The organism is Actinomadura sp. 7K534 (assembly GCF_004348575.1).
Taxonomy (GTDB): domain Bacteria; phylum Actinomycetota; class Actinomycetes; order Streptosporangiales; family Streptosporangiaceae; genus Spirillospora; species Spirillospora livida.
Genome location: NZ_SMKB01000023.1, coordinates 1 through 53,589, shown reverse-complemented (window position 1 = coordinate 53,589; position 53,589 = coordinate 1). Strand labels below are relative to the sequence as shown.

50 protein-coding genes are annotated in these 53,589 nt (G+C 72.2%); 27 read left to right on the top strand and 23 right to left on the bottom strand.

All coding sequences use genetic code 11. From position 1 onward, the window contains the following. The coding region (locus tag E1266_RS07705; protein ID WP_132045231.1) for a metalloregulator ArsR/SmtB family transcription factor at nucleotides 1-316 on the bottom strand (316 nt) is incomplete at its 3' end. Between the two features lie 74 nt (nucleotides 317-390). On the opposite strand from E1266_RS07705, the gene E1266_RS07700 reads away from it, so the two are divergent. Further along, nucleotides 391-1,704, top strand: coding sequence for an APC family permease (locus tag E1266_RS07700; protein WP_132045229.1), 1,314 nt, complete (start codon nucleotides 391-393; stop codon nucleotides 1,702-1,704). Nucleotides 1,705-1,710: 6 nt separating this feature from the next. On the opposite strand, the gene E1266_RS07695 is transcribed toward E1266_RS07700, so the two are convergent. After that, nucleotides 1,711-2,685 carry a WYL domain-containing protein gene (locus E1266_RS07695; RefSeq protein WP_132045227.1) on the bottom strand — a complete coding sequence of 325 codons (975 nt, stop codon included), beginning with the start codon at nucleotides 2,683-2,685 and terminating at the stop codon, nucleotides 1,711-1,713. 119 nt (nucleotides 2,686-2,804) lie between these two features. Here E1266_RS07695 and E1266_RS07690 point away from each other — a divergent pair, with 119 nt between their 5' ends. After that, a complete protein-coding gene (locus E1266_RS07690; RefSeq protein WP_132045239.1) occupies nucleotides 2,805-3,200 on the top strand; it encodes a RidA family protein in 396 nt (131 codons plus the stop codon). 55 nt (nucleotides 3,201-3,255) lie between these two features. On the opposite strand, the gene E1266_RS07685 is transcribed toward E1266_RS07690, so the two are convergent. Next, nucleotides 3,256-3,987: an HAD-IA family hydrolase gene (locus tag E1266_RS07685; protein ID WP_132045225.1), complete on the bottom strand. Its 732-nt coding sequence runs from the start codon at nucleotides 3,985-3,987 to the stop codon at nucleotides 3,256-3,258. A gap of 121 nt (nucleotides 3,988-4,108) precedes the next feature. Between E1266_RS07685 and E1266_RS37825 the strand changes: the two genes are divergently transcribed. From E1266_RS37825 to E1266_RS07675, 3 genes are read left to right on the top strand one after another with little or no spacing between them, the layout of a single operon-like run. Next, nucleotides 4,109-4,261: a hypothetical protein gene (locus E1266_RS37825; RefSeq protein ID WP_165965973.1), complete on the top strand. Its 153-nt coding sequence runs from the start codon at nucleotides 4,109-4,111 to the stop codon at nucleotides 4,259-4,261. After that, nucleotides 4,258-5,277, top strand: coding sequence for a UbiA family prenyltransferase (locus E1266_RS07680; protein WP_132045223.1), 1,020 nt, complete (start codon nucleotides 4,258-4,260; stop codon nucleotides 5,275-5,277). The genes E1266_RS37825 and E1266_RS07680 overlap by 4 nt, the downstream gene beginning before the upstream one ends. A gap of 39 nt (nucleotides 5,278-5,316) precedes the next feature. Continuing rightward, the gene (locus E1266_RS07675; RefSeq protein ID WP_132045237.1) at nucleotides 5,317-6,339 is read left to right on the top strand and encodes an LLM class flavin-dependent oxidoreductase; all 1,023 of its coding nucleotides are present in this window, start codon (nucleotides 5,317-5,319) and stop codon (nucleotides 6,337-6,339) included. 25 nt (nucleotides 6,340-6,364) lie between these two features. Here E1266_RS07675 and E1266_RS07670 read toward each other — a convergent pair whose 3' ends face one another. The 4 genes from E1266_RS07670 to E1266_RS07655 all read right to left on the bottom strand — a co-directional run bounded on the left by E1266_RS07670 (nucleotide 6,365) and on the right by E1266_RS07655 (nucleotide 9,956). Further along, the gene (locus E1266_RS07670) at nucleotides 6,365-7,393 is read right to left on the bottom strand and encodes a hemolysin family protein (RefSeq protein WP_132045221.1); all 1,029 of its coding nucleotides are present in this window, start codon (nucleotides 7,391-7,393) and stop codon (nucleotides 6,365-6,367) included. Beyond that, nucleotides 7,390-8,775 carry a hemolysin family protein gene (locus tag E1266_RS07665; protein ID WP_132045219.1) on the bottom strand — a complete coding sequence of 462 codons (1,386 nt, stop codon included), beginning with the start codon at nucleotides 8,773-8,775 and terminating at the stop codon, nucleotides 7,390-7,392. Before E1266_RS07665 ends, E1266_RS07670 begins: the two co-directional genes overlap by 4 nt. Nucleotides 8,776-8,925: 150 nt before the next feature. Next, complete coding sequence (locus E1266_RS07660; protein WP_132045217.1) at nucleotides 8,926-9,501, bottom strand: hypothetical protein; 576 nt, start codon at nucleotides 9,499-9,501, stop codon at nucleotides 8,926-8,928. Then, complete coding sequence (locus E1266_RS07655) at nucleotides 9,498-9,956, bottom strand: hypothetical protein (RefSeq protein ID WP_132045215.1); 459 nt, start codon at nucleotides 9,954-9,956, stop codon at nucleotides 9,498-9,500. Before E1266_RS07655 ends, E1266_RS07660 begins: the two co-directional genes overlap by 4 nt. A gap of 168 nt (nucleotides 9,957-10,124) precedes the next feature. Here E1266_RS07655 and E1266_RS07650 point away from each other — a divergent pair, with 168 nt between their 5' ends. From E1266_RS07650 to E1266_RS07630, 5 genes are all read left to right on the top strand, one after another. Continuing rightward, a complete protein-coding gene (locus E1266_RS07650; protein WP_132045213.1) occupies nucleotides 10,125-11,342 on the top strand; it encodes a histidine kinase in 1,218 nt (405 codons plus the stop codon). Then, nucleotides 11,339-11,941 (top strand): response regulator transcription factor, encoded by a 603-nt coding sequence (locus tag E1266_RS07645; protein WP_132045211.1) that lies wholly within the window; start codon nucleotides 11,339-11,341, stop codon nucleotides 11,939-11,941. Before E1266_RS07650 ends, E1266_RS07645 begins: the two co-directional genes overlap by 4 nt. Nucleotides 11,942-12,053: 112 nt before the next feature. Continuing rightward, entirely contained in the window at nucleotides 12,054-12,515 is a 462-nt protein-coding gene (locus E1266_RS07640; RefSeq protein WP_132045209.1) for an SRPBCC family protein, read from the top strand. Beyond that, nucleotides 12,512-12,889, top strand: a complete 378-nt coding sequence (locus E1266_RS07635) for a metalloregulator ArsR/SmtB family transcription factor (protein ID WP_132045207.1) — start codon at nucleotides 12,512-12,514, stop codon at nucleotides 12,887-12,889. Before E1266_RS07640 ends, E1266_RS07635 begins: the two co-directional genes overlap by 4 nt. Nucleotides 12,890-12,901: 12 nt before the next feature. Further along, complete coding sequence (locus E1266_RS07630; protein ID WP_132045205.1) at nucleotides 12,902-13,348, top strand: SRPBCC domain-containing protein; 447 nt, start codon at nucleotides 12,902-12,904, stop codon at nucleotides 13,346-13,348. Nucleotides 13,349-13,416: 68 nt separating this feature from the next. On the opposite strand, the gene E1266_RS07625 is transcribed toward E1266_RS07630, so the two are convergent. Further along, the gene (locus E1266_RS07625; RefSeq protein WP_132045203.1) at nucleotides 13,417-17,109 is read right to left on the bottom strand and encodes a WD40 repeat domain-containing serine/threonine-protein kinase; all 3,693 of its coding nucleotides are present in this window, start codon (nucleotides 17,107-17,109) and stop codon (nucleotides 13,417-13,419) included. A 328-nt stretch (nucleotides 17,110-17,437) separates the two neighbouring features. Between E1266_RS07625 and E1266_RS07620 the strand changes: the two genes are divergently transcribed. From E1266_RS07620 to E1266_RS07600, 5 genes are all read left to right on the top strand, one after another. Beyond that, complete coding sequence (locus tag E1266_RS07620; RefSeq protein ID WP_132045201.1) at nucleotides 17,438-18,154, top strand: hypothetical protein; 717 nt, start codon at nucleotides 17,438-17,440, stop codon at nucleotides 18,152-18,154. 89 nt (nucleotides 18,155-18,243) lie between these two features. Next, the gene (locus E1266_RS07615; protein ID WP_132045199.1) at nucleotides 18,244-19,734 is read left to right on the top strand and encodes a DUF3375 domain-containing protein; all 1,491 of its coding nucleotides are present in this window, start codon (nucleotides 18,244-18,246) and stop codon (nucleotides 19,732-19,734) included. Next, the gene (locus tag E1266_RS07610) at nucleotides 19,727-20,398 is read left to right on the top strand and encodes a DUF4194 domain-containing protein (protein WP_132045197.1); all 672 of its coding nucleotides are present in this window, start codon (nucleotides 19,727-19,729) and stop codon (nucleotides 20,396-20,398) included. The genes E1266_RS07615 and E1266_RS07610 overlap by 8 nt, the downstream gene beginning before the upstream one ends. A gap of 2 nt (nucleotides 20,399-20,400) precedes the next feature. Beyond that, nucleotides 20,401-23,739: an SbcC/MukB-like Walker B domain-containing protein gene (locus tag E1266_RS07605; protein ID WP_207945482.1), complete on the top strand. Its 3,339-nt coding sequence runs from the start codon at nucleotides 20,401-20,403 to the stop codon at nucleotides 23,737-23,739. Next, nucleotides 23,736-24,959: a Wadjet anti-phage system protein JetD domain-containing protein gene (locus E1266_RS07600; RefSeq protein ID WP_132045193.1), complete on the top strand. Its 1,224-nt coding sequence runs from the start codon at nucleotides 23,736-23,738 to the stop codon at nucleotides 24,957-24,959. The genes E1266_RS07605 and E1266_RS07600 overlap by 4 nt, the downstream gene beginning before the upstream one ends. Here the strand turns inward: E1266_RS07600 and E1266_RS07595 are convergent. Next, nucleotides 24,907-26,076 (bottom strand): HAMP domain-containing sensor histidine kinase, encoded by a 1,170-nt coding sequence (locus tag E1266_RS07595; RefSeq protein WP_132045191.1) that lies wholly within the window; start codon nucleotides 26,074-26,076, stop codon nucleotides 24,907-24,909. The two genes, E1266_RS07600 and E1266_RS07595, sit on opposite strands and share 53 nt — an antisense overlap. Continuing rightward, nucleotides 26,069-26,758 (bottom strand): response regulator transcription factor, encoded by a 690-nt coding sequence (locus E1266_RS07590; protein ID WP_132045189.1) that lies wholly within the window; start codon nucleotides 26,756-26,758, stop codon nucleotides 26,069-26,071. Before E1266_RS07590 ends, E1266_RS07595 begins: the two co-directional genes overlap by 8 nt. Nucleotides 26,759-26,846: 88 nt before the next feature. Between E1266_RS07590 and E1266_RS07585 the strand changes: the two genes are divergently transcribed. The 3 genes from E1266_RS07585 (at nucleotide 26,847) to E1266_RS07575 (ending at nucleotide 29,778) form a co-directional block, all read left to right on the top strand. Then, a complete protein-coding gene (locus E1266_RS07585) occupies nucleotides 26,847-27,542 on the top strand; it encodes a M15 family metallopeptidase (RefSeq protein WP_132045187.1) in 696 nt (231 codons plus the stop codon). Beyond that, the gene (locus E1266_RS07580) at nucleotides 27,539-28,522 is read left to right on the top strand and encodes an endonuclease/exonuclease/phosphatase family protein (RefSeq protein ID WP_132045185.1); all 984 of its coding nucleotides are present in this window, start codon (nucleotides 27,539-27,541) and stop codon (nucleotides 28,520-28,522) included. The genes E1266_RS07585 and E1266_RS07580 overlap by 4 nt, the downstream gene beginning before the upstream one ends. 158 nt (nucleotides 28,523-28,680) lie before the next feature. Further along, nucleotides 28,681-29,778, top strand: a complete 1,098-nt coding sequence (locus E1266_RS07575) for a hypothetical protein (RefSeq protein WP_243718275.1) — start codon at nucleotides 28,681-28,683, stop codon at nucleotides 29,776-29,778. 72 nt (nucleotides 29,779-29,850) lie between these two features. Here E1266_RS07575 and rox read toward each other — a convergent pair whose 3' ends face one another. Then, nucleotides 29,851-31,314 (bottom strand): rifampin monooxygenase, encoded by a 1,464-nt coding sequence (rox, locus tag E1266_RS07570; protein WP_132045183.1) that lies wholly within the window; start codon nucleotides 31,312-31,314, stop codon nucleotides 29,851-29,853. A gap of 254 nt (nucleotides 31,315-31,568) precedes the next feature. Next, nucleotides 31,569-32,960 (bottom strand): glycoside hydrolase family 16 protein, encoded by a 1,392-nt coding sequence (locus tag E1266_RS07565; RefSeq protein WP_132045181.1) that lies wholly within the window; start codon nucleotides 32,958-32,960, stop codon nucleotides 31,569-31,571. 285 nt (nucleotides 32,961-33,245) lie between these two features. On the opposite strand from E1266_RS07565, the gene E1266_RS07560 reads away from it, so the two are divergent. From E1266_RS07560 to E1266_RS07535, 6 genes are read left to right on the top strand one after another with little or no spacing between them, the layout of a single operon-like run. Further along, nucleotides 33,246-34,547, top strand: coding sequence for an extracellular solute-binding protein (locus E1266_RS07560; RefSeq protein WP_132045179.1), 1,302 nt, complete (start codon nucleotides 33,246-33,248; stop codon nucleotides 34,545-34,547). After that, the gene (locus E1266_RS07555; protein ID WP_132045177.1) at nucleotides 34,544-35,515 is read left to right on the top strand and encodes a sugar ABC transporter permease; all 972 of its coding nucleotides are present in this window, start codon (nucleotides 34,544-34,546) and stop codon (nucleotides 35,513-35,515) included. The genes E1266_RS07560 and E1266_RS07555 overlap by 4 nt, the downstream gene beginning before the upstream one ends. Continuing rightward, nucleotides 35,512-36,393 (top strand): carbohydrate ABC transporter permease, encoded by an 882-nt coding sequence (locus tag E1266_RS07550; RefSeq protein ID WP_243718274.1) that lies wholly within the window; start codon nucleotides 35,512-35,514, stop codon nucleotides 36,391-36,393. Before E1266_RS07555 ends, E1266_RS07550 begins: the two co-directional genes overlap by 4 nt. Nucleotides 36,394-36,428: 35 nt before the next feature. After that, a complete protein-coding gene (locus E1266_RS07545) occupies nucleotides 36,429-37,844 on the top strand; it encodes a GH1 family beta-glucosidase (RefSeq protein ID WP_207945481.1) in 1,416 nt (471 codons plus the stop codon). After that, the gene (locus tag E1266_RS07540) at nucleotides 37,841-38,833 is read left to right on the top strand and encodes a LacI family DNA-binding transcriptional regulator (RefSeq protein ID WP_132045173.1); all 993 of its coding nucleotides are present in this window, start codon (nucleotides 37,841-37,843) and stop codon (nucleotides 38,831-38,833) included. The genes E1266_RS07545 and E1266_RS07540 overlap by 4 nt, the downstream gene beginning before the upstream one ends. A 51-nt stretch (nucleotides 38,834-38,884) precedes the next feature. Further along, nucleotides 38,885-41,920, top strand: coding sequence for an AAA family ATPase (locus E1266_RS07535; RefSeq protein WP_165965972.1), 3,036 nt, complete (start codon nucleotides 38,885-38,887; stop codon nucleotides 41,918-41,920). Between the two features lie 100 nt (nucleotides 41,921-42,020). On the opposite strand, the gene E1266_RS07530 is transcribed toward E1266_RS07535, so the two are convergent. Beyond that, the gene (locus E1266_RS07530; protein ID WP_132045170.1) at nucleotides 42,021-42,491 is read right to left on the bottom strand and encodes a hypothetical protein; all 471 of its coding nucleotides are present in this window, start codon (nucleotides 42,489-42,491) and stop codon (nucleotides 42,021-42,023) included. 278 nt (nucleotides 42,492-42,769) lie between these two features. Between E1266_RS07530 and E1266_RS07525 the strand changes: the two genes are divergently transcribed. Beyond that, nucleotides 42,770-43,987 (top strand): cytochrome P450, encoded by a 1,218-nt coding sequence (locus tag E1266_RS07525; RefSeq protein ID WP_132045168.1) that lies wholly within the window; start codon nucleotides 42,770-42,772, stop codon nucleotides 43,985-43,987. Here E1266_RS07525 and E1266_RS07520 read toward each other — a convergent pair. From E1266_RS07520 to E1266_RS07490, 7 genes are all read right to left on the bottom strand, one after another. Beyond that, a complete protein-coding gene (locus E1266_RS07520; RefSeq protein ID WP_132045166.1) occupies nucleotides 43,971-45,251 on the bottom strand; it encodes a cytochrome P450 in 1,281 nt (426 codons plus the stop codon). The two genes, E1266_RS07525 and E1266_RS07520, sit on opposite strands and share 17 nt — an antisense overlap. Continuing rightward, nucleotides 45,248-45,826, bottom strand: a complete 579-nt coding sequence (locus E1266_RS07515) for an ATP/GTP-binding protein (RefSeq protein WP_243718278.1) — start codon at nucleotides 45,824-45,826, stop codon at nucleotides 45,248-45,250. The genes E1266_RS07520 and E1266_RS07515 overlap by 4 nt, the downstream gene beginning before the upstream one ends. A gap of 46 nt (nucleotides 45,827-45,872) precedes the next feature. Then, a complete protein-coding gene (locus E1266_RS07510) occupies nucleotides 45,873-46,238 on the bottom strand; it encodes a DUF742 domain-containing protein (RefSeq protein ID WP_132045162.1) in 366 nt (121 codons plus the stop codon). Further along, entirely contained in the window at nucleotides 46,235-46,648 is a 414-nt protein-coding gene (locus E1266_RS07505; protein ID WP_132045160.1) for a roadblock/LC7 domain-containing protein, read from the bottom strand. Before E1266_RS07505 ends, E1266_RS07510 begins: the two co-directional genes overlap by 4 nt. Nucleotides 46,649-46,740: 92 nt before the next feature. Beyond that, entirely contained in the window at nucleotides 46,741-48,387 is a 1,647-nt protein-coding gene (locus E1266_RS07500) for an ATP-binding protein (protein ID WP_207945480.1), read from the bottom strand. Nucleotides 48,388-48,814: 427 nt separating this feature from the next. Continuing rightward, entirely contained in the window at nucleotides 48,815-49,444 is a 630-nt protein-coding gene (locus E1266_RS07495) for a TetR/AcrR family transcriptional regulator (RefSeq protein ID WP_132045158.1), read from the bottom strand. A gap of 51 nt (nucleotides 49,445-49,495) precedes the next feature. Next, nucleotides 49,496-50,413 carry an NADP-dependent oxidoreductase gene (locus E1266_RS07490; protein WP_132045156.1) on the bottom strand — a complete coding sequence of 306 codons (918 nt, stop codon included), beginning with the start codon at nucleotides 50,411-50,413 and terminating at the stop codon, nucleotides 49,496-49,498. 390 nt (nucleotides 50,414-50,803) lie between these two features. Here E1266_RS07490 and msrB point away from each other — a divergent pair, with 390 nt between their 5' ends. Both msrB and msrA read left to right on the top strand, forming a co-directional pair. Next, the gene (gene msrB / locus E1266_RS07485) at nucleotides 50,804-51,271 is read left to right on the top strand and encodes a peptide-methionine (R)-S-oxide reductase MsrB (RefSeq protein ID WP_243718273.1); all 468 of its coding nucleotides are present in this window, start codon (nucleotides 50,804-50,806) and stop codon (nucleotides 51,269-51,271) included. A gap of 9 nt (nucleotides 51,272-51,280) precedes the next feature. Further along, nucleotides 51,281-51,787, top strand: a complete 507-nt coding sequence (gene msrA / locus E1266_RS07480) for a peptide-methionine (S)-S-oxide reductase MsrA (protein ID WP_132045152.1) — start codon at nucleotides 51,281-51,283, stop codon at nucleotides 51,785-51,787. Between the two features lie 180 nt (nucleotides 51,788-51,967). Here the strand turns inward: msrA and E1266_RS07475 are convergent, their stop codons facing one another. The 3 genes from E1266_RS07475 to E1266_RS07465 are packed head-to-tail and all read right to left on the bottom strand — an operon-like array spanning nucleotide 51,968 to nucleotide 53,544. Next, nucleotides 51,968-52,231: a DUF6510 family protein gene (locus E1266_RS07475; protein ID WP_132045150.1), complete on the bottom strand. Its 264-nt coding sequence runs from the start codon at nucleotides 52,229-52,231 to the stop codon at nucleotides 51,968-51,970. 3 nt (nucleotides 52,232-52,234) lie between these two features. Further along, the gene (locus E1266_RS07470) at nucleotides 52,235-52,975 is read right to left on the bottom strand and encodes a ferredoxin reductase (protein ID WP_132045148.1); all 741 of its coding nucleotides are present in this window, start codon (nucleotides 52,973-52,975) and stop codon (nucleotides 52,235-52,237) included. Next, nucleotides 52,945-53,544 (bottom strand): sulfite oxidase-like oxidoreductase, encoded by a 600-nt coding sequence (locus E1266_RS07465; protein ID WP_132045146.1) that lies wholly within the window; start codon nucleotides 53,542-53,544, stop codon nucleotides 52,945-52,947. Before E1266_RS07465 ends, E1266_RS07470 begins: the two co-directional genes overlap by 31 nt. Nucleotides 53,545-53,589 lie beyond the last annotated feature (45 nt).

Below are 53,589 nucleotides of genomic sequence, written 5' to 3'. Positions count from 1 at the left end.
GGGACGGGGCGGGAACCGGACCGAGCGCGGGATGCAGGGCGGCGCCGGTGGCGGCCAGCCCTTGCCTGAGGCGTTCCAGGTCCAGGTGGTAGTAGCTGTCGCGGCCGTCGTGGCTGCTGCGGCGCGCGGTGACGAGCCCGCCCGAGCGGAGCAGCCGCAGGTGGTAGGACACCAGGTTCTGCGGCTGGTCGACCAGGGCGACCAGCTCCCGCACGCGCAGATCGCTGCGCGCCAGCTCGCTGAGGAGCCGCCAGCGCACCTCGTGGGCCACCAGGCCGATGAACGGCGGCGGGGCCGCTTGACCGGACCGCGACATACCCGCAGGATACATCAAGAGGGTTTGATGCATCAATTGTGCGTGATGCGTCTCGAAGATGTTGGAGGGCGCTGATGACCCCGCGACGCGCGGATCCCGAGTCCGGACCGCCCGAGCCGGGCGCTCCCGATCGCCTCGTGCGCCGGCTGGGCACCGGGGACGCGGTCGTCATCGGCCTGGGCTCGATGATCGGCGCCGGGGTGTTCACCGTGTACGGCCCCGCCGCCGCGGCGGCCGGCACGGGCCTGCTGCTGGGGCTGGCGCTGGCGGCGGTCGTCGCCTACTGCAACGCGGTGGCCTCGGCGCAGCTCGCGGCGGCCTATCCGACGTCGGGCGGCACCTACGTCTACGGCCGCGAGCGGCTCGGCCACTGGTGGGGATTCGCCGCGGGGTGGGGGTTCGTGGTCGGCAAGACCGCCTCGTGCGCGGCGATGGCGCTGACCTTCGCCGCCTACGCCGTCCCCGGCCCGGAGTGGGCGCGGCGGGCGGCGGCGATCGCCGCCGTGGCGGGCCTGGCCGCGCTCAACTACCACGGCGTGACCCGGACCGCGCTCGCCACCCGCGTGCTGGTCGCCACCAGCCTGACCGCACTGGCCGCCGTGGTGATCGCGATCATCGCCGGGGGCGGCGGGGACGCGGACGGCCTCGGCGGCTGGTCCGCGCTGGGCACCGGTGGCGTCCACGGCGTCCTCCAGGCGGCCGGGCTGCTCTTCTTCGCCTTCGCCGGCTACGCGCGCATCGCCACACTGGGGGAGGAGGTGCGCGACCCCCGGCGGACCATTCCCCGCGCCATCCCCATCGCCCTGTTCCTCGCCGTGGCGGTCTACGCGGCCGTCGGCGCGGCCGTGCTGGCGGCGCTCGGCCCGGACCGGCTCGCGGGGGCGACCGCGCCGCTGACCGCCGCCGTCGAGGCCGCCGGTGCCGGTGCGCTGACCCCGGCGGTCCGCGCCGGAGCCGCGCTCGCGGCGCTCGGCGCGCTGCTGGCGCTGATCGCCGGCATTGGCCGCACCGGGCTGGCGATGGCCCGCAACCGCGACCTGCCCGGCCGGCTCGCCGCCGTCCACCCCCGCCACCGGGTGCCGCACCGCGCCGAGATCGCCGTCGCCGCCGCGGTCGGCGCGCTGGTCGCGGTCGCCGATCTGCGCGAGGTGATCGGGTTCTCCTCGTTCGGCGTGCTGGTCTACTACGCCATCGCCAACGCGGCCGCCTTCACCCAGCCGGCGAGCGACCGGCGCTGGCCGCGGGCGCTGAACGTGCTCGGCGCCGCGGGCTGCCTGACCTTGGCCGTCACCCTGCCGTGGAGTTCGGTCCTGGGCGCGACGGCCATGTTCGCCATCGGGCTCGTCGGCCGCAAGATCGTCCTGGTGCGGCGCGCCCGATCCGTGTGAACGCCCTCAGGACGGCGCTCCGTAGCGGGCGGCGATCGCGGCGGCGCGGTCGCGCAGGGCCGTGCGCAACCACTCCGGCTCCAGGGCCTCCGCGTCCGCGGCGAGCTGCCACAGCGCCCATTTGGCGTGCCGCGCGTCCTGGAAGGCCACTTCGAGCCGCAGCCACCCGTCCGCGTCGGTGTCCTCGGCCCGGACGGTCAGCGCCGTGCCCGCCAGCTCCTCCCGCCGCGCCGGATCCAGCCGCACCAGGACGACGACCTGGTCGCCGCCGGTGCGGAACCGCGTGCTGCGCTCCCGCCAGGCCCGGTCCAGATCGACCCGGTCCGGCCGCTCGGCGGGTTCGTCGAGTTCCTCGGCGGCCAGCACCCGGGACAGCCGGTAGGTGCGGTCCGCGCCGGACCGCGTGGCCAGCAGGTAGCCCTGCTCGCGCACGGTGACCAGGCCGATCGGGTCCACCGTGCGCCACTTCGGGGCCTGGCCCACGGCCGCGTAGTGGATGCGCAGCTTGTGCCCGGCGAACACCGCGCGCCGGATCTCGGCCACGACGGCGCCGGACACGTCCTCGGCACCCTGCCGGCGCGAGAGGAGGTCGGTCTCGGGGTCGATGAGCAGCCGCTCGACCGCGCCCGCGGCGGTGTCCCGGTGCCCTTCGGGCAGCGCGTCCACCACCTTGAGCATCGCCGAGGCGAGCGCCGAGCCGAGCCCGAACGCCTGCGCGCCGCGCCGCGACCCGGCGACCAGCAGGGCGAGCGCCTCGTCGTGGTTCAGCCCGGTGAGCTCGGTCTGGAACCCGGGCAGCAGCGCGAAACCGCCGTGCCGGCCCCGTTCGGCGTAGACGGGGACGCCCGCCGCGGACAGCGCCTCGATGTCGCGCAGGACGGTGCGCGTGGACACCTCCAGCTCGCGGGCCAGCGCCGCCGCCGACAGCCGCCCGTGCCGGCGCAGCAGCAGCACCAGCGAGACCAGCCGGTCGGCGCGCATGCGAGAAAGCTACCGAAATACATGACAGAGGATGTCGTGATTCGTTGGGAGGCTCATCACGCGACCGGAGCCGACGGGGCGATCGGCGCACGCACTCACCGAATGGAGCGGATGTGGCGATGGAGCGGACCGCGGTCAACCCGTGGGAGTGGTCGGCGGAGATGGGCTACAACCAGGGCGAGGTCGTCTCCGGGCACACCCGGACGCTGTACTGCGCCGGGCAGACCGCCATGAGCGACGAGGGCAGGCCCCAGCACGCCGGTGACATGGCGGCGCAGGTGGCGCTGAGCCTCGCCAACCTGGAGGCCGTGCTCGGCGAGGCCGGCATGTCCCTCGGGAACCTGGTCCGGCTCAACGTCTACACGACCGATGTCGATCTGCTCTTCCAGCACTACGGCGTCCTGGCGTCGCGGCTGGGTGCCGCGGGTGTGGCACCGCCCACCACGATGCTCGGCGTGACACGGCTGGCGCTCCCCGACCTGATGGTCGAACTGGAGGCGACCGCCGTCGCCTGACGCCCCCGCCGCCTCCGGCGACCCGCCGGAGGCGGCACGACCGCGCGGCGGCCGGTCACGCATTCGTGCGTGCGAGCCGGGCGGGGAGGTCGGTGAGCCGCTCGATGCGGAGCACCGTCCCGTCCGCCGCCGGTGACGGCCCGCCGGTGACGAAGTCGATCCCGCGATCCAGCCAGATGCCGGTGAGCCCGGCGAGGGCGGCGGCGTTCACATCGCTCTCCAGCATGTCGCCCACGTTGACGGCGTGCGCCGGGTCCGTCCCCATCGACCCGCAGGCGGCGGCGTAGGCGGCGGGCTTGGCCGCACCCAGCTCGGACGGCGTCAGGACGGCCTCGAAGAAGTCGAGCAGGCCGAAGCGGGCGAGCTTGGCGCGCTGCTGCTCGGGGTCCCCGTTGGTGAGGACGGCCAGGCGCGGCCCTCCGGGGAGCCGGGCCAGGCTTTCCAGGCAGGGCCGGACGTCGGGATAGCACCGCCAGGACTCCTCGAACACGCCGAGGTAGCGCTCGGCGATCCAGGCGTCCAGGAGGGCGGGGCTCTCCGGAACCGGCTCGCCGAGCATCGGCAGGAACGAGCGGACCCGGCGCCGGTGGTGCTCGGCGAAGGAGCACTCCCCGGCCAGGTACTCCCGCATGTGGCGGCCCTCCAGCGTCCACCACAACGCCATCAGCTCCTCCGGCGGAGCCGCCGCGCCGGGCGCCGACCGGACGATCCGCCCGATCGCCTCCCACACCGCGCTCCGATGGTCGACCAGTGTGCCGTCCAGATCGAAGAAGACCACCTCTGCCACCGGACGATCCTCTCGTGCCGCGACCCACCGGCCGGGACCGGGAGGATCTGAGTAGGAGTACTCAGGCCAGCTGAGTAGCCGGGCTCATGCATCGCGCGCCCGTCGGGAACATCGTCTGTGCATGAACCGGCAACCGCCCCGCGAGGGAGTCCGCCTGCTGCTGACGGCGGGGGCGATCGTGCTGGCGGTCATCCTGGTCGTCACCGGGCTGGCCGTCGTCGGCGGCATGATCATCGCCGTTTTCGTCTTCTCCAACACCTGGAGCAACAAGTGATCGCGCGGCTGCTTCTGCTCGTCCGCATGGCCCGTCCGCCGGTCATCGTCCTGCTGGGCCTGTTCACCGCTACCGGGATGGCGCAGACAGGCCATGGCGAGGACCGCTTCCTGCTGGCCCGGGCCCTGGTCGCGGTCTTCGGGTTCCTGGTGTTCTCGGTGGCCTGCAACGACATCGCGGACGTGCTCGTCGACCGGGTGAACCTGCCCGGCGATCCGGGACGGCCCCTGGTGACCGGCACCGCACATCGCCGCGACATGGTCCTGGCCGGCGCCACCGCCGCCGCCCTGGCCTTGGCCGCGACCCTCACTCTGCACTGGCCCGCCACTCTGGTGACGATCGCGGGCCTGGCCGTCAGCGCCGCGTATTCGCTCCGCCCGCTCCGATTGGCCGCCCGCGGCGTGGTGGCGCCGCTGGTGCTACCCGCCTGCTACGTCGCCGTGCCCTATCTGGTGGGCATCTTCGCCATCCGCGACTCGCTGCGGCCGGAGGACGTGCTGCTCCTCGCCGCACTGTACGTCGGCTTCATCGGCCGGATCCTGCTGAAGGACTTCCGGGACGTCCGCGGCGACGAGATGTTCGGCAAACGGACGTTCCTGGTCCGGCACGGCCGTGGCTGGACCTGCTCGTTCAGCGCCTTCTGCTGGACGGCCGGAACGATCCTGCTGCTGGCGGCCGTCCGGCACCCCACGATCGAGTTGATCGCGGTCAACGCCGCGTACCTGGCCGTCGCCCTCCTGCTCCTGCGCGCCCTGTCGACCGAGCGCGGCGCGCGCCGCGACGAACACCTCATAGCCGCGATCGCCATCGTCGGCCGGGGAATCGTCCTCTCCGCCCTGGCCCACCTGGCCCTGACGAACGCCGGATGGCCCGCCCCGCAGTACACCGCCGTAATGATCACGCTCTCGGCCTGCCTGCTCGGCCTGGCGGCCGCGATGGCCCGCCGAGGCCCCCTGGTCACCCACGGACGCGCGTCCGAGGCGGTCGGTGAGCGGAGGGTGGCGATGCGGAGTTAGCGCTGGAATGCAGGGGGTGCCGGGGTGGTTGGCACGGATGTGAAGAGCATCGGTTTTCTCTCGTTCGGGCACTGGAGCGACAGTGCGGGGTCGCGGACGCGGTCGGCGGCGGACGCGCTGCTGCAGTCGATCGACCTGGCCGTGGCCGCGGAGGAGCTGGGCGCCGACGGCGCGTACTTCCGGGTGCACCACTTCGCCAGGCAGCTCGCGTCGCCGTTCGCGCTGCTGTCGGCGATCGGCGCGAAGACCTCGCGCATCGAGATCGGCACCGGCGTGATCGACATGCGGTACGAGAACCCGATGTACTTCGCCGAGGACGCCGGCGCCGCCGACCTGATCTCCGGCGGACGGCTGCAGCTCGGCATCAGCCGCGGGTCGCCGGAGCAGGTCATCGACGGCTGGCGGTACTTCGGGTACGAGCCGGCCGAGGGCGAGACCGACGCCGACATGGCGCGCAGGCACACCGAGGTCCTGCTCATGGTGCTGCAGGGCAAGGGCTTCGCCAAGCCCAACCCGCGGCCGATGTTCCCCAATCCGCCCGGACTGCTGCGCGTCGAGCCGCATTCGGAGGGGCTGCGCGAGCGCATCTGGTGGGGCTCGGGCTCCAACGCGACCGGCGTGTGGGCGGCCGAGCTCGGGATGAACCTGCAGAGTTCCACGCTCAAGGACGACGAGACCGGCGAGCCGCTGCACGTCCAGCAGCGCAAGCAGATCGAGGCGTACCGGCAGGCATGGAAGGAGGCCGGTCACGAGCGCGAGCCGCGCGTGTCGGTCAGCCGCAGCATCTTCGCGCTGACCAGCGACCTGGACCGCGCCTACTTCGGCCGGAACACCGACGACGGCGACCACATCGGCATGATCGACGAGAAGACCCGGGCGATCTTCGGGCGCTCCTACGCGGCCGAGCCGGACGTGCTGGTCAAGCAGCTCGCCGAGGACGAGGCCGTCCAGGCGGCGGACACGCTGCTGCTCACCGTCCCCAACCAGCTCGGCGTGGACTACAACGCGCACGTCCTGGAGAACATCCTGACCCACGTCGCGCCCGAACTCGGCTGGCGCTGACCCGGCGCCAGAGCCGTCCGGGCGGTCAGATGGGCTGGGCGGAGCCGGTGCCCGGGGCGCGGTAGAGCAGGCGCCGGAGCATGTCGGTGATGGTGACGACGCCCAGCACCGACTCTCCCTCGGTGACCAGGGCGAGCTGGTTGCCGGTCCGGCGCATCCGGGCCAGCGCGGTGTAGACCGGGGTGTCGGCCTCGACCAGGTGGGCCGGCCTGGTCAGGTGCGCGATCCCGGAGGTCTCGGGCTCGGTGAGGGTGTCGCGGACGTGCACCACCCGCCAGGCCGTGCCGGGCCCGTGCACCAGGATGCGCAGGTGGCCGGAGGCGTGGCCGGTGGCCTGGACCTCGGCCACGGTCGCGTCCGGGGGCACGGTGGTCGGTTCGGTGCCCGGCCTGACCAGGTCCCCGATGCGCAGATTGCTCAGATCGAGGGCCTCGGACAGCTGGGCCGAGTATCCGGCGTCCAGGGCGCCGACGTTGGCCGAGTGCTCGACCAGGTGGCGCAGCGCGTCCGGGTCCTGCCCCGACTCCACCTGGTCGGCGGACTCGACGCCGACCTTGCGCAGGCACCAGTTCGCCGACTCGTTCAGCGCGCGCAGCAGCGGCCGGGTCAGCCGCATGAAGCCGCGCATCGGCAGCGCCAGCATCGTGGCCGACCGCTCCGGATGCGCGATCGCCCACGACTTGGGCGCCATCTCCCCGACCACCAGATGCAGGAACGTCACGATGACCAGCGCCAGCGCGAAGCCCGCCGCGTCGGCGAACCACCCCGGCGCGTTCCACGAGCTGATCAGGGGGGTGAGCCAGTGGTGCACGGCCGGCTTGGTGATCGCGCCCAGGGCCAGCGTGCAGATCGTGATGCCGAGCTGGGCGCCGGCGAGCAGCACCGTCAGCTCGGACGCGCTGCGCAGCGCCGCCCGAGCCGACCGGCTGGTGGGCGCGGCGTCCTCCAGCCGGTGGCGTTTGGCGGCGATGAGCGCGAACTCCACCGCGACGAAGAAGGCGCTGAGCGCGATGATGGCGACGGTGACGCCCAGGACCGCCCATGGGTTGCTCATCGGTCCGTCTCCTCCCGGCCGGCCGCGGCCCCGGTGGGCTCGGTGGTGACGTGCAGCCGGATCGACGAGGGCACGTGGTTGTCGACGTCGAGCACCGTCACGTGCACGAACCGGACGGACGGCTCGTCGCTGTGCGCGAGGTCGGCCGGGTCGGGCGGGAGTTCGATGTCCAGTTCGGCGCCGACCTCGGGAAGCGCGCCGTACTCGGCGATCACCAGGCCGGCGATGGTCTCGTAGTCGCCCTCGGGCAGCCGGTGGTCGATGGTGCGCTCGACCTCGTCGATGTGGAAGCCGCCCGGGATTATCCAGGCCGCCCCGTCGGCGAGCGCCGCGGGTTCGGCGACGTCGGCGTCGTGCTCGTCGGTGATCTCGCCGACGAGTTCCTCGGCGAGGTCCTCCAGGGTGAGGATGCCGGCGAAGCCGCCGAACTCGTCGATGACGCACGCCATCTGGGTGCGGTCGTCCGCCAGCCGGTCAAGTGCGGTCGGCAGCGCCATCAGCGTGGGCACGACGGTGGCCGGACGCATGATCGAACCGACGGGGGCCGCGGGATCGGCGGCGGTGAGTACGTCATCCAGGTGCGCGATGCCGGCCACGCGCTCCTCCTCGTCCAGGACGGGGTAGCGCGAATGCCCGGTGCTCATCGCACGCCTGACCTCGCCGATGGGCGCGGTGTCGTCCACGGTGTCGACCTGCGCTCTGGGGATCATGGCGTGCTCGACGTCCCGGCGCGGGAAGTCCAGGATGCGGTCCAGCAGGATCGACAGGTCCGCCGGCAGGTCGCCGCTGCGCCGGGAGTCGGCGACGATGTGCGCCAGGTCCCGCTCGGTCGCCGAGTGCTCCACGTCGTGCACCGGCTCGATCCGCAGCATCCGCAGCAGCAGGTTCGACGACTGGTCGAACACCCAGATGAGCCAGCCGAACACCTTCAGGTAGAGGAGCGTCGACCGCGACAGCCACCGCGCGACCGGTTCGGGTCGCGCGATGGCCAGGTTCTTGGGGAACAGCTCGCCGAACACCATCTGCACCAGGGTCGACAGCCCCAGGGCCAGCACGGTGCCCGCGGCCACGCCCACGCCCGTGGAGACGCCGGCCCCGCCGAGGATGTCGCCGAAGGCCCGGCCGACCAGCGGTTCGGCGACGTAGCCGACGAGCAGCCCGGTCACCGTGATGCCGAGCTGCGCGCCGGACAGCATGAACGAGGTGCGGCGGGTGACCCGCAGCGCACGGGCGGCGGCCCCGTCGCCGGCGCCCGCCCGCGCCTGCAGGCGGGACCGGTCCACCGCCATGTAGGCGAACTCCTGGGCGACGAAGTAGCCGGTCAGCGCGGTGATGAGCAGGATCACCGCCACGCCCAGGACGAGTGACAGCAGAGTGATCAACTGTGTCCCGCCTGCGGATCATCGACCAGGGCTGGAGCGGGATCGAAATAGTGGTTCATGGGCCTCTCTGGGGGCGGATCATCTCTCCCAACGACGAACTACCTGGTCAGGTTCCGGTTCAAACGTCCTACCTTCGGGGCCCGGCCTGTCTCACAGGAGGAAGAGGAGCATGGCGGCGACCGCCACGTCCAGGACCCCGCAGGCTTCGGCGTACGAGCGGGACACCACCCTGTCGAGCTTCAGGTGCGCGGCGTCCCAGATCCCGTGGAGGAGCCAGCCCGCCGCCACCAGGTAGCGGCCCAGGTCGGGGTCCACGGCCATGGCCACCAGCGCGATCGCCCCGAACCCGAGCATTCCCGCCGCCTGGATCCCGAAGGAGCCCCGCCTGTTCGCCGTCCCGGTGACGGCCCCCCACACCAGCAGGACCAGCGCGGCGGCGACGGCGACGGTGGTCAGGTCGACGACGTCCAGCAGTTCGATCACGAAGACGGCCGCGACCATGCCGCCGATCACGGGCCAGGACGCCTCGCGCCGGCCGATCTGGTTGAGGATCAGGTACTCCAGGGCCAGCAGGAGCACCACGGGCCCGAGCCCGGACACCGCGTCGGCCGCGTCGCCGAGGCCGCCGCCCCATACGAGCACCGCGGCCGCCAGGGCCACCGCCGTGGGCCAGCGGCGCGCCAGCTTCCACAGCGGTCCCCGGCGCTCACCCGCCACGGCGGTCATCGCGAGACCTTCGGGGACCGGTGGGAGAACTCGCCGCGGCGGCGGAGCATGACCAGGAACATGAGCGGGAGCATCAGCACGTGTTCGAGCATCATCAGGGAGTCGGTGGTGATGACGTCCAGCCAGAGGAGGGGGAACAGGACGGCGAGGGGGGCGAACATCGCCGCGCACATCTCCAGGGAGCCGGCCCAGGCGTGGCCGCGGACGCGCATCCAGATGAGCATCCCGGCCGACATGTCGAACGCCATCTCCAGGGACGCCAGTTCGGGCTGCCGCCCCATGGACAGCTCCCCTCCCGTGAGCGCCAGGACGCCCCGGACGGCAGCGCCGAAAATCAGCATTCCGGCGGCCATCGCTAGGAGCATCTCCACGTAGTGCTGTGCGAAATGCCCCCAGCCACCGTGCCTGTGTGCGCCGGCCTCGGGGGTGAGCGTGATGTCGGGCGGAGGTTGCATGACGGGTCCTCTCTCGTTGCGCGGTCGGGCTTTCCGACGTCCTCAGCCTGCGAGAAGGCGACATCCTCCAGTAGTGACGGACCGGCACCGGCGCGCATGACATCTGTCATGCGCATTCCTCACAAATGACATACGACGCGAATGGTGCGCTGCTGGAACAATGGCGGCGTGACTGACCGGGTGCACGAGGGCGGGACGGGCCTCGCGGGTTTCCGCCGCTACACCTGGTGGGCGGTCCCGGGGACCAACGTGGCCCTCCTCGTCTTGTTCACCGGCGAGTGGATCCTGGACGGCGACGTGCTGATCCAGCCGCGGGTCCTCAGCGCCGCCGCGCTGGTCGTCGAGGTGGCCGCGGTCGTGGTGCTCCTCAACGGCCGCATGTCGGCCGGCGGGCGCCCGTCCCGTCCCCGCCCGCCGGCGGGGTGGCCGGCCGCGGGGATGCTTGCCGCGCTCGTCCTCGCCGCCTGCCCGCTGGCGCTGCGCAACTACGGGCTGTGGCCCGTCGCGCCGGCGATCATGGCGGCGGTCGCGGCCGCCTACCTGGACGGACGCCCCCGGCGGTGGCTGATCACCGGCGCGGTGGCCCTCGCGGCGCTGCCGGGCGGCGCCGTCAGCCTCGCGACCGGGGACGGCCAGTTGGTGTACGCCGCGCTGTTCCCGCCCGGGATCACGGCCTTCGTCGTCTGGGCGATACTCGGACCCCTCTGGGCCTGGGACATCACCGGACGGCTGGACGAGGCGCGCCGGCTGTCGGCGGAGCTGGCCGTCAAGGACGAGCGGCTGCGGTTCGCCGCCGACCTGCACGACATCCAGGGCCACCACCTCCAGGTCATCGCCCTGAAGAGCGAACTGGCCGCCCGGCTCGCCGAAGCCGACCCGGAACGCGCCACGGCCGAGATGAGGGAGGTGCAGCGGCTGGCGACCGACGCCCTCCGCGACACGCGCGCGGTCGTGCGGGGCTACCGCCGCACCAGCCTGGACGACGAGATCGCCAACGCCACCCGCGTCCTGGCCTCGGCGGGCATCGACGCCCGCACGACCGCGGACGCCGCCGCCGTCACCGACACTGCCCGCCACCTGCTCGGACTGGTGATGCGGGAGGCCACCACCAACCTCCTCCGCCACAGCCGGGCACGCCGCGCGACGATCGAGTACCGCGTGACCGACGGTGTCGCGCGGCTCCGGGTGAGCAACGACGGCGTCTTCGACACCGCCGGTGACGCCGCGTCCGGCACCGGCCTGCGCTCCCTCGCCGAACGGCTGGTCTCCGCCGGCGGCGACCTCATCTGGACCCTCGACGGCGGCCGGTTCGAGGTCACGGCGTCGCTGCCCGCCGACGGGTCCGACCAGGTGGGGGCGGCCGCGCCCCTGGAGGAGCACCGATGATCCGCCTGCTGATCGCCGACGACGAGGAGATGCTCCGGAGCGCCCTGGCGGCCCTGCTCGCGCTCGAAGAGGACCTCGTCGTCGTCGCCGAGGCGGCCACGTCCACCGACGCGGTCCGCCTGGCCCGCGAGCACCGCCCGGACATCGCCGTCCTGGACCTGGAGATGCCGCCCACCGACGGGCTCCGCGCCGCCGAGGAGATCGTTGCCGGGTCGCCGACGCAGATCGTCCTGGTCACCCGGCACGCGCGTCCCGCGGTGCTGCGCCGGGCCCTCGCCGCCGGGGTGCGCGGCTTCGTCCCCAAGACGACCCCCGCCGCCCGCCTCGCCGAGATCATCCGCGACATCGCCGGCGGCCGCCGCTACGTCGACCCCGACATCGCCGCCTCCGCGCTCACCGAGGACGAGTGCCCCCTCACCGACCGCGAGCTGGAGGTCCTCCGCGCGGCCCGCACCGGCGCCTCCGTCAACGAGATCGCCGCCCAGGTCCACCTGGCGCCGGGCACGGTCCGCAACTACCTGTCCGCCGCCATGACCAAGCTCGACGCCTCCACCCGCCACGCCGCCGCCCACCACGCCTGGCAGCAGGGCTGGATCTGACCTCCGCGAGGGCGTGACCGCCGGCGGCGCCGCGGCGAAATGCAACCATGGGTTGCGAATCTGGTCGCCGCACGGCTAGATTGATATGCAACCAAAGGTTGCAGGAGGAGTCATGGAGTTCGGGACGATCCAGCGCGAGATCTATGTCGAGGCGGCGCCCGAAGTCGTGTTCGAGGTGGTCAGCAGCCCCGAGCACGTCAGGGAGTGGTGGCCGGACGACGCCCGGTACGAGGCGGTGCCCGGAGGCGCGGGAGAGATCGTCTTCGGCGAGCGCGACGCCGGCGGAACGGTAGTGGGGTTCACCGTCGTCGACGCACGGCCGCCGCGGACGTTCTCGTTCCGCTGGACGCACCCGGTCGGCGAGACCGCGGTGGAGGGCAACTCGCTGCTCGTCACGTTCGAGCTGACCCCGTCCGGCGGCGGCACGCTGCTGAAGATGACCGAGAGCGGCTTCCGCGAGATGGGCTGGGAGGCCGCGGTCCTCGAAGAGCAGTACAAGGAGCACATCAGCGGGTGGGACTTCTACCTCCCGCGGCTGGCGCCCTACGCCGAGACGCTGGCGGCCGGGTCGTGAACGCTCCGGCGGCCGAGCAGGTCGACGACGATCTGTGGTCCGCGATCGGTGATCCGACCCGGCGCCGGATGCTCGACCTCCTGCTCAGCGAGGGCGAGGGGACCGCGACGACGCTGAGCCGGCGGCTGCCGGTCACGCGCCAGGCGGTGGCCAAGCACCTCGTCGTCCTGGACCGCGCCGGCCTGGTGCGGGGCAGGCCGGCGGGGCGCGAGAAGCGGTACCAGGTGGACGACGCGCAGCTCGCCCGAGCGGTGGCCCAGCTCTCGTCGGTCGGCGCGGCGTGGGACGCCCGCCTGCAGCGGATCAAGCGGATCGCCGAGACGGTCCAGCGCACTCGGCAGGACCCGAAGCAGACACAGGACCAACAGGACTAAGGAGACGGGCAGATGGTGGACATCCTGCACAGGATCGGTATCGAGGGCGCCACGCCGGACGAGGTGTACCGGGCGCTGACGACCGTCGAGGGCCTCGCGGGCTGGTGGACGGACGACACCCGGGGCAGCGGCGGCGCGGGCGGCAGGCTGGAGTTCCGGTTCCCCCCGATCGGCGGCTTCGACATGGAGGTCGTCGAAGCGACGCCCGCCGAGCGGGTGGTGTGGCGCGTCGCCGACGGCCCCGACGAATGGACGGGGACGACGATCGACTGGGAGCTGCGCCAGAGCGGTGACTACACGATCGTGCTGTTCAAGCACCAGGGGTGGGAAGAGCCGGTGGAGTTCATGCACCACTGCAGCACCAAGTGGGCCTCATACCTGATGAGCCTGAAGTCCCTCGTGGAGACCGGCAAGGGTGCGCCGGCACCGCGAGACGTGCAGATCAGCGACTGGCACTGAGGGGCGGTTCGGGCGGCGGCCCCGATGGACGGCCGCCGCCCGATCGCCGCACCGGACGCGACCGGCGCTCAGCGGCCCTGGCTCGGGGACGGGCAGACGTCGCGGTAGCCGATGCCGGGCGCGACGTACTGGGCCCATTCGGCGCGGGTGAGCGAGCGTCCGGCGATGGAGCAGGCGATCGCCGCGGGGTCGGCCGGCCTGGCGATGTTCCACCGCCGCACGGTCGCCTCGTCGTCGCTGGTGGTCAGGGTCGTCGTAGCCGCGTTGAAGACCAGGGAGCGCACCGCCCCGGTGTGGCCCGCGAGGGGCGCGCCGATCCGGCTCTGGTCGGTGACGTTCCAGAGGTTGACGAGATGGTCGTCACCGCCCGTGGCCAGCGTCGTCCCATCGCGGCTGAAGGCCAGCGCCGTCACCGGGCCGGAGTGCCCGGTGATCGGTGCGCCGATCTGGCGCCGGTCGCGGACGTCCCAGAGCACAACCGAGTTGCCGGTGGCCACGGCGAGGGTGCGGTCGTCGGGGCCGAAGGCGAGCACGCCGGCCTGGCCGCTGATCCCGCCGATCGGCGGGGTGAGCTCCCTGCGGTCGGAGACGTTCCAGAGCCGGACCGTCCGGCCGATCCCGGCGGCCAGGGTGCCGCCGTCGGGGCTGAAGGCGAGCGCCGAGACCTCCGTGCCCGAGGAGAAGAGCGGACGCTCGGTGAGCAGCGTGCGCGTGCGAAGGTCCCACAGCTGCACCTTGCCGTCGACGGACGTGTCGGTCCCCTCGCCCCGCGCGCCTCCGCCGGTGGCCAGGACGCGCCCGTCCGGGCTGACGGCCATCGCGCTGATGCGGCCTTCCGGGCCGCCCTCCAGGCCGAACACGCGGCGAGCCGCGGGATCCCAGACCCTGAGCTCGCCGTACACGTTGCCGGTGGCGAAAACCCGTCCGTCCGGGGTCACCACTATCGAATCGGGAGGGGAGGTCAGCGCGGTGGGCGCCGTGGGCGCCGGCAGGCGCATGGCCCGCCCTGTCTCCCGCCCGCCGGCGACGTCCCACGTCCGGAGGGCGAGAGGCCCGTCGGACATGGCGTTGTCGGTGACGAGGGTCCGTCCGTCCGCGCTGAGGCCATGGACGACGTCCTCTTCGGCGCGTCCGACGCGGAGGGGCCGGTGATCGGGCTGGTGAACACCGACGTCCCAGAGCCGCACCGCTTCCGTGGAACCGTCCTCCCCCAGGGAGACCACGGTGTTCTCACCGGCGAACGCGGCGACGCTGAGCGGTCCGCCGACGTCCGCGCCGATCGAACCGACGTGCGTGCCGCCCACCTCCCACAGTTGCGTGCCGATTGCCACGACCCGCCCGTCGGGACTGAACGGGCCCACTTCGCTTGAGAGGGACGAGGTGATGGCGCCGCCCCGCTGCCGGCCGGTCCGCGCGTCCCACAGCCGGACGCTCTGGCGATCACCTGATGGCAGGTGCTCCTCCGTGACGACGGTCCGCCCGCCGGGGCCGACCGCCACCACCGTGCCCCGCACGGGGAAGCGTGCTGTGCGCCGCCCCGTGGTGAGGTCCCACAGTTCCGCGTGGGACGGGCCGTCACCCGTCTCCTCGCCGATGGCCACGGTCGTGGCGCGGGCGTCGATCACCACGTAGAAGTCGGAGTTCCCGCTCCGCGAGTGGGCCACCGCGGGACCGCTCCGCCGCCGGGTCCGTACGTCCCACAGCGCGACCTCCGCACCGTTGTCGACGGCCACGCTCCTCCCATCGGAGGAGAAGACCACCGAACCGGGCCGGCCCGACACGGGCAGGTCGCCCAGCGGCCGGCGGGTGCGCACGTCCCAGAGCCGCACCGCCCGGTTCAGCACGGTCTCGCCGTCGTCGTCGACCTCGGTCCCGGCGGCGGCCAGCGTCCGGCCGTCCGGGCTCAGCGCCACCGACATGGCCACGGAGGGCCTGGTGGGCCGGAACAAACGAAAGAAGTCGCCGATCTGCCGCTGCTTCCGCACATCCCACAACGCGATGGTGTGGTCGTCGTTGCGGATGGCGAGCAGCCGTCCGGCGCGGTCGGCCGTGACCGAGACGGGCGTGCCCCGGTAGTCGCGCAGGACGCCGCGGGCCGGGTTGGCGGCGATGCTCAGCAGCGCGGCGCGGCTCTCGGGGGTCTCCCGGATGCCGTGGGCGGCGACGGCCAGCAGGGCCGCCTTGTCCGGGGCGGTGCCGCCGAACTGCCGGCTCTGCGCGGCCAGCTGGCGGGAGGCCGCGATGTCGCGCTGGTCGGCGCTGGTCCGCTGCGCCCGGATCGCCCACCCGGTGGCCGTCAGGGACACCACCGTGGTCACCGCGAGCACGGCGGCGGCGGCGCGGACGCGGCGGCTTCGTGCGGTCCGGGCGCGGGTACTCGCGTCCAGCAGCCCCCGCTCCAGCCGGTTGAGGGACGGGCGGCGGCCGGCGAGGGTCGCCCAGCGGACCGCCTCGTCCAGGTGCGCGCCGGTCAGCACGTCGCCGCGGCGCCGCCCGTGGCCGTCCCAGGTGCGCGCGGCCTGGCGGACGCGGTGGTGCACCCCCAGCCCCTCGCGCTCGTCCTCGACCCAGCGCCGCAGCCGCGGCCAGGCCCGCAGCACCGCCGGGCGCGCCAGGACGATCTGCTCGTCCGGCCGCTCACCGGCCACGGCGAGCAGTGGCCGGAAGGCGTGCACCACCCGCTCCAGCGACCGCGCCTCATCGGGGTCGTCCCGGTCCGCCAGCTCCGCGGCCGGCACCGGGCGGGTGGCCAGGCTCCCGTCCTCGCCGGGCACCACGCAGCGCAGGAACACCTCCGGGACCAGGCTCTGCTCGTGCGGCGGCAGACCGCGGTAGGCGTCCTCGGCGACCTTGCCCAGCGCCGGGTCGCCCGGCTCCCAGCGGGACCGCAGCCCCGCCTGCGCGGCTCCGGCGGCGACGAGGTCCTGCACGTCGCCGGCGCCCTCCCGCGGGTCCCGGGTGAGCGCGGCCAGGATCGCCCGCGCGGACGGGCGGGCCAGCGGGTCCTTGGCCAGCGCCGCCGCCACCAGCGGGCGCAGCGCGTCCGGCAGCGCCGTCAGGTCCGGGTCGTGGGTGCGGACCGCATGGGCGATCTCGGGCAGCGCCCAGCCCTCGAACGCGTGCTCGCCGGTGGCCGCGAACACCATGATTGCGCCCCAGGCGAACACGTCCGCCTCGGCCCCGGCGGGCTGCCCCGCGTACACCTCCGGCGCCGTGTACCGCAGCGTCCCGGCGAACCCGCCCTCGGTGGCCGAGTGCGTGTCCAGCACCCGCGCGATCCCGAAGTCGATCAGGCGGGGGCCGTCGGGGCCCAGCATCACGTTGCCGGGCTTGAGGTCGCGGTGCACGACTCTCGCCTGGTGGATCGCGGCCAGCGCGGTGACGACGCCGATCCCGAGCCGGTGCAGATCGTCCCCGGCGAACCGGCGCCCCGGCCGGTCGCCCGTGCCGTTGACGGTGTCCTGCAGGCTCAGCCCGTCGATGTACTCGCTGACGATGTAGGGCCGCGGCGGCTCCAGGCGCACCTGCAGGATCCGGGCGGTGCAGAACGAGGCGACCCGCTGCGCGGCACGCGCCTCGGCCGCCATCCGCTCCAGTTCCCGGGGTGACTCCTGCGCCCCGTGGAGCACCTTGACCGCCACCCGGCTCCCGTCCGGCCCGTACGCGTCGTACACCACGCCTTGGCCGCCGGCGCCCAGCCGCCCCGCCGGCCAGAACTCACCGATCTGCTGAGGATCTCCCGGCTCCAGCCGATCCGGCATTCCCGCCCCCGTTCACTTCCGGCTCGTGATCAACTCGCGGACGTCTACTGGGACGGTACAAAACGGCGCCTGGTTCGGAACAGTATTCAGCAGTGGCGGATCGGAAAACGAAATCCCCCGCCAGGCTGTTTGCTTATGTGGCCCCTACACCGTAAATGATATTTATGTCCCTGACTTTCGGTGGTCGGTGTTTCCGGACTCCGTGAAGTCACGGCACGGGCAGGCGAACACCGTGGGCTCCCCGCACGTCTACGGACATGAGGCATGACCACTCACGAGTAGGAGAACCGAATGCAGATCTCCTGCGGCCGGAAAGAGGTCGGGTCCCATGGCTGACGGACGAGTTCGGGCGTCGCGGGACGAGCGGACGGCGTTTCGCGTCGCGCGGCGGGAGGGCAAGCGCCGGGCGACGGCACCCGCCTCGGCCCTCGGTCTCGCCGCCGGTGTCATCGGGTTAGAGGTCTTCGTCCTGATCATCTGGCTGCGGGAGTATTCCGCCGAGGGCGCCTTCCCGCTCTGGGGGCTGGTGGCCATTCCCGCCGCGGCGGTGATCGTCGCCTGGATCACCCGCACGACCATCCGCGACATGCCCGCTCTCGTCGGCATCCGGCGGGCCTGGCGGCGGGCGGAGCGCGGAGAGGCGGCGCGCGTCGTGCGAGGCGTGGCGCTGGGGCAGTGGCGGTCGGTGGGCGACGTCCCGGTGCGGACGGTCGTCGCTCCCGTGGACGGGCGGCCGCATTTCGTCCGGCTGGCGTTCGCGCGCGCCGAGGACGCCGCGAGGCTGCCCGCGGGCCCGGTCGAGGTCGACCTGTTCGACGCCTCCGCGGTGCGCGGTCCGGCGCGGCTGCGACCGGCCCGCGGCGGCGTGGTCTGGGCGTTCGCGGTGCGGAAAGGCGATGCCCCGGTGACCGAGGCCGCGCCGTGGACGGCCCCGGACGAGCAGCCGGACGGCTGGCCGCACGAGGAGGGCGCCGCCGACCGCGATCCGGGCTGGCCCGGCGACTCCGACGGCGGCGGTGACGGGGACGGCGACGGCGGGGAGTAGCCGGCCATCGCGCCGGTGGCGGCACCGCGCCGGTGGCGGCATCGCGCGAAGTCCGCTCCGCCGCCCGGACCGTCGTACGCTGTTCGGCGATGGCTACACGAGGCGTGGAGGGCGCGTATCAGGGTGCCCTCCGGGCGTTCCAGAACCCGATGCTCGACCTGCTCCACCGGACCTACGCGCCGTTCGTGGTGACGGTGCTGGCGATGATGTTCACGCCGGAGCGGCCGGCGGTGGCGGTGGCGGACGCGCACGCGGAGCTCGCCGACGCCCTCGACCAGTTGCGGGCCGCGGGCTACGGCCACGAGGGCGACCAGCCGCTGCCGGCGGGCAACGCCCGTGACCTGTGCCGGCAGTGGGTGCAGGCGGGCTGGCTGGTGCGGCAGGTCTCCGACGACGTCGAGGTGTACCGGCTGTCCGCGCACGGCGTCGGCGCGCTGGAGGTGGCGGGCCGGGTCGGCGGGGCGCGGACGCGGGTGTCGGAGTCCCGGGTCCGGACGCTGCTGGAGGCGGTCGAGCGGCTCGCGCAGGACGCCGACCCGGACGTGATGGCCCGGATGGCGCGCCTCCAGACGGAGATCGACCAGCGCCGCCGCGAGCTCGCGCGGCTCGAACGGGGCGGCGAGGTCGAGACCGTCGGCGACGACCAGCTGCTGGAGGCGGCGGAGAACGTGCTGCATCTGGCGCGGGAGCTGCCCGCCGACTTCGCCCGCGTCGCCGAGTCGATCAAGGCCATGCAGCGGGACGTCGTCGCCGACCTGCGGCAGGACGTCCGGCCGACCGGGGAGGTGCTGCGCGAGTACCTGGAGCGCGGCCGGCAGATCATGGACGCGACACCGGAGGGCCGCGCGTTCGCCGGGGCGCTGCGCCTGATCGGCGACCCGGCGCGGATCGACGACCTGTGGGGGCTGCTGCGGACCGTGCTGCGGCACCGGTTCACCGAGCAGATGCCGGAGCAGCAGCGCCGGGAGCTCGCCGAGATCGCGCGCCGGATCGAGCAGGGCGTCAAGGAGGTGCTGGCCGCGCAGCGGCAGGCGTCGCACGTCATCACGACCCAGGTGCGCAACCACGACCCGATGCGGGACCGGCAGGTGGACGAACTGCTGCGGGACGTGATGTCCGGCTTCCACAGCTGGGTGCCCGGGTCGCGCCGCGGCGCGGCCGTGGACCCGCTGCGCCGCCTGCCCGTGGCCGACGTCGGGCATCTGCGGCAGACCACGAGCGACCCGCGTCCGCCCCAGCCGCCCACACCCCTGCAGGAGTGGGACGAGGCAGAGGACGTGCCGTCCGCCGACACCCGCGCCTGGGGCGGCCCCCAGTACGCCGAACTGCGCACGCACCTGGCGGAGTTCGCGGGCGACGAAGGCGAGGTCGACGTTGCGGAAGCGTTCCGCGCGGCGGCGGAGCGGATACGGCGGCCGGTGGATCTGCTCGGCCTGCTGGAGATCGCGCACGACCTCGGCATGACCGACACGGTCGAGGTCGCGGTGGTCGACGCGGTCCGGCCGGACGGGACCGGGCGGCGGCTCGCGTTCGGCGGCGTGCTGGCGGCGAACCCTGCGGCGGGAGACGACGATGAGTGAGCCGGACGCCCCCGACGACGAACGGACGGCCGACGCGGCGGCCGGCTTCATCGAGCCGGTCCCGATGGAGGACGACCCGTCCGAGCTGTTCGCCGGAGACACCGGCACGCTGGACGTGGACGTCCGGCGCGTCCTGGTACGGCTCCTCCAGCGCAGGTTCCTGCTGGCCGAGAAGCACCCGGCGCAGTGGCGCACGCTGCTGGAGAACCAGCAGATCATCGAGTCGCGGCTGCACGACCTGTTCGTCCGGCTCGTGGTCGACCACGACCGGGGCATCGCCTACAAGCAGCAGGTGCGCTCGGCGGAGCTGGAGGTCCCGATCCTGCTGCGCGACGACCCCTACAACCGGGCCGAGACCCTGGTACTGGTCCACCTGCGGACCGTCTTCCAGCGGGAACGCGGCGCGGGCGAGACGTCCGCGCGGGTCGACATCGAGGAGCTGGAGCAGACCGTCCTGACCTATTTCGACCCGGACGACCACAACCTCGCCCGCGGCCAGCGCGAGATCCAGAACGCGGTGCAGCGGCTGGTCACCGAGGGGCTCCTCACCGAGGAGTCCGCGGGGCGGTACCGCATCACGCCGCTGGTCGAGGTCGTGCTGAGCATCGAGAGGCTGACCGAGCTGAACGACTGGCTGCGGGAGCGGAACGGGGCCGCGTCATGAGCATGATCGACACCTTGTTCGGGCTGATCCCGGCGGCGTCGCGCGGGCAGCAGTGGGTGGCGCGGGACCTGCAGCTCGTCAACTGGGGCGGGTACGACGGGTACCACCGCGTCCGGTTCGCCCCCGGCGCGACCCTGTTCAGCGGCGGCTCCGGGTCGGGCAAGTCGACGCTGATGGACTCCTACATCGCGCTGCTGATGCCGCACACCACGCCGTTCAACGGCGCGTCCAACGGCGGGGTGGTCGGCCGGCCCCGGGGCAAGGACCAGCGCAACATCCTCTCCTACGCGCGCGGGAAGCTCGACGAGTCCCGGGCGGACGGGGAGACGCGGCTGCGGGTGCTGCGCGGGGACGGCCGCGACACCTGGTCGGCGATCGCGATGACCTGGGCCGACCAGAGCGGCGCGATGTTCACCGCGCTGCGGGCCTGGTACGTGCCGTCGTCCGCGCGGACCCTCGACGACGTGGTCCCGGTCCGCGCCACCCGGGACGACGCCTACGACCTGCGCGACCTGGACGGTCCCGCGGGCAGCAGGCTCTCCCGCGCCGCGGTGACCGCGACGGGCCTGACCTGCTTCGACACCGACCGGGACTTCACCGCCCGGCTGCACACCGCGCTCGGCATCGGCGCCGCCGGGGACGGGCACAAGGCGGTCGGCCTGCTCGGCAGGATCCAGGCGGGGCAGCAGATCACCACGGTTGACGCGCTGTACAAGACGATGGTCCTGGAGGAGCCGTCCACGCTGGCCACCGCGGACGAGGTGGTGCAGCAGTTCGACGAGCTGTCCGGCACCCGGGAGCGGATGATCACCGCCCGCCGCCAGGTGCGGGCGCTGACGCCGATCCGCGACCACCGGGACGCGATCGACCGCGCGGCGGACCGGTTGCGGGTGATCGAGGACGTCGGATCGTTCGCCGACCCGGCGTCCCCCGCGGCGCTGTGGCGGCACGAGCGCCGGCTCGACCTGCTGCGCGCGGCCGAGCGGGACCTGACCGGGCGGCGCCGCCGCGCCGAGCAGGAGGTGCAGGAGACGGCCGCGGCGATCACGGCCGCGGAGTCCCGGCGAGAGGCGCTCATCGGCACCCTGCGCGCTTTCGGCGGCGACCGGCTGGACACCGCGCTCCGCGAGATCCGCAACGTGGAACGGCGGCTGACCGAGGTCGAACGCGCCCGGCAACGGCTCGACCGCGTCCTCGGCACGATCGGCGCCACCGTCTCGACCGGCGAGGACTTCGCCGCGCTGGTCGACACGGCCCGCAAAGCCCTGGGCGACTCCCAGGCACGCAAGTCCGCCCAGAACGAGTTCGCCGAGGCGACCGCCGAGCTCAAGGCGGCCGAACGCGAACTGGCCGGCCTGCGCGCCGAGCAGAAGGCGGTCAAGGCCCGCCGCGGCAACATCCCCACCGACCTGCACACCGCCCGCGACCGGCTGGCCGAGGCCGCCGGGCTCACCCCGGACGACCTCCCGTTCGTCGGCGAGCTGATCGAGGTGCGCACGGAGTACGAGACGTGGCGCGAGGCGTTCAACCTGGCGCTCGGCGGGTTCGCCACCCGGATGCTGATCGACGCCGCCCACCTGGACGCGTTCCGCGAGGCGATCAACGCGGTCAAGCTCCCCCGGCGCGTTCACTTCGAGGGCGTCAACACCGGCATGCGCGACGAGATCGGGCTGGACGACAAGCGGCTCCCCGGCCGGCTCGACTACCGCCCGTCCGTGTTCACCGCCTGGCTGAAGAGCGAACTCGTCCGCGGCTTCGACTTCGTCTGCGTCGAGACGCCCAAGCTGCTCGGGCAGTACGGCAAGGCGCTCACGATCACCGGCCAGACGTCGCAGCGCGGCCGGGGCGCGCACGGCGGCCACGGCCGCGCCAACCTCCTCGGGTTCAGCAACAACCGACTGCTCGCCGACCTCGACACCCGAATCGGCCACGCCCGCGACCGCCACGAAGACGCCGTCGCACGCGCGACCCAGGCGGAGCAGGCCCTCAACTCGTTCGAGGAGAGACGCACCGCCTACCGGACCGTCACCGAACTGTCCTGGGACCAGGTGGACGTCGAATCCGTCGTCGCCGAGCGGAAACGCTGGGAAGAGGTCGTCACCGAGGTCCGCGAGGGCAACCCCGAGATCGACCGTATGCAGCGGGAGTCGGACGAGCTCAAGGAGCAGATCAGGCAGCTCACCGAGAAGGTGGGCGGTCAGAAGCAGCAGGTGGAGCGGCTCGTCCGGGACTGGGAGAAGATCGTCGACGAGGTGGACGGCGCCCAGCACGCCCTGGACACCGCCGCGGCGTCCGGCACCGAAGTCAGCGCCGACCACCGCGACTACCTCACCGGCCTGTTCGGCACCGCCCCCGCCGGCGCCGATCCCGCGACCGCGCTGGCCGACTTCGACGCCGCGCACCGCCGCGGCGTCGAGCGGATGAACGACGACCGGAAGTCGGCGGAGGAGGAGATCGGCCGCTCCCGGAAGGCGCTGCAGGACACGTTCTCGATGTTCGTCGAGCGCTGGCCGAACCCGAATCTCGGCACCGACCCGGACGCGTCCTACCGCGACTTCGACCGCCTGCTCACCGACCTGGAGACGAGCGGCCTGCACGAGCTGGAGTCGGAGTGGCGCGACAGCCTGCTCAAGCTCTCCGGCAACGACCTGACCAGCCTGGACAGCGAGCTCGCCGCCGCGGTCCGCGAGATCCGCGACCGGATCGACCCGGTGAACCGCATCCTCGCGGAACTGCCGTTCGCCGACGACCACCACCGGCTGCGCATCGACCCGCAGGAGAGCCACTCCGCCGTGCGCGCCCGGTTCCGCAAGGAGCTCCGCGACATCCGCGCCGTGATCGACAAGGCCGCCACGGACACCGACCGCGAGCGCGCTTACCACCGGATGGCCAAGGTCATCGACCACATCCGCCGCACCGCACCCGACTTCGCCGACCTGGTCGACGTCCGCAACCACGTCCGGATCAGCGCGGAGAAGTGCGACCTCGCCGGCGCGCACGTCGCGGTGTACGACCACATCGGGGAGAAGTCGGGCGGCGAGTCCCAGGAACTCGTCGCGTTCATCGTCGGCGCCGCACTCCGCTACCAACTGGGCGACGCGGGCGCCGAACGTCCCCGCTACGCCCCCGTCTTCCTCGACGAGGCCCTGATCAAGGCGGACGCGCACTTCACCGGCCGCGCCATCGGCGCCTGGCGCGGCCTGGGCTTCCAGCTCATCATCAGCGCCCCCAACGACAAGCACAGCGCGATCGAACCCCACGTGGACGCCGAATACCTGATCCTCAAGAACCCCGAGGGCCGCTCCTGGGCCAAACCCATAGTGGCCGTCCCCGCTCGATGACCGCCCACCTGCTCACGCCGTCCGACGCGATCGAGAAGCTCCACCGCCAGGTCGAGCGGAAATGGCCGGCGGCCGTGTGCGCCGACCTCGGCGTTGGCGACCCCGTCACGTTCTCCGTCCCGCTCCGACCCGGCGTCTCGACCGGCACCGCGGTGGCGCGCCTCGGATACGCCGCCTGGCACGAATGGCACATGCGTTGGCGCGAGTTCGCCGACCGGCACCCGGGCGTGCAGATCGTCCGCAAGCCGGTGTCGGTCCAAGGCGTGAAGGGCGACTACCCCGCCACGCTCGTAGCGGACCTGGACGCCGCCGCAGCCCTCGTCTCCGCCACCGCTCCACCGGCCGTGGACGTCGCCCGCGCCCGTGCGCTCGCGTCGTCCCTCCTGTTCACCGGCGCGATCCTCACCCCGGCCACCCTCCGGGCCACCTGCCAACTCGGGGCCGACGACGCCGAGGTGCTGCTCAGCGCGGTGACCTGGTTGAGTCAGAATCCGGACGCGAGCGCCTGGACGGCCCGTCAGCTCCCGGTCCCCGGCATGCATACCAAGTGGCTCGACACCCATGGCGCACTGCTGCGCGATGTCGCCGGGCGCGACGTCCGCGACGAGGTCCGGCCCCGCCCGGCCGTGCTGCACCTGACCTACGCCGACCCGGAGCACGCCGCGTCGGGCCGCCGCAGGCACGACGCGTGGACCACCGGCGACACGCACGACATCGCCTACCGGCCCCGGATCGTCCTCGTCGTCGAGAACCGCGACTCCCGGCTCTGGTTCCCGCCGGTGCGGGACACGGTCGTGGTCGAGGGCGGTGGCAAGGCGGCCGCGGCGCTCCTCGCGGACGTCCCCTGGATCCGCGCCGCGGACCACATCGTCTACTGGGGGGACATGGACGCGGACGGCTACGCGATCCTCAACGGGTTCCGCGCCGCGCTGGCCGAGCCCGCACCGGACGGCGCGCCTCCGAAGACGGTCACCTCGATCCTGATGGACGTCACCGACCTGCACCGGTACGCCGCGCACGGGGTGAACCACGACAAGGGCGGCCGTCCGATCAAGGCGTCCCCGGCGGTGCTGACGCACCTCACCGAAGGCGAGGCGGCCGCCTACGACACCGTCGCGACCGCGGGCCCCGCCCCGTTCCGCCGGATCGAGCAGGAGGCGATTCCGCTCACCGACGCCGCGACCCGCCTGCTGGACGTTCTGCCGAAGCTTCTCCCGTGACCCGGTGATCCGCTCGTGTGCCGCCGGGGAGGCGGATCGTGGCGAGGAGGCCGCCGGCGGGGCGGGGAGTGAGGTCGAGGGTCCCGTCGTGGGCGCGGACGATGCTGTCCACGATCGCCAGCCCTAGGCCGACGCCGGCGTGCTCGTCGGTGCGTGCGCGCTGCGTTCCGCGCTGGAACGGTTCGGTGATCGTCGCCACCAGGTCCGCGGGGACCGGCCGGCCGGTGTTCTCGACCCGCAGCACGCTCTCGTCCGGCCGCGCTTCGGTGCGGACCGTCACGGTGCCGCCGGCGGGGAGGTTGTGGACGATGGCGTTCTGCACGAGGTTGGTCACCATCCGCAGGAGGAGCTCCGCGGAGCCGAGGACCTCCGCCGCCTCCCCGGTGACGTCGAGCGTGATCTGCCGCTGCTCGGCATGGGGGAGCAGCGTCTCGGCGGCCTCCTCGGCGATGAGGGACAGGTCGACCGCCTCGCGGGTGAAGCTCTTGCGGCCGGCGCGACTGAGCAGCAGGAGGGCCTCGGTGAGGTCGATCGCCCGCGTGTTGATCGTGTGGAGGCGCTCGACGAGCTCACCCTGGTCCCGTGCCGGGTCGCCGCGGGCGGCGTCGAGGAGGGTCTTCGAGATGGCCAGCGGAGTGCGCAGCTCGTGGGAGGCGTTCGCGGCGAACCTCTCCTGCTCGGCGACGTGGGCCTCGAGCCGGTCGAGCATGGCGTCGAACACGTCGGCGAGCTCGCGGAACTCGTCCTCGCGACCAGGGAGCCGGACCCGGTGGGACAGTGATCCGCTCGCGGCCGTCCGGGCCGCTTCCGCGATCCGGGTGAGCGGCGCGAGCATCCGGCCGGCGAGGATCCAACCGCCCAGCAGGCCGAACACCAGCAGGAAGGCCAGTGCCGCGGCCGCGGCGGGCGCGAAGCCGCGCAGGAGGTCGGAGCGGTTCGGCCCGGTGATGACCACGGCGCCGAACCGCTGCTGGATGCGGCCGGGTTCCACCTCGGGTACCCAGCGCAGGACGAACACCCAGACCACGGCCAGCAGGAGAGTGCCTGCCAGCAGGAGGAACCCGGCGTAGCTGAGGGTGAGCTTCAGCCGGGCGCTGAGCCCCGGGCGCCTATCCACCGGTGCCGCCGGGAGGGACGGGGCCCGTGTCGATGCGGTAGCCGACGCCGGGCACCGTCGCGATCAGCCACGGCTCGCCCAATCGCTTGCGCAGTGCGGAGACGGTGATGCGCACGGCGTTGGTGAAGGGGTCGGCGTTCGCGTCCCAGGCCCGCTCCAGCAGCTCTTCGGCGCTGACGACACCGCCCTCGGCGGCGACGAGGACCTCCAGCACGGCGAACTGCTTGCGGGTGAGCGCGACATAGCGCCCGTCCCGGAACACCTCCCGGCGGAACGGGTCGAGCCGCAGGCCCGCGATCTCGCTGACCGGCGGCCGGGCGTGCGCGCGCCGCCGGGCCAGGGCCCGCAGCCGCATGACGAGTTCGCGGAGCTCGAACGGCTTGGTGAGGTAGTCGTCGGCGCCCAGCCGGAACCCCGATGCCTTGTCGTCGATCCGGTCGGCGGCGGTGAGCATCAGGATCGGCATGCCGCTGCCGGACGCGACGATGTGCTCCGCGATCTCGTCACCGGAGGGACCGGGGACGTCGCGGTCGAGGACGGCGATGTCGTAGGCGTTGACGCTCAGCAGCTCCAGCGCCGTGTCGCCGTCACCCGCGAGGTCGGCCGCGATCGCCTCCAGGCGGAGACCGTCGCGGACGGCCTCCGCCAGCAGAGGTTCGTCCTCGACGATCAGCACCCTCATGCTCTCGATGTTAAGAGCCGGGGCGTATCGCCGGCGTATCGAAAACCGCATACGCAGCGGCGACACCGTTCTGCCTTGACTGAGCGGTATGAATCCGTCCCCATCGCCGACGCGGCCGAGGACCCGCCGGATTCGCCGGGTCCTCGCCGTCGCGCTGCTGCTCGCCCTGGCCGCCATCGCCGCGGCTCTCGGCTACCGATCGTCGGACGCGTCCTCGCCCCCGCCCGAACCTTTGTGGTCCTCGTCGCCGGCATCGCCCTCGCCGTCCTCGTCCGCAGTACCTTCGAAGGCACCGTCCTCGAAGGCACCGCCCAAGCGACGGGCCGCGATCGGTGAGGCCGACGGTGTCGTCCCCTACGGCGTGACGGTCTTCGACGACGAGGTTCCGGCCGTGACCAACCTCGATCCGCACCTCCTCGCCGCGCTCCGCCGGGCCGCGACCGACGCCGCCGGCGACGGGATCGAGTTCTACGTCAACAGCGGCTGGCGCTCCGCCGCGTACCAGGAGCGGCTGTTCCGCCGGGCGGTCTCCGAGTACGGGTCCGAAGCCGCCGCCGCCCGCTGGGTGGCCACCGCGGACACGTCCCTCCACGTGGCGGGAGAGGCCGCCGACATCGGGCACTCCGATGCCACGTCGTGGCTGTCCGATCATGGTGCCCGGTACGGGCTGTGCCAGATCTACGGGAACGAGCCCTGGCACTACGAGCTGCGCACCGACGCGGTCCATCGCGGCTGCCCGCGCATGTACGCCGACCCCGCCCATGACCCGAGGCTGCGCCGGTGACCGGCGGCGAACCGTGGAGGCGCGGGCCGGTCTTCGCGGCCACGGCCCTGCTGCTGGGCCTGCTCATCTCGCTGCACGCGAAGATCCCGAACCGGATCGGGAACCTCGGCAGCCTGGTGGAGACCGTCCTGCCATGGTTCGGCCTGTTCGTCCCGGTGCTGCTGGCCGGCGCGCTGTGGCGCCGCTCCGCCTCCGCGGCGGCCGCGCTGCTCCTGCCGGCCGTGGCCTGGCTGAACCTCTTCGGCGGGCTGCTCATCGACAGGTCCGCCCCGGGCGGGGACCTCACCGTGGCCAGTCACAACGTCGGCGCCGGCAACACCGAGCCCGTCCGCACCGCCCGCGAGCTGGTCGCCTCCGGGGCGGACGTGCTGGCCCTGCAAGAGCTGACCCAGCAGGCCAGGGGCACGTACGAGAAGGAGCTGGCCGAGGCGTACCCGCACCACACGGTGCAGGGCACGGTCGGGCTGTGGAGCAAGCTCCCGCTGTCGGACACCCGGCCGGTCGACATCCAGATGGACTACGGGCCGCTGGCGGCCACCAAGCCGACCGAGATCAAGATGGGCTACAACCGGGCGCTGCGCACCACGGTGACCACGGACCACGGCCCGCTGGCGGTGTACGTGGCCCACCTCGGGTCCGTGCGCGTGAACCCCAGGGCGGGCTTCTGGACGACCCACCGGGACAGGGGCGCGAAGGCCCTCGGCGAGGCCGTCGCCGCCGAGCGGAACGAGCGGGTGGTGCTGCTCGGCGACCTGAACGGCAGCGTGGACGACCGCGCGTTCGGCGGCATCACCTCGCGGCTGCGCTCGGCCCATGACGCGGCCGGGGACGGCTTCGGCTTCACCTGGCCGGCGACGTTCCCGCTCGTGCGGATCGACCACATCCTGGTGCGCGGCGTGGACCCGAAGAGCGCGCGGGTGCTGCCGCCCACCGGCAGCGACCACCGGCCGGTGGCGGCCGCGATCAGCTGGTCCGGGTGAAAGCCGTGGAAGGCGGGTTGAGCGTGGGGGAGCGCAGCCGTTTCAATGCGGGTGAAAGCGCTTTCTAGATTCGGTTCGAGGTGAGTGCCGTGCTGATCCGCTCCTTGGTGCCGCGCCGTTGGCGCGCTCGCGTCGTCATGCTCGCGGTGGCCGTTCCGATGGCTTCGGGAGCGGTGGTGGGGGTCTCGGTGCCGCCCGCGGCCGCCGCGTGCGGGGACCGTCCGTCCTACAACGCCGAGGCGGTGCAGAACGGCGGGACGTGGACCGCGCGCAACGGCGGCCGGACCGTGTACAGCGGCGGCGACATGCGGGCGGCCGTGCAGGCCGCGATCGACAGCCTCTCCTCGGGACGCACCTCCAAAGAGTGGGTGGTCGTACGCGGCAACGGCTCGATGAGCGCCGGCTCGCGGATCTCGATGCGGAGCTACACCGGGATCGACGTGTGCGGCACCGTCAACGTCACCGGTTCGGGCTCCGGTGACCAGGCGCCGATCTACGCGCGCGGGGCACGCGACATCGAGGTGCGCTACCTGTACCTCACCGGAAGCCCCCTGTACGGGATCTTCATGCGGAACGTCGAGAACGTCGTCCTCGGTGACATCCAGATGCGCCTGTCCAGCGGGCTGGGCGTACGCATCGACAACCACGGCGACCGCAGCGTCCGGTCCCGGAACATCGCCATCGACCAGGTGTACGTCTCGGGGAGCAGCACCCACGGCGTGGAGACCTACGGCGTCGACGGCCTCACGATCAACCGGGTGACGGCGCGGAACACCGGCGGCTCCGGCCTGCTGCTGAACGACACCGTCAACGCCTCCGTGACCCGGGTCGACGCGGACGGCGCCGGTACCGGCACCGGCTACGCCGCGCTGCGGTTCGCCAACCGCAACGGCCGGGTGGGGGACGGCTATCCGACCAACATCCGCGTGGGCAGCGTCAAGGCCCGCGGCGGCGGCCGCGGCGTCTTCTGCGTCTCCGAGAGCGGCGGCGCCGTGATCGACCAGGTCGACCTCGCCTACACCGGCAACAACGCCGTCCTGCTGGAGAACTGCTACAACACGACGATCTCGTCGGGCACGATCGACGGCGGCGGCGAGGTCCGGATCGCCGCGCGCTCCGAGTTCCCGCCGTCCCGTGACATCACCCTGCAGAACCTGCATGTGGCGAACACCAACATCAGGTGGAGTCCCTGCACTGGAAGCAACATCGTCCTCCGCAACGTGACCCGCACGAACTCGAACCTCTACTGGTGCTGACCAGAGCCAGGACAGAAGCCTTCCGGCCAGCACCAGCAGATGGCACGGGCACCGCGGCGGTGGCCGAGACGCTCAGTCGCCGAACCAGCGGGAGAGGTGGGCGTCCAGGTCCCGCTGGTCGTCGCCGATCCAGGCGACGTGGCCGTCCGGGCGCAGCAGGACGCACGGGACGTCGAGTGCCGCCGCGGGGTCCGCGATGTAGTCGACGCGGTCCGCCCAGCCGCCGGCGGTCAGGCGTCCGGTGCGGTCCAGCAGCAGACCGCGGCCGCGATGCAGCAGACCGTAGAGGCCGCCCTGTCCCGTCTCGATGCCGGGGAGGCGGCGGCCGAGCAGGTCGGGGCCCTCCCCGAAGTCGTAGCGGATGCCGATCGCGGTGATCTTCTCGGTCAGATGGCGGTTCACCTCGTTGAAGTCCATCAGCTCGGTGAGGAGCCTGCGGACGGCCTGCGGGCCCGGCTCGGGGGACGTCAGTTCCGTCTGCGCGCGGGTGTTGTCCAGCACGTCCGCGGCGACGGGATGACGTTCGGCCTGGTAGGTGTCCAGCAGTGTCTCCGGTGCCCAGCCGCGGACCTGCGCGGCGAGCTTCCAGCCCAGGTTGAACGCGTCCTGAACGCCGAGGTTGACGCCCTGACCGCCGATCGGCGGATGAATGTGCGCCGCATCGCCGGCCAGCAGCACCCGCCCGACCCGGTAGCGCTCGGCCAGCCGGGTGGCGTCCCCGAAACGGGACAGCCAGCGCGGGGAGTGGACGCCGAAGTCGGTTCCGGCGATGGCGCGCAGTTGCCGCTGGAAATCCTCCAGGGTGGGCGGTTCCGCCCGATCGCTGACTTCCGCGGCGGGAACGACGACGCTGTACACCCCCTCCCCGAAGGGCCTGAGCCAGAACCGGCTGCCGGTCCCGCCGACCTCGGCCGTCCTGGCGGCGATCTCCTCCGGCGGAACACCCACTTCCATCTCGCCCATCAGCGTCTCGTTCCGCGAGGGCTCGCCGGGGAAGCCGACGCCGAGCAGTTTGCGCACGGTACTGCGGGCACCGTCGCAGCCGACGAGATAGCGCGAACGCAGCCGTTCCCCGTCGGCCAGCTCGACGGTCACGCCTTCGTCGTCCTGCTCGAACCCGGCCACCGCGCAACCGTGCCTGACCCGCGCCCCCCGCTCGATCGCGTGTTCTTCGAGCAGCCGGACCAGCACCCGCTGCGGGATGCCCAGCAGATAGGCGTGCGCGGAGTCCAGGCCCGCCGGCGCGGGCTTGGTGATGGCGGCGAAGAATCCGGCGGCCGGACGCCGCCTTCCATGAGGGAGGATCCGCTCCAGCAGTCCGCGCATGTCCATCAGTTCGAGACTGCGGATGTGCAGCCCGAGGATGCGGACGAACGGCACCGGCTCGGTTTCCTTCTCCAGGACGAGTACCCGCACGTCGTGCAGCCGCAGTTCGGCCGCCAGCATCGCGCCGGTGGGCCCGCACCCGGCGATGATGACGTCGTGCTCGGCCGTAGTGTTCGCCGACGGGTCGGCGGTGAAATGCGATGAGCGCATCGGTGTTGCCTTTCAGGAGTGCCTGATCGCGAGGCGCTCCCGGCGACACCTACCTCAATCGCCGACCGTGACGGGAAGGGGGAGCACCCACTTCGCTGCAACGTTCATGGGTCTCACCTCCTCAAGCGGTGTCACGTCGACCGGAACTTATAAGCCCGCGCTTCCCGCGTCCAACCCTTTTCCCGCGAGGCCGACCGAAACCACGGCACCGCCGCCGGGCCCTCGGCGGGCCCGGCGGCGGTCGGTGGTGATCCTCAGCTGGAGAACGTGAACCAGTTGAGGTTGACGAAGTCGGCCGGCTGGCCGCTGCTGAACGTGATGTAGACGGTGCGGGTGCCGGTCACGCCCGAGATGTTGGCGGGTATCGTCCGCCAGCTCTGCCAGCCGCCCGTGTTGCCGACCGCGAAGCTGCCGAGCACCGGGCCCGTCGGGCTGTCCAGCCGGACCTGCACCAGACCGCTCACCCCCGCTGGCGCGCCCGAGGCGACCCTCGCCTTGAACTGCGTCGCCGCTGTGCCGCCGAAGGCGACGTCGTCGTAGCGCAGCCAGTCGCCGTTGCCGATGTAGCCGACGTTCTGGCCGCCGCCGGAGTCGGTCGTGGTCTCGAGCTGCGTGCCCGACTGGGCCTGCCGGCTCTCGGCCTGGATGATCGAGCGCGCGTCGACGGGGTCCCCCGGCTCGGGGTCGGTGCCGCCGCCGCTCTGCCAGACCGCGACGTAGTCGACGAGCATGGGGCGTCCCGACACGGTGTCGGCGGTGGGCGTGCCGTGCCCGGCGACGCCGTTGGGGAACGCGCCGCCCATGGCCACGTTGAGCAGCAGGAAGTAGCCGGCGTGCTGGGTCATGTTCGCCCACGTGGTGGCGTCGAGCTGGCTCTGGCTGACGCTGTGGTACTGCTGGCCGTCCACGTACCAGCGCAGCTGGTTGGGGCTGGCGCTGCGGTCCCACTCGAAGCGGAAGGTGTGCATCGCCGACTGGCAGGTCGACCCCGGGCAGGTGCGGCTGGCGCCGATCCCGGTGGACTCGTTGCACGCCCCGCCGGGGTTGGTGCCGCAGTGCAGGACGCCCCAGACCGAGTTGATCCCGTTGACGTTCTCCATGATGTCGAACTCGCCGATCGCCGGCCAGTTCTGGTAGTTCCCCCGGTACGGGGAGCCGAGGGCCCAGAACGCCGGCCAGTAGCCGAGGGCCTGGCTGCCGGTGACGTTGGGCATCTGGAGGCGTCCCTCGATGCGCAGGACGCGGCCGTCGGCGGGCTTGAAATCGGTGCGCTGGGTCTCGATGCGCGCCGACGTCCACTCGCCCGAAGAGGACTTGACCGGGGTGATCCGCAGGTTGCCGCCGCCGTCCAGGCCGATGTTGGCGGGGTCGGCGGTGTAGCGCTGGATCTCGCCGGTGCCCCAGTTCGCGGGGCCGCCCGGATAGCCGTGGCCGGTGTCGATGATCCAGTTCGCGGACGAGGGGAGCGCGCCGGCCGGGCCGTCGAAGTCGTCGCTCCAGACCAGGCTCCAGCCGTCCGGGGGCGGTGGGACGGATGCGCCGGCCGGCGGGGCCAGTGCGGCGGTCGCGACCGCCGCGGGGAGCGCGGCGGCGGCCACGGCGAGAGCGCACCTGCGCCAGAGGCGTGGACGTCTCGATGGGGTCATGGCGGGGGCCTCCAGAGTTGGGGTGGAGCAGGCGCGGGGGTGCCTGCCCTCTGGTGGGGCCAATGTCGTCCGTCCGCGCGGAGCCGTCAAGGGCTAGAGAGCGCTCTCTTTCATGTTCTGGAATGCACAACATCTCTGACCAGGTGTGATGTCCAGCTACTTCTTCATCCGCTTTCATCTGGAGCGTCGCTCTCTTGACAGTCCTGCCAGGTGAAGCCATCCTCTGCGAGAGCGCTCTCTCAGCCCAACCAGGTTGGTCCCGAAACCTTCCCCCCGAGGACAGCCATGCGCAGATCACACCGCCGTCTCGTCTCCGGCCTCGTCTCCGTCGCCGTCATGGCGCTCGGCCTCTCCGCCTGCGGAGACGCGGGCTCCGACGCCGACTCGGACGGCACCGTCACGCTCACCGTCGACACGTTCAGCACCTTCGGCTACGAGGAGCTGTTCAAGCAGTACGAGGCCGACCACCCCGGCATCAAGATCAAGCACCGCAACGTGGTGCAGCTCGACGAGTACCTGCCCCGCCTGGAGCAGTGGATCGCCGCGGGCAGCGGCGCCGGCGACGTCGTCGCCATCGAGGAGGGGATCCTCACCAAGTTCATGGCCAGCCCCGACAAGTTCGTGAACCTGCTCGACCACGGGGCGGGCTCGCTCAAGGGCGGATTCCTCGACTGGAAGTGGAAGCAGGCGCTCAGCCCCGCCGGGAAGTACCTGGTCGGCCTGGGCACCGACATCGGCGGCCTCGCCATGTGCTACCGCACCGACCTGTTCGAGAAGGCGGGTCTGCCGACCGACCGCGACGAGGTCGGCGAGCTCTGGCCGACCTGGGACGCCTACATCGACACCGGCCGGAAGTACGCCGCCGAGGTGAAGGACTCCAAGTTCGTCGACGGCTCGGTGAACCTCTTCAACACGATCCTCGCCCAGACCGCGAGCCAGAGCGCCGGCTACACGTTCTTCGACACCTCCGGCAAGCTCGTCGCCGGCGGCAACCCGCCGGTCCGGAGCGCGTGGGACACGACCCTGAAGATCCAGCAGGCCGGGCTGTCGGCCGGGCTGAAGTCGTTCGAGCCCAGCTGGGGCTCCGGCTTCAAGCAGGCCAAGTTCGCGACCATCGCGTGCCCGTCCTGGATGCTGGGCGTCATCAAGGAGAACGCCGGTGCGGAGGCGTCCGGCAAGTGGGACGTCGCGGCGATCCCGGGCGGCTCGGGCAGCCGCGGCGGCTCGTTCCTCGCGGTGCCGAAGCAGAGCCGGCACGCCGCGGAGGCGGCTGAGCTGGCCAAGTACCTGACCAGCGTGCAGAGCCAGATCGCCGCGTTCAAGGCGCGCAACAACCTGCCCTCGTCCCCGCAGGCGCTGGACGACCCCGCGGTGACGTCGTTCAAGAACGAGTACTTCAACGACGCCCCGGTCGGGCAGATCTACGCCCGCGGCGCCAAGGCGATCAAGCCGCTCTACCTCGGCGCCGACACCAACCCGGTGCAGCAGCGCTTCGAGGACGCGCTGCTCGCGCTGGAGCAGGGCAGGCTGGCGCCCGACGCGGCATGGAAGAAGGCCCTCGACGACGCCGAACGCGAGGCTCGATGACGGTCTCCATCGGCTCCCGCGCGGGAGCCCGGGCGGTCCGTCCGCCCGGGCCCCCGCCCCCGCGGCGCGGGGTGCGCACCGTGCTCGCCCGGTGGGACGTGAAGCTCTCGCCCTACCTGTTCATCTCCCCGTACTTCCTGCTCTTCTTCCTCTTCGGGCTCTTCCCGATGGGCTACACGGTCTGGGTGGCCCTGCACGACTGGGAGCTGCTCGGCACCCGCGAGTTCGTGGGCCTGGAGAACTTCCGGCTCGTGCTGACCGACCCGCAGTTCTGGAACTCGGTCCGCAACACCCTCGGCATGTTCGTCATCGCCACCGTCCCGCAGCTGCTGCTCGCGCTGGTGCTGGCGAACGCGCTCAACCAGCGGATGCGCGCGCGGACGCTGGTGCGCATGGGGGTGCTCGTCCCGATGGTCACCTCGATCGCCGCGGTGGCCATCGTCTTCGGGCAGCTGTTCAGCCGCGACTTCGGCATGGTCAACTGGGTGCTCGGCTGGTTCGGGGTGGAGAACCTCGACTGGACCGCGCGGCGCTGGACGTCCTGGCTGGCGATCTCGGTGATGGTCGACTGGCGCTGGACGGGCTACAACGCGCTGATCTACCTGGCCGCGATGCAGTCGATCCCGCGCGACCTGTACGAGGCCGCGGCGATCGACGGCGCCTCCCGCGCCCGCCAGTTCTGGTCGATCACGCTGCCGATGCTGCGGCCGACCATCATCTTCACCGCGATCGTCTCCACGATCGGCGGGTTCCAGCTGTTCACCGAGCCGCTGCTGTTCGGCAACGGCGACATGGCCGGGGGATCGCTGCGGCAGTTCCAGACGGTCACGATGTACATGTTCGAGAACGCCTTCCGGCGGTTCGACTACGGCTACGCGTCCGCCGTCTCCTGGATGCTCTTCATGCTCATCCTGCTCGGATCCCTCCTCAACTTCATGTGGCTGCGACGCATGGGCGGAACCAAATGATGATCGATAAGACGCCCGCGCGGCCCCGGGCGAAGCGCGGCGGCGCCATCGCGGGGCTGTGGAACGCCGGCCCCCTCACCCGGATCACGCTGCTGGCGACGATCGTGCTGTCGGTGTTCCCCATCTACTGGATGCTCGTCGTCGCGACCCGCACGAACGACGTCGTGGGCTCGACGCCGCCGCCGCTCGTCCCGGGCGGCGAGCTCGGCCGCAACCTGTCCCGGCTGTTCGGCAACGAGCAGGCGCACTTCACCCTCGGGCTGGTCAACTCCGCCATCGCCGCCACGACGGTCACCGTCTCCACGCTGCTGTTCGCCTCGCTCGCCGGCTTCGCCTTCGCCAAGCTGCGCTTCCGCGGCCGCGGCGCGCTGCTCCTGGTCATGCTGGCGACGATGATGGTGCCGGTGCAGATGGGCATCATCCCGCTGTACATGCTGATGGCCGAGATCGGCTGGACGGGCGAGCTGCAGGCCGTCATCGTGCCGTTCCTGGTCACCGGGTTCGGCGTGTTCATGATGCGGCAGTACACGATGCAGGCCCTCCCCGACGAGCTCATCGAGAGCGCCCGCATCGACGGCTGCTCGACCTTCCGCATCTACTGGAGCGTGGTCCTGCCCGTCATGCGCCCGGCCATGGCCGTCCTCGGCCTGTTCACGTTCATGCAGACCTGGAACGAGTTCATCTGGCCGCTGGCCGTGCTCGACCCCGACAACCCCACCGTCCAGTACTCCCTCAACCTGCTGAACGGCGCCTACTACACCGACTACTCGCTGATGTTCACCGGCACCGCGGTGGCCACGCTGCCGCTGCTCGCCGTCTTCGTGCTGTTCGGGCGGCAGATCATCAGCGGGATCATGGACGGCGCCCTCAAAGCATGAGCCACCACTCGCCAGCGGAGAGACCAGCCAGAACGATGACGGCCACCACGCCCGATACCGAGACGCCCCATACCGACGCCCGGCCCCTGACCTTCCCGCCCGGCTTCGTCTGGGGCGCCGCCACCGCGGCGTACCAGATCGAGGGCGCGGCTCGGGACGACGGACGCGGCCCCTCGATCTGGGACACCTTCAGCCGCGTCCCGGGCAAGGTCGCGGGCGGGGACACCGGCGACGTGGCATGCGACCACTACCACCGGTTCCGCGACGACATCGGCCTGATGGCCGGCCTGGGCCTGCCCGCCTACCGCTTCTCGGTGGCCTGGCCGCGGGTGCAGCCCGACGGCTCCGGCCCGGTCAACCCCCGCGGCATCGGCTTCTACGACCGGCTGGTCGACGAGCTGCTCCAGGCCGGGATCACGCCGTACGCCACCCTCTACCACTGGGACCTGCCGCAGGCGCTGGAGGACCGCGGCGGCTGGACGGCCCGCGACACCGCGCTGCGCTTCGCCGACTACACCGGCATCGTGCACGACCGCCTCGCCGACCGCGTCGACACCTGGACGACGGTCAACGAGCCCTGGGTGGCCGCGTACCTCGGCTACGCGGCCGGCGTGCACGCCCCCGGCCGGACCAGCGCCGCCGACGCCTTCCGCGCCGCGCACCACCTGCTCCTGGCGCACGGCCTGGCCGCGCGGCGGCTGCGGGAGGGCGGGGCCCGCCGCGTCTCGCTGACCCTCAACCTCGCCCCGATCGTCGCGGGCGGCACCTCGGAGCAGGACGCGGCCGCCGCCGACCTGGTGGACGCGATGCTGAACCGGCAGTTCCTCGACCCTGTGCTGCGCGGCGCGTACGCGGAGCCGGTGCTAGCGGTGGCGGCACGGCACGGGGGACTCGACCACATCCGCGGTGACGACCTGACCGTGCTCGCCGAGCCGATCGACTCGCTCGGCATCAACTACTACAACCCCACCTACGTGGCGGCCGCCCCCGGCAACCCGGCGAACCCCGCCTACCCCGGCTCCGCGGGCATCGCGTTCCCGCCGGCCGTGCCGCCGCTGACGGCGATGGGCTGGCCCATCGTCCCGGACGGCCTGGGCGACCTCCTGATCCGGCTGAGCCGCGACTACCCGGGCGTGCCGCTCGTCGTCACCGAGAACGGCGCGGCGTTCGACGACGTCCCCGACCCGGACGGGCGGGTGCGCGACGACGCCCGCATCCGGTACCTCGACGGGCATCTGCGCGCCGCGCACGCCGCGCTCACCGCCGGTGCGGACCTGCGCGGGTATCTCGTATGGTCGCTTCTGGACAATTTCGAGTGGGCCGAGGGCTACGGCAAGCGGTTCGGCATCGTCTACGTCGACTACGCCGGCGGGCGCCGCCTGCCCAAGGACAGCGCGCGGTGGTTCCGCGACGTCATCGCCCGCAACGGACTCGGGGGAGAACCGGCATGAGACGTCCCACGCTGGAGGCCGTGGCGGCCAGGGCGGGGGTCTCCCGCGCCACGGTGTCGCGCGTGGTCAACGGAGCCGACACCGTGAACCCCGAGATCCGCGCGGCCGTGCTGCGCGCGGTGGAGGAGCTCGGCTACGTCCCGAACTCGGCGGCCCGCAGCCTGGTCACCCAGCGCACCGGGTCGATCGGGCTGGTGGTCTCCGAGCCGCCCGCCCGCGTCTTCTCCGACGACCCCTTCTTCTCCCAGGTCATCCGCACGGTGAGCCAGGAGCTGGAGGCCGTCGACCGGCAGGTCGTGCTGATGATGCCGTCGTCGCCGGCGGGGCAGGCGAGGGTCGAGCGGTACGTCGCGGGCGGCCACGTGGACGGCGTCATCCTGCTGTCCCAGCACGGCGCGGACCCGCTGCCCGCGGCGCTCCTGCGGACGGGCGTGCCCGTGGTGTCGCACGGCCGGCCGGTGTCCACCGCGAGGCCCCCGTACTGCGACGCCGACAACACCGGGGGCGCGCGGGCCGCCGTGCAGCACCTCCTGTCCCGGGGCCGGCGGCGCATCGCCACCATCAGCGGCCCGCCCGACATGTCCGCGGCGCTGGACCGGCTGGCCGGCTACCGGGAGCTGCTCTCCGACAGCGGCCGCCGGTCGCTGGCCGCCATCGGGGACTTCACCCGCGAGTCGGGGGCGGCGGCGATGAGCCAGCTCCTGGAGGACGATCCGGACCTCGACGCGGTGTTCGCCGCGAGCGACCTGATGGCGATCGGCGCCCTGTACACGCTGCGGAAGTCGGGCCGCCGCGTCCCCGAGGACGTCGCCGTCGTCGGCTTCGACGACATCGACGCCGCCCGCTTCACCGATCCGCCGCTGACCACCGTCCGGCAGCCGATCGCCGAGGTCGCCAGGACCATCGTCCAGATGCTCGTCGACGGAGTCGACGACAAGGCGGACCCGGTGATCTTCCCCACCGACCTCATCGTCCGCGACTCCACCTGACCCGCCGCGGCCACCCCGGTCCGCTTGTGCGTCGGTGATAAAATCCACGCCGTGGATGGGGCTTCGTACCTTTTTGACGGTTACGAGCTTGATGCCTCTTTATGCGAACTCCGGCTCGCGGGGAAACGCGTACCGGTCGAGCCGCGGGCGCTCGACGTCCTCCACCACCTGATCTCGCACCGCGACCGGGTCGTGTCCAAGGAAGAACTCCTCGACGCCGTGTGGGGCGACCGCTTCGTGAGCGACGCCGCGGTCACCACGGCGCTCCGGACCGCCCGCGCGGCGATCGGTGACACCGGCCGGGACCAGCGGCTGATCCGCACCGTGTTCCGGCGCGGCTACCAGTTCGTCGGGACGGTCGTGCAGACCGCGGCCGGGCGCGGGCCGGAGGCACCGCGCGACGCCTCCCTGCCCGCTCGGCTGGCGGTGTCGTCGGGGCTGGGGTTCGCCGGCCGGGAGCACGAGCGCACGGTGCTCGCCGGCGCCTGGAAGGAGGTCGCCGCCTCGGGGCACCGGCGGGTGGTGTTCGTGAGCGGCGAGGCCGGGATCGGCAAGACGACGCTGTGCTCGGTGTTCGCGGCTGCGACGCACCGCGAGGCGGTGGTCCTGTACGGGCGCTGCGACGAGGAACTGTCGATCCCGTACCAGCCCTGGCGGGAAGTGCTGACGAGTCTCGACCGCGATGTCCCCGACGTCTTCACCGGCCGCCGCGAGGCGCTCGCGCCGCTGCTGGGCGGCACGGGCGCGATCGACCTGGAGTCCGATTCGGCGCGGTTCGCGGTCTACAACTCGGTCGTCGACGTGCTCGGCGCGGTCGCGGAACACGGCAGGCCGGCGCTCGTCGTGCTCGACGACCTGCATTGGGCGGACGTGCAGACGCTCGCTGTCGCGCGCCATCTCGTCGAGCGGGCCCTGACGGCCCCGGTGCTGATGGTCGGGACGTTCCGGGACTCCGACATCGACGCCTCGCACCCGCTGACCGCGCTGCTGGCCGCGACCCATCGCGAACCGGGCATCACCCGGCTGGCGTTACGCGGTCTCGACGACGGCGAGGTGCTCGACCTCCTGGAGGTGGTCGCGGGCCACGAGATGGACGGCGACGGGCTCGCGTTGCGCGACGAGTTACGGGCCGAGACGGAGGGCAACCCGTTCTTCGTCACCGAGATCCTCCGCCACCTCGCCGAGACCGGCGCCGTCGGCAAGCAGGACGACGGCCGCTGGACGGCTCCGAACCACCTCCAGACCAGAGGGCTGCCCGTCAGCGTGCGCGAGGTCGTGGACCGCCGCGTCGAGCGCCTCGGACCCGGAACGCGCAGCGCACTCGACACCGCGTCGATCATCGGCCGGGACTTCGAGCTCGACCTGCTCTCCGAACTGCTCGGCGAAGACCCGGCCCGCACGTTCGAGCGCCTCGCGCCGGCCGTGGACAACGCGCTCGTCACCGACGCGGCCGGGCGGTTCGCGTTCACGCACGCCATCGTCGCCCGCACCCTGTACGCGGAGCTGAACCCCACCGCGCGCGCGATCTCCCACGAGGCGGTCGCCGTGGCGCTGGAGCGGCGAAACGGCGACGCGGGCGAGCAGGCCGGCGAGATCGCCCACCACTGGATGCACGCCCTCGCCCCGCACAACCGCGCCAAGGCCGCCGGCCACGCCCAGCGGGCGGGCGACTACGCGCTGGCCCACCTCGCACCCGATGAAGCGGTCACCTGGTACGGCCGAACCCTTGAGCTCCTCCCCGCCGACGACCTGACGCGTCGTTGCGAGGCCCTCGTCGGACTGGGGACCGCGCAGCGCCAGGCCGGTGACCCCGCACACCGCGAATCGCTGCTCGAGGCCGGGCGTCTCGCGATCGACCTCGGGCACGACGACCTCCTCGTACGCGCGGCCCTGGCCAACAACCGCGGCGACGTCAGCCAGTTCGGGACGATCGACGAGGAGCGGGTCGAGATCCTGCGGTGCGCGATCGCGACGCGGCCCCGCAAGCCCGACGGGGCGCTCCTCCAGGCGATCCTCGCCATCGAGCTCCACGGTGCGCCGGACGAGCAGGTCGAAGAGGCCGCCTCGCGTGCGCTGGCGCTGGCACGCGAGGCCGGCGACGACCGCGTCATCGCGCGCGCCGCGCGCCTCGCCGAGAGCGCGCTGCGCACCCCGGACGCGCTCGAACGCCGGGTGCCGCTGCTGCACGAGGGCGTCGCCGCCGCGGAACGCACCGGCGACGCACAGCTGCGCGGCATGCTCTCGATGTCCTACGAGGAGATCGCGCTCGAACGCGGCGACCGCGAGGCGATGAACCGGGAGAAGCGCATCCGGAACTCGTTCGCCGCGCGGAGCCCGGAACCGTACGTCCGCTGGACGAACGAGCAGACGCGGTCGATCCACCTCTTCCTGGACGGCGACCTGGACGGAGCCGAGGCCGCCGCCCACGCCGCGTTCGAGATCGGCGCCGCGACCGGGCAGCCCGAGGCGTTCTTCGGCTACGCCGGACAGGTCTTCCAGATCCGCCGCGCCCAGGACCGCCTCGCCGAAGTGGCCGAGGCCATCGAGCAGATCCTTGAGGAGAACCCTGAGCTGCAGGTCTTCCGGGCCGGCCTCGCCCACGTATGGTGCGAGCTCGGCCGCGAATCGGACGCCCGGGCGCTGACCGGCCGCCTCGACGTCTCGTCCGGCGGCGCGCCCCAGTTCTGGTCGACGACCCTGATGCTGTGGGCGGAGGTGTGCCACAGGCTGGCCCTCCCCGCGCCCGCGTACCGGCTCGTGCCGGTCCTCGGCCGCTGGCGGAACCAGGTCGCCAGCACCGGCGCGACCACCGAGGGGTCGATCGCCTACGGGCTCGGTCTCGCGCTCGCGACCCTCGGCCGCATCGACGACGCGGCCGCCGCCTACGACCTCGCCCTCACCGTCAACCGCCGCCTCCGGGCACCCCTGTTCGCCGCCCGCACCCGGCTCGCCTACGCCGAACTGCTCGCCGGGGTCGAACCCGGCCGGGCGGTCGCCCTCGCCGCCGAGGCGAGGGCGACCGCCGGCCGGTTCGGCTTCGCGCGCATCGCCCGCCGCGTCGAGCCACTCCTCGAACGCCTTTCCTGACCCGGCGGATTCGGGGCGTCGTCCCACATGCCGCGCCGGCGGGCCGCCGCTCCGCGAGCGGCCCGCCGGCGGTCAGTTCAAGCCGAGGCGGCCCGCGGACTCACTTGCCGAAGTGGATGTCGCAGTCGGTCCTGGTGAACCTGGGGTCGATGATCGCGTTGTAGTTGGCGGCGAACTGCGTGCTGGTGCCGGACACGTCGAACGTGTGGCTGCTCTTCCTCCTGATCTTGACGACATGGGTGTCGACCCTGATCGAGTTGGTCGCCGAGCCGTCCTGCACGGTGACGACGCACGTCCAGTGGACGTGCCGGAAGGCGGGCCGCCCGTTGCGGGTCTTCGAGTAGATGTTCCAGGTCCCGTCGGGGTGGATGGAGAGCTTCACGGGCCCGGAGACGTCGCTGTTGTTCTCGTTGCCGAGGAACTCGATGTGATCGGGGAACAGGGCCGGCTGCAAGGTCGCGGCGTGGGCGGGGAGCGCCCCGAGGAGAAGACCGGCGGCGGTCGCCCCCGCCGCGCCGAGGACGGTGAGGCCGCGCGCCGCGTGCTTGAGGTGAGCGGTGTTCTTCTGCATGGTGACGCCCTTCGTCTCGCTCGGTCATCAGGGGCGCTGCGCCGGATCGGCGCGCCCCGTGCGATTCCGAGTCTGGGACGTCCCGGCTGCTCGGCGCTTGAGAAGGAGCCGGGGACGGGCTGCGGAACTTCTGAGGAGAGGCCCGAATCTGTCATCACTCAATGAAGTGGTTGATTTCGGTCGGTCGTTGGCGTGTCCGAAACCCGGGTTATCTGGACTTTACCCCGGTGGGTTCCTAATCTCGGCAACGGTGACCGAATCACGTTCATGGGAGTGGAATGACCACCAGTCCGGAACTTCCCGATATCTTGGCGGACGGCTTTGCCGCCGACCCCTACAGCGCCTATGGAGTGCTGCGCGAGAAGGCGCCGCTCTTCTGGCATGAGGGGACGCAGAGCTACGTGATCTCACGGTACGAGGACGTGGCGCGGGCCTTCCGGGACCCGGTGTTCACCACCGCGAATTACGACTGGCAGCTCGAACCCGTGCACGGGCGGACGATTCTGCAGCTCAGCGGCCGGGAGCACGCGGTCCGGCGGGGCCTGGTGGCGCCCGCGTTCCGCGGTGACGAGCTGCGGGACAGATTCCTGCCGGTCATCGAGCGGAACGCGCGCACCCTGATCGACGATTTCCGCGACGCGGGAAGGGTGGAACTGGTAGGCCAGTTCAGCACGCACTTCCCGATCAACGTCATCGTCGACATGCTCGGGCTCGACCAGGCGGACCACGCGCGGTTCCAGCGCTGGTACACCTCGATCATCGCGTTCCTGGGGAACCTCGCCCAGGATCCCGAGGTCGCGGAGGCCGGGCTGCGGACCCGGGAGGAACTCGCCGCCTACATGCTCCCGATCATCGCCCGCCGCCGCGAGGAGCCCGGGGACGACCTGCTGTCGCGGCTGTGCCTGGCGGAGATCGACGGGACGCGGATGAGCGACGAGGACATCAAGGCGTTCGTCAGCCTGCTCCTGGCCGCGGGCGGTGAGACGACCGACAAGGCCGTCTCCGCGCTGTTCGCGAACCTGCTCACCCACCCGGACCAGCTCGCGGCCGTGCAGCGGGACCGCGAGCTGATCCCGCGGGCGTTCGCCGAGACGCTGCGCTACTCGCCGCCCGTCCACATGATCATGCGGCAGCCGGCCGAGGACGTGGCGGTCACCGGCGGGACGATCCCCGCCGGCAGCACGGTCACCTGCCTGATCGGCGCGGCCAACCGGGACCCCGAGCGCTACCGGGACCCCGGCCGCTTCGACATCTTCCGGGACGACCTGACCACCACGAGCGCGTTCTCCGCCGCGGCCGACCACCTGGCGTTCGCGCTGGGACGGCACTTCTGCGTCGGCGCGCTGCTGGCCAAGACGGAGATCGAGGTCGGGACGAACATGCTGCTGGACGCCATGCCCGACGTCCGGCTGGCGGACGGGGCCGAACCGGTCGAACACGGTGTGTTCACCCGCGGCCCCGCGCGCCTGCCGCTGGAGTTCACGCCTCAGGGCTGAACGGCACCGCGCCGAGCCGGTGGGCGGCCGGACTGAAGGTGACGGGGAGCGAGTGCAGGCCCCGCATCCAGAAGGACGGCCGCCACTGCAGGTCGTCCGGCGCGACGGCCAGCTCGATGTCCGGCAGGCGGTCGAGCAGCACCTCGATGGCCGTCCGCGCGATGACCTCGGCGTGCTCCGGGGCGGGGAACGGGCAGCCGTGCTCGCCGTGCCCGAACGACAGGTGCGCGCGGTTGCCGGTGGCGGCGCCGGCCTCGGGCCTGACCTGGGGGTCGGCGTTCGCCGCGGCCAGCCCCATGACCAGCAGGTCGCCGGCGCGGATGTCGCGCCCCCCGAGCCGGCAGCCGTGCACCGCCCAGCGGCCGATGAAGTTCTGGGTGGGGGTGTCCTCCCAGAGCACCTGGGTGAGCGCCTGGTCGACGCTGCTCCTGCCGCCCTGGAACGTCATGGAGAAGTGGTCGTCGACCAGCATCAGCCGCAGGGCGTTGCCGATCCAGTTGCCGGTGGGCTGCTGCGCGGCGGCCATCACCACCAGCAGGTCGATGATCACCTCTTCGGCGCTGAGCCCGGCCGGATGCGCGAGCAGCCGGGACGGGAAGTCCGGTCCCGGGCGCCGCTGCCGCTCGGCGACCAGGTCCGTCATGCGCTGCTGGATGCGCTGGTGCGCCGCGACGGCCTTCTCGTCGGCGTCCAGGGACTCGGCGACGTCCTGGACGAGGGTGGGCACATCGGAGTCGGGCAGCCCGAAGAGCCGGGCGATGACCAGCAGCGGGATGCGGTGCGAGTACTGGTCGACGAGGTCGGCCTCCCCGGTCCCGGCGAACTCGTCGATGAGCCCGTCGGCGAGCTCCTCGCAGACGGCGGCGAGCTCGGTGCGGTGGACGGCGTCGAGGGCGTCGCCGATCGCGCCGGCCCGCCGCTGGTGCTCCTCCCCCTCGGCGAACATCACCGACGGCGTCCACCCGACGTAGGGCATGAGCGGCCAGTCGTCGGGGACCTGGTCCCAGGCGTTCCAGCGCCGGCAGTCGCGCGCGAACAGCATGGGGTTGCTGGTGATGTGGTTGACCTCGCGGTAGCCGACGACGAACCACGCGGGGACGTCGCCGTCCAGCAGGACCGGGACCACGGGGCCGTGGTCCCGGCGCAGTTCGCGGTAGAGCGTGTCGGGGTCCCGGGCGACGGCGGCCCCGTACAGCCGCACGGCGCCGTCGTCCTGCGGGCTGTCCCCGGCGGGGGCGGACGACGGGACGGACGATTCGGTCACGGTGCGACCTCCTGGACGGCGGACGGTTCGCGGAGCTGGGCGAGGTGCCGGACGAGCGTGATGAGCACGGACTTGGAGGACTCCCGGGTGCGGGCGTCGCACTCGACCAGCGGGATCCCGTCGTCGAGGGAGAGCGCGTCCCGGACCCGGTCGAGCCGCGGCCGCGGGCCGTCGAACCGGTTGACCGCCACCACGAACGGCATGGCGTGCGCTTCGAGGCGGTCGACGCTGTAGAAGCACTCCTCCAGCCGGCGCGTGTCCACCAGGACGATGGCGCCGAGGCTTCCGGAGAACAGCTGGTCCCACAGGAACCAGAACCGCTCCTGGCCGGGCGCCCCGAACAGGTAGAGCACCCGCTGCTCGTCCAGGGAGATGCGGCCGAAGTCGAAGGCGACCGTGGTGGTGCGCTTCGACTCGACCCGGCCGGGGTCGTCGATCCCGATCCCGGCCCGCGTCATGGTCTCCTCGGTGCTGAGCGGCCTGATCTCGCTCACCGAGCCGACCATGGTGGTCTTGCCGACGCCGAACCCGCCGACGATCACGATCTTCAGCGCGTCCCGCGCGGTCTGCCGCAGCGGCGTCCCGGCGAACCGGTCGCCGGGCTGTGCGCCCGCTGCCGGGTCAAATGCTTTCGAGTCCAACGAGCACCTGCTTCAGCGTTTCCAGGTCGGCCGCGTACGCGGTTGGGGCGGCGGCCGAGGACGGATGGCGGACGGTGATGCGGCCCATGTCGCGCAGGTCGAGCAGTAGGATCTTCAGCACGCTCACCGGCAGCCGCAACCGGGCGGACAGCTCGACGACCGCGACCGGGTTGAAGCGGCAGAGCCGCAGGATCGCGGCGTGCTCGGACTGCATGCCGGGCTCGGGCTCGTCCTCGGCGACGATCAGTGCCACCAGGTCGAGCGTGTCGTCGCCCGCCTCGGAGCGTCCCCGCGTCACGGTGTAGAGCCGGTCGGGGTCCTCCCTGTCGAGAGGGCGGGGGTTCATGAGCGGACGTCGTGCTCGAGTCTGCGTGGCGCGGCCGTCAGGTATCCGCCGATCTGCTCGACCAGCTCGTTCATGCAGTGCCCCACCAGGCCGACGTCCGCCATCTCGTCCGCGACCACGGCCAGGTGCGCGCCCTGGCCCGCCGGGACGATGAGCAGGACGCCGCCGGCGAACTCCACCATCGACTGACCCGCTCCGAGGCCCTCGCCGAACTCGGCGGACGCGCTCAGCGACAGGCTCTGGATGCCGGACGCGATGGCGGCGAGCTGGTCCGCCCGGTCCTCGTCGAGGCCGGCCGTGAAGCAGATCTTGAGGCCGTCGCTGGACAGCACCAGGACGTGCCGGGCACCCGGTGCGCGGTCCACGAGGCCCGCGAGCAACCAGTCAAGATCACGCTGATCGGTGTTCATCCGTTCCCAGGGCGGCCGGTGGTCCGGGGACGCCCCTCCTCCCATCTGTGGATCCTGCTGTTCGTCGTTCCCCGCGGGGCCTGCCGCGGATCTCACTCGTCCGCGGCGGGCCCGGTCCCCCCTGAGCCTGTTCTCCCGCCCCCGGTCACGTCGGTCCCGGCCTCGTCCGGCTCGGCCGCGGCCGGGGCGCCGGCCGCGGACTGGCGGAACGCGGCGAACCGGGTCCCCGTGTCGCGCGGACGGGGCTCGCTCACCGCGGGCCGTCCCGCGGGCGCGCTCGCGAGGGCCGCGCCGCGTCTGCGTTTGGGCAGGACCAGATCATCGGATTCCATGCCGTCCGACTCGGGCATCGCGACCTCGCGCTTCGGCTCCACCGGACGGCGCGCGGCGGGAACGGCCGCGTACTCCGCGTCCGCGGCCTCCGGCGGGGTGTAGACGATGAGCTTGGCGGGGATCAGCACGATCACGCCGATCCCGCCGCGCGAGGACGGGCGGAAGCTGACCCGCAGGTCGTGCTTGCGGGCGAGCCGGCCGACGACGGCCAGGCCGAGCCTGGTGCCGGGCAGCGAGCTGAGGTCCGCGGCCTCGGAGACGAGCCGCTCGGCGCGCTGCCGTTCGCGCTGCCGCATGCCGAGGCCGCCGTCCTCGATCGTGACGAGGATCCCCGCGTCCTCCTCCTCGACGTACACGTGCACGATGCTGCCCTGCGGGGAGAAGTTGGCGGCGTTGTCCATCAGCTCCGCCAGCGCGTGGATCACGCCCTCCGCGGCGAAGCCGGCGACCGCGGCGGTGCTGGTCAGGTGGTACTGGACGCGCTGGTACGCGCCGATCCGGCCCATGGCGCCGCGCAGCACGCTCTCCATGACGATCGGCTTGGTCCAGCGCCGCCCCGACCGGCCGCCGCTGAGCAGCGCGATGCTGTCGGCCAGCCGGCCCAGCTGGGAGACGTCGTGGTCGAGGCCGAGCAGGTCGCCGAAGACCTTGTCGTCGCCGTAGCGGTCCTCCAGCTCGCGCAGCTCGCCGAGCATCCGGGTCGTCCGCGCCTGGATCCGCGCGGCGGCGCTCGCGCAGGCCGCCAGCGCGGCGGCGCTGGTCCGCTCGCCCTCGGCGAGGTCCTCGGCGACCCGGTGCAGGACGCGCCGCGTCGAGTCGTGGGCGGGTTCCGTGAGCTCGGCCAGGACGGCGGGCACGCCCGCCCGGTCCTGCCTGATCCGGGTGGCCAGGGCGGGCAGCGCGGTGTCGGCGAGCCAGGCCACCTCCGCGTCCAGTGCGGCCGACTCCGCCCGCACCTGCGCCTCCGCCCGCTGGCCGGCCGCGAGGCCGTCCACGACGATGCGCAGCAGCCGTCCGAGGGCCCGGTCGGTCACCGGCGGGAAGCCGACCAGCACCTTCTCGGGCGGGGCGCCGTCGCGCAGCCGGGCGACCAGGGTGGGCAGCGGCCCGTCGACCAGCTCCGCGAGCTGTCGCTCCAGCCGGTCGTCCTGGACGGTGATCTGCGCCAGCCGGCCGTGCAGCCGCCGGTTGTCCGCGGCGAAGTACACGGCGACCGCGACGGCGGCGCTGAGCGCGAGGACCATGGTCCCCCCGCCGGCCGCGACCACGGCGCGGGAGTGCGGGCCGACGGCGAGGAGGGTGGCCAGCCAGGCGCTGCCGCCGACGATCGCCGTGATGAGCAACGCCAGGAGTGCGCGTTCCAGCGGAGCGCGCTCGATGCGGAATCGGCCTGCGGGTACCGGCATCCATCCTGTCCTTTGAGCGAGGGGCTGGCTGATGAATCGTGCGCAAGCCCTGTGGACAGTGGGCGTCAACCCGGATGCGGACCTCAACACGCACGAACCCCGAAATGGGGCGCAACCCATGATGCACGAAGACACGGGAGTAAGGGGAGATACTTCAGCGAACGACTGTCCAATTTGCTCCAAATACCCAACTTCAAGGACGATCACCCTAATCCGCAGAATCCCCAGGCAAAGGCCGTGGACCGTTCCAATCCGGAGCCCTGTCCAACCGAAGATCCGCCCGTCCCGCGCGGCCGAACCATGATCAAGAAATCGGACCCCGAAGCGGCGGCCCTAAATGATCATCATCAGCAGCCTCGGCGGATTCACCCCGCTGAGGGACAGCCGCATTGTCGGAGCGATTGCCGGCAGGTGAACGCCGCGCTAATCAGGTCGAGACGTACAACCGGACATGGTCGAGTGCCATGTCGAGGGCAATCTCCATGGGCCTGATGTCATGGGCGGTCTGGGCCAGCAGATAGCCCCCTTGCAGCGCTGCTATCAGGCCGATCGCAAGTTGCCGAGGGTCGGCTTCGGCGGCGAGTGTCCGGGCCTCCTGCATGCGACGCAGGCCGGCCTCGATGAGCTGTTCCCACGCTTCGAAGGTCTCCGCGAGGGCAATGCGGGCGACCTCGTCCCGGTCGGAGACCTCGCCGGCGATCGAACCGAGGATGCAGCCGTACGCGCCCTTCTGGAGGGCGTTGCGCTGGACGAGGGCGTCCCTCCACCGAACCAGGCCGTTGAACGATCTGAGGCGCTGCAGCGCAGCGTGCTCGCGCTCCATGATCTCTTCCGCGCGGAACTGGACCACGGCGCGGACCAGCTGCTCCTTGTCGGCGAAGTGCTTGTAGAGCTGAGACTTGCTCGTGGCGCTGGCGGCGCGGACCTCGTCGAGGGTGGTCGAACTGACGCCCCGCACGTACATGAGTTCGGCCGCGGCCTCGATGATGCGCCGCCTGGTCGCCGCGCCGCGACGCGTGAGCCTCGGCCTCTGATCGGCACTCTCCGACCCGGTCACGCAGGCAAGGCTACCGGCCGGGATGATCGGGGCGGGGCGCGCCGAGGGTCCTTACGGATGGACGCGGATGATCGTCTTCCCCTTGATCCGTTCGGTCGGGTTGAAGGCGGCGACGGCGTCGTCGAGGGGCGCAACGCGGCCGATATTCGTCCGCAGCCGCCCGTCCCGCACCCGCTCGACGATCTCGCTCAGTTGCGCGCGATCGGCCTCGACGACGAAGTCGACCGCCAGGCCGTCGGCGGGGCGCGCCTCGGGCGGGCCCGCGATGGTCACCAGCATTCCTCCGGGCCGGATCAGGCGTGCGGACCGCTTCCCGATGTCACCGCCGATGACGTCGAACACGAGATCGACTCCGCCGGCGTCGTCCAGCGAGTCGTCGTCGAGGTCGACGAACTCCCGCGCGCCGAAGTCGAGCGCCGTCTGCCGGTCGGCGGCACGTCCGGTGCCGATGACGTAGGCGCCGGCCTGCCGGGCGAGCTGCGTCACCATCGAGCCGACTCCGCCGGCCGCGCCGTGGACGAGGATGCTCTGCCCCACCTGGAAGCGGCCGTGCACGAACAGCCCCTGCCACGCGGTCAAGCCCGAGATCGGCAGGCTCGCGCCCACGATGAAGTCGACATCGCCGGGCAGCGGCGCGAGGTTGCGCGCCTCGACGGCCGTGTACTCCGCCAGAGTGCCGTCGCGGGTCCAGTCGGTGAGCCCGAACACCCGCTGTCCCACCGAGAGCCCCCTCGTGCCGTAGCCGAGAGCGCTGACCACCCCGGCCAGTTCGTGCCCGGGAATCGACGGCGTCCGGTCACGGCCGAGGCGGTCCGTCCAGGTTCCGGGCCATGTCAGCTCGCCGGGGGTGAATCCCGACGCATGGACCCGAACGACGACATCGTTCCCCGCCGGCTCCGGCTCCGGCCGCTCCACCAGCGTCATCCCGGCCGTCCCCGCGGCCTCGTCCGTCACCACGATCGCCTTCATCAGACGCACCTCCCTCGCTTCAGCTCCTGCCCGCACGACATCGCCGTTCACCACACTGGTTCCCCGCCATCGACAGTCGGTCCACATCGGACGGTCGGTCGTCATGGGTGGGGCCGTCGAGGCTCGGTCAAGTATGGACTCGATAGTCCAATATTGTTAGGACGTCCGCGTCGCCCGGCAGGTCTCCAGTTGCGTTGTGACCTTATTGTGAGGGCGGGAGGCGCCGGGATGACCCTGGGTGGCGTCGGTCCGAAGTTGAACGATCTTTGGGACCATAGGGTCCAGTTGCGTGGGGAATACAATCGGGCCGCGGAGCGTCTGTACCTGTGCGTCCAGGTGCGTTCCACCTGGTTCCGCAGTCTCACGCCGCAAGGCCGGGAAGGGAGAGCCGTGACCCGGCAGACCCAGTACCACAAGAACCCGGAAGCCGTCTCGCGGCTCGATCCGGAGCAGTACCGCGTGACTCAGCAGGACGGCACCGAGCGCCCGTTCGCCAACGCCTACTGGGACAACCACGAACCCGGCATCTACGTCGACGTCGTGTCCGGCGAGCCGCTGTTCGCATCCGCCGACAAGTACGACAGCGGCACCGGCTGGCCGAGCTTCACGAGGCCGATCGCCCGGACGAACGTCGTCGAGCGCGAAGACTCCAGCCACGGAATGATCCGGACGGAGGCCCGCTCACTGCACGGGGACAGCCACCTCGGCCACATCTTCCCCGACGGCCCCGCCGACGAGGGCGGCCTGCGCTACTGCATCAACTCCGCGTCGTTGCGGTTCATTCACCTCGACGACCTGGAAGAGGCGGGGTATGGCGAGTACCGGACCCTGTTCACGAGTGACACCGAGGGCAAGTAAGGAGACGACGTGAATTACGAGAAGGCGATCCTCGCCGGCGGCTGCTTCTGGGGCATGGAAGAGCTGTTCCGCCACCAGCCCGGTGTCGTGTCCACGCGCGTCGGGTACAGCGGCGGCGACGTCCCGAACGCCACCTACCGCAACCACGGCACCCACGCGGAGTCCATCGAGGTCGTCTACGACCCCGAGCAGACCGACTTCCGTGCGCTGCTGGAATTCTTCTTCCAGATCCACGACCCTTCGACGAAGAACCGCCAGGGCAACGACATCGGCATGAGCTACCGCTCGGCGATCTTCTACACCAGCGACGAGCAGAAGCGCGTCGCGGAGGACACGATCGCCGACGTCGACGCCTCGGGTCTGTGGCCCGGCAAGGTCGTCACCGAGGTCGCCCCGGCGGGCGACTTCTGGGAGGCCGAGCCCGAGCACCAGAACTACCTGCAGAACTACCCCAACGGCTACACCTGCCACTTCCCCCGCCCGGGGTGGAAGCTCCCCAAGCGGGAGACGGCCTGACACCCGCCGGCCCGCGGACCCCGGTTCCGCGGGCCGGCCCGGCGTCGTGGTCGGCCCGGGCGACCGGCCCGGCGAAAGGGTTCAGCAGGCGAAAGGGTTCAGGAATGGACTGGGATCAGAACCCGGAACTCGACACGCTGCTCAAGGCCATCCCAGCCGGTCGTCCCGCGTTCGCCGGTATCAAGGAAGGGGAATGCGCAGCGAGGTGATGCCGCGCATGTCGAGCCATGCGGCGTCCGGTGTCCGGACCATGCGCAGGACGACCTCTTCGCAGGCGGGGCAGCGGGCGACGAGTCCCGGGGCGCGTTCGTAGAGGCGCAGGGTCGCGACCGGGCCGGTGCGGGCGCAGCACGCGCAGCTGGCTTCGGCGGTGGTGACGTCGAATGCGAGGATCTCGCCCAGCGGGCCGGCCAGCGCGTTGCCGTCCTGGTAGTCGTCGCTCATCGGTCAGCCTCCTGTCGGGCCGAAGCGCTCGGTCTTGATCTTGCGGGCGTCGTGGCCGAGGGCCAGCAGCTGGTCGGCGGCCGTCTCCACGAACCCGGTCGGGCCGCAGACGAAGCAGTCCGGCTCGAAATCGGCGGGCCACCCGTGGCTGTTGAGGTCGGCGACCGTGAGCCGTCCGGGCGGCCGCCCGCCGTCGGGCGCCTCGCGGGTGTAGAGGTAGGCGACGTCCAGGCCGGGGGCTCCGCGGCGCAACTCGGCCCTGTAGAACCGGTCCGCGGGCGTCCGCACCGAGTAGACGAGCCGGAACGGGGTGCGGCTGCCGGCCTGCCCGCGGGCGCGGATCATCGCCATCAGCGGCACGATCCCCGACCCGCCGGCGACCAGCAGCACCGGCGCCGTGGACTCCGGGCGCCAGACGAACCAGCCGCCCACCGGCCCGCGGATCTCCACCGGGTCGCCGCGCGACAGGCCCCCGGCCAGGTAGGACGAGACCTCGCCGTCCGGCACGCGCTGCACGGTCAGCTCGACCCGGTCGCCGTCGGCGGGCGCGGCGATCGAGTAGCTGCGCTGGGCGCTGTAGCCGTCCTCGGCGGTGAGCCGTACGTCGACGTGCTGGCCCGCCGCGTGGCCGGGCCAGTCCGGGACGTCGAACACCAGCGTGTCGGCGGTGGGCGTCTCGGTCCGCGTCTCGGCGAGCCGCGCGACGCGCCAGGTCAGTCGCCTTGGTACCGCTGTTCGCGCCATGGGTCCCCGTAGTCGTGGTAACCGGCCGTCTCCCAGAAGCCCGGCTCGTCCTGGTCGAGCAGGCGGATGCCGCGCACCCACTTGGCGGACTTCCAGAAGTACAGGTGCGGCACCAGCAGGCGGGCCGGACCCCCGTGCTCGGCGGGGAGATCCTCGCCGTCGAAGCGGTACGCGATCCACGCCTGCCCGTCCAGGACGTCCTGCAGCGGCATGTTCGTGGTGTAGCCACCGTAGGAGTGGGCGAGCATGTAGTCGGCGGCGGTGTCCACGTCGGCCAGCAGCGTGTCCAGCGACACCCCCTGCCACCGGGTGCCGAGCTTGGACCATTTGGTGACGCAGTGGATGTCGACGGTCGGAGTCTCGCTGGGCAGCTCCATGAACTGGCGCCAGTCCCAGCTGTACTCCCGGCCGCTCTCGGTCGTGACGGTGAACTCCCAGTCCTCCTTGCCGACCCGCGGCGTAGGACCGGCCGACAGGACGGGGAAGTCCTCCGTCAGGTACTGACCGGGAGGAAGCTCGACGTCCCTCCCACGCCCACGCCCGCGAAAGCCCGGCGAAACGATCCCCATCACAACCCCTTCCCGGCCGGAGGGCATCGACGCGAACGCCATGCC

What these genes read in the sequence shown, in the direction of transcription:
- E1266_RS07575 (WP_243718275.1), top strand. Translation starts at nt 28,681, where the DNA reads ATGGCTTCGGGAGCGGTGGTGGGGGTCTCGGTGCCGCCCGCGGCCGCC.
- E1266_RS07560 (WP_132045179.1), top strand. Translation starts at nt 33,246, where the DNA reads ATGCGCAGATCACACCGCCGTCTCGTCTCCGGCCTCGTCTCCGTCGCC.
- E1266_RS07625 (WP_132045203.1), bottom strand. Translation starts at nt 17,109, where the DNA reads ATGCCGGATCGGCTGGAGCCGGGAGATCCTCAGCAGATCGGTGAGTTC.
- E1266_RS07620 (WP_132045201.1), top strand. Translation starts at nt 17,438, where the DNA reads ATGGCTGACGGACGAGTTCGGGCGTCGCGGGACGAGCGGACGGCGTTT.
- E1266_RS07590 (WP_132045189.1), bottom strand. Translation starts at nt 26,758, where the DNA reads ATGAGGGTGCTGATCGTCGAGGACGAACCTCTGCTGGCGGAGGCCGTC.
- E1266_RS07500 (WP_207945480.1), bottom strand. Translation starts at nt 48,387, where the DNA reads ATGCCGGTACCCGCAGGCCGATTCCGCATCGAGCGCGCTCCGCTGGAA.
- E1266_RS07555 (WP_132045177.1), top strand. Translation starts at nt 34,544, where the DNA reads ATGACGGTCTCCATCGGCTCCCGCGCGGGAGCCCGGGCGGTCCGTCCG.
- E1266_RS07565 (WP_132045181.1), bottom strand. Translation starts at nt 32,960, where the DNA reads ATGACCCCATCGAGACGTCCACGCCTCTGGCGCAGGTGCGCTCTCGCC.
- E1266_RS07660 (WP_132045217.1), bottom strand. Translation starts at nt 9,501, where the DNA reads ATGACCGCCGTGGCGGGTGAGCGCCGGGGACCGCTGTGGAAGCTGGCG.
- E1266_RS07695 (WP_132045227.1), bottom strand. Translation starts at nt 2,685, where the DNA reads ATGCGCGCCGACCGGCTGGTCTCGCTGGTGCTGCTGCTGCGCCGGCAC.
- E1266_RS37825 (WP_165965973.1), top strand. Translation starts at nt 4,109, where the DNA reads ATGAACCGGCAACCGCCCCGCGAGGGAGTCCGCCTGCTGCTGACGGCG.
- E1266_RS07525 (WP_132045168.1), top strand. Translation starts at nt 42,770, where the DNA reads ATGACCACCAGTCCGGAACTTCCCGATATCTTGGCGGACGGCTTTGCC.
- E1266_RS07640 (WP_132045209.1), top strand. Translation starts at nt 12,054, where the DNA reads ATGGAGTTCGGGACGATCCAGCGCGAGATCTATGTCGAGGCGGCGCCC.
- E1266_RS07585 (WP_132045187.1), top strand. Translation starts at nt 26,847, where the DNA reads ATGAATCCGTCCCCATCGCCGACGCGGCCGAGGACCCGCCGGATTCGC.
- E1266_RS07550 (WP_243718274.1), top strand. Translation starts at nt 35,512, where the DNA reads ATGATGATCGATAAGACGCCCGCGCGGCCCCGGGCGAAGCGCGGCGGC.
- E1266_RS07510 (WP_132045162.1), bottom strand. Translation starts at nt 46,238, where the DNA reads ATGAACCCCCGCCCTCTCGACAGGGAGGACCCCGACCGGCTCTACACC.
- E1266_RS07540 (WP_132045173.1), top strand. Translation starts at nt 37,841, where the DNA reads ATGAGACGTCCCACGCTGGAGGCCGTGGCGGCCAGGGCGGGGGTCTCC.
- E1266_RS07655 (WP_132045215.1), bottom strand. Translation starts at nt 9,956, where the DNA reads ATGCAACCTCCGCCCGACATCACGCTCACCCCCGAGGCCGGCGCACAC.
- E1266_RS07530 (WP_132045170.1), bottom strand. Translation starts at nt 42,491, where the DNA reads ATGCAGAAGAACACCGCTCACCTCAAGCACGCGGCGCGCGGCCTCACC.
- E1266_RS07470 (WP_132045148.1), bottom strand. Translation starts at nt 52,975, where the DNA reads ATGGCGCGAACAGCGGTACCAAGGCGACTGACCTGGCGCGTCGCGCGG.
- rox (WP_132045183.1), bottom strand. Translation starts at nt 31,314, where the DNA reads ATGCGCTCATCGCATTTCACCGCCGACCCGTCGGCGAACACTACGGCC.
- E1266_RS07475 (WP_132045150.1), bottom strand. Translation starts at nt 52,231, where the DNA reads ATGAGCGACGACTACCAGGACGGCAACGCGCTGGCCGGCCCGCTGGGC.
- E1266_RS07700 (WP_132045229.1), top strand. Translation starts at nt 391, where the DNA reads ATGACCCCGCGACGCGCGGATCCCGAGTCCGGACCGCCCGAGCCGGGC.
- E1266_RS07505 (WP_132045160.1), bottom strand. Translation starts at nt 46,648, where the DNA reads ATGAACACCGATCAGCGTGATCTTGACTGGTTGCTCGCGGGCCTCGTG.
- E1266_RS07615 (WP_132045199.1), top strand. Translation starts at nt 18,244, where the DNA reads ATGGCTACACGAGGCGTGGAGGGCGCGTATCAGGGTGCCCTCCGGGCG.
- E1266_RS07690 (WP_132045239.1), top strand. Translation starts at nt 2,805, where the DNA reads ATGGAGCGGACCGCGGTCAACCCGTGGGAGTGGTCGGCGGAGATGGGC.
- E1266_RS07645 (WP_132045211.1), top strand. Translation starts at nt 11,339, where the DNA reads ATGATCCGCCTGCTGATCGCCGACGACGAGGAGATGCTCCGGAGCGCC.
- E1266_RS07465 (WP_132045146.1), bottom strand. Translation starts at nt 53,544, where the DNA reads ATGGGGATCGTTTCGCCGGGCTTTCGCGGGCGTGGGCGTGGGAGGGAC.
- E1266_RS07605 (WP_207945482.1), top strand. Translation starts at nt 20,401, where the DNA reads ATGATCGACACCTTGTTCGGGCTGATCCCGGCGGCGTCGCGCGGGCAG.
- E1266_RS07670 (WP_132045221.1), bottom strand. Translation starts at nt 7,393, where the DNA reads ATGAGCAACCCATGGGCGGTCCTGGGCGTCACCGTCGCCATCATCGCG.
- E1266_RS07600 (WP_132045193.1), top strand. Translation starts at nt 23,736, where the DNA reads ATGACCGCCCACCTGCTCACGCCGTCCGACGCGATCGAGAAGCTCCAC.
- E1266_RS07610 (WP_132045197.1), top strand. Translation starts at nt 19,727, where the DNA reads ATGAGTGAGCCGGACGCCCCCGACGACGAACGGACGGCCGACGCGGCG.
- E1266_RS07490 (WP_132045156.1), bottom strand. Translation starts at nt 50,413, where the DNA reads ATGAAGGCGATCGTGGTGACGGACGAGGCCGCGGGGACGGCCGGGATG.
- E1266_RS07630 (WP_132045205.1), top strand. Translation starts at nt 12,902, where the DNA reads ATGGTGGACATCCTGCACAGGATCGGTATCGAGGGCGCCACGCCGGAC.
- E1266_RS07545 (WP_207945481.1), top strand. Translation starts at nt 36,429, where the DNA reads ATGACGGCCACCACGCCCGATACCGAGACGCCCCATACCGACGCCCGG.